The sequence below is a fragment of the Massilia sp. MS-15 genome, from assembly GCF_020176695.1.
Taxonomy (GTDB): Bacteria; Pseudomonadota; Gammaproteobacteria; order Burkholderiales; family Burkholderiaceae_D; genus Telluria; species Telluria hydrophila.
Genome location: NZ_JAIWIA010000038.1, coordinates 1 through 57,123, shown reverse-complemented (window position 1 = coordinate 57,123; position 57,123 = coordinate 1). Strand labels below are relative to the sequence as shown.

Here is a 57,123-nt window from a genome sequence, read left to right as displayed (position 1 = left end):
AGGAACTCGTCCTTGCGCGCGTGCTCGCGCTGCAGGCGTTCCTGCTGCTGGTGCAGGCGGTCCAGCATCCCGTTGATGGCGCGCGCCAGGTTGATGGTTTCGCTGCTGCCCGCCAGCTCGGCACGGCGGGTGCTGATGCCCTGCTCGCCCAGCTGGCCGGCGAACTGCTCGAGCTGGCGCAGGTCCTGGGTCAGGCCCAGCGACAGCCGCGAGCCGAGCAGGAACACGACCCCGGCCAGCAGCAGGGCCACGCCGCCGACCAGGCTGTACTGCTCCCAGGGCGTTTCCAGGATCTCGCCGATGCCGGACGTGTCGAGGTGCAGCGCCAGGCCCAGGTGCGCGTAGCGTTCCGGCACCGTCAGCGGCAGGACGATGCCGCCGTCGTCCGGTGCGCCCCTGGCGGCGCCCTGCCCTTTCCACATCAGGGCGCTGGTGGCGGCGGGCCGCAGGTCGCGCATCTTCAGTTTGTAGACCAGCGCGCCTTCCGGGGTGTTGGTGCGCGAGTAGCGCAGCAGGCTGACGCCGGCCAGCTCGGCGCCCTCGGGCCGCATGAAGATGGCCGCGCGCTCGCTGCCGGCGTCGATACTGGCGCGCAGCCAGGCCATCTGTTCGGCGTCGAAGCCTTCGCCGCCGTTGCCGGCGATCGGCTTGCCTTCGAAATCGGTAAACAGCACCTGGACCGGGATACTGTTGATCTGGCGCAGCCCGTTCAGGAAGGGAGCGAGATAGGTCTCGCGGCCCGCGCTATCGACCAGGGCGGTGGCCAGGATCGGACTGGCCGCCACCTCATCCATGCGCGTGGCCAGGATTTTCAGCGCGTTGCCGACGGTGCGCGCATGGAAGGCCGCTTCGCGCTGTTCCAGCAGCGCGAGCGCGGCGCTGTGCTGGCGGTTGCCCAGCCATAGCGAGGTCGCCGCCACCAGCAGCACCGCGCAAGCGGCGAGGATCGCCGAGGCGATCGCGAAGCGCCGCGACAGGCTGCCGGAGCGGGGAATCGACCACGCCATGCTCAGTCGGCGCTCGGTACCAGCACGCCGTCGGGACGGTAGCGCGCGACCAGCAGTTCGCGCGGGCCGAGCGCCTCGTGGCGGGTGGGCGTGAACGGCGGCGCATAGGTCTTGATCAGGCCGCGGTGTTCACGCACGCGCTCCAGCGCGTCGCGCACCGCCTTGCGGTCGGTGCTGCCGGCCAGGTCGATCGCGCGCGCCAGGATGTGCATCAGGTCATAGGCATGGGCCACGCCCACCGGCCCCTTGATGTCCTCGATGCGGCGCACCGCGGACACGGCGCCCAGGCTGGCCAGGATGCGCTCGCGCCGCTGGCGGTCGAGCTGGAAGAAGGAAAACGTCTGGATCACCGAGAAGTCGACCTGGTTCAGGGCCGGGCCGGCCTGGCGCACGAATTCGCCGCCGGTGACGCCCCAGTGGCTCAGGATCGGCATGCGCTCGGCCGCCGGCAGGGCCGCCACCTCGCGCACCAGCACCGCCGCCTCGTCGTCGTTGGCGACCAGTACCACCGCCTGGGCCCCGGCCGCGCGCAGGGTACGGTAGCGCGCCACCAGGGTCTGGTCGCGCCAGTTGTACCAGGCGGTCTGCACGATGCGGACGCCCTTGTTGGCGGCCACGAATTTTTCCGCCGCCGCCAGGTTGCTGCGGCCCCAGGAGGTATTCGTCAGCAGCAGCCCGACCCGGTGCAGGCCGCGCTTGCGCGCCGTCTCCAGCAGCTTGGGCATGGCCAGGCTGTCGCGCAGCGACAGGCGGTACACGTAGTTCGGCTGCATGCCGTTGTCGACGATGGCGTCGGCCGAGGACCAGGCCGCCATGAACAGGGTACGGGTCGCCTTCAGGGTCGGGAGCTCTTCGATGATCACCGGGCTGAACCTGCCGCCGAAGACGGCCACCAGGTCGGACATGCGCGCGAACTCTTCGATGTTGCGGATGCCGCGCGCCGGGATCGAGCGGTGGTCCTTGGTGACAAGTTCGAGCGGCCGCCCGCCCAACACGCCGCCGGCGCGGTTGATCTCGCCGATGGCCGCGCGCAGGCCGAGTTCGACGGCCTGGGCCGAGGTGCTGTTGTCGAGGCCGAATTCGGCATCGAGGCCGATGCGCACCGGCGCCGCTGCCTGTGCGCCAGGCCAGGCGGACATGGCCAGCAGCAGTCCTGCCGCGAGAAAGCGGGCGAACGAAAGTCTGCGGGAAGAAAAACGTGGGCTCGGCATGATGAGGCTCGTCAATTATGCGCGACATTGTAAACTGGAAATGAAATTCTGCGCGCCCGGCCGCCACAATCGTGCCCGGCACCCAGGCCTGCCGATACCGGTTCGCAAGAAGTTCCGGCAGACCTGGCTGGCGCTGAAATGGGCCGGCGCCCTCAGTTTTGGACGATCGGCAGCGAGACTTCGGCAACCGTGCCCTGTCCATCGGGATTGCGGCGCAAGCTGATCGATGCCTGGTGCTGGGCAGCGATCTCCTTCACGATCGCCAGGCCCAGCCCGTGGCCGCCGGGTGCCGCTCCCGGCGCGCGGTAATAGGGTGTAAACAGCTTCTCCAGCTCCTCAACGGGGATCGGCGCGCCATCGTTCGCCACGGTCAGCAGTGCACGGTCGCCGCGACGCATCAGCCTGACCTGGATCTCTCCTGCCGCCGTCCCGTGGACCGACGCATTGTCGATCAGGTTCTGGAGCAGGCGTCGCAGCTGCGTGGGCTCGCCCCAGACGCGCACATCGTGTTCGGCGTCCAGGCTGATGGCCTGGCCCCGCCGTTCCAGCAGCGGGTCGAGCGTCCCGATCACGTCCTGGCAGACCTCCAGCAGGGACACCTGGCGCGGCGCATAGTCGTCGCTGCGCGCGCTGATACGGCTCAGGGTCAGCAGGTTCTCCGCCAGTTTGCTGGTGCGGCGCGCACCGGCCAGCGCCTGCGCCAGCGATTCTCCACGCTCGGCCTCGCCCGCCGCGCGCATGGCGTTCTCGATGTGCAGCTGGACCGCGGCGATCGGCGTGCGGATTTCATGGGCCGCAGCGTCGATGAAGCGCTGTTCACGTGCGAAGGCCGCCTTGATGCGGTCCAGCAGGCTGTTGAGCTCATGGATGATCGGCGCCAGTTCGACCGGTGTCTTCGGCAGCGCGATGCCGTCGAGGGAATCGGGGCTGCGGGCGGCGATGCGCGCCGCCAGCTCCTTGAGCGGCCGCATGCTGTAAAGCAGGACGACATTCACGGCCACCAGCATCAGGATGCCGCCCACCAGCAGGGGCGCGGTGATCGACATGCCGATGTATTCGGCCAGCTCGTCGCGCACCTCTTCCTTTTCCGCAGTGATCACCCAGGTGCGGCCGGAGCGCAGGGCGAACACTTCCCACAGGGTATCGCCCACCTGGTGGACGCTGAAACCAGGGGCCAGCGGCGCCAGCGCCTCGTCCGGCGCGGAGGCCGACCGGGCCAGCAGGACGCCATCCTCGCGCCAGACCTGGAAGGCGATCTTGGTCTCGTAGCGGTGCCCCACGGATTCGGGGGCGTCGCTGGCCGCGCTCTCGAGCTCGGGCGGCAGCCGGATCACCAGTGGCTGCGCGAGCGACGCGCTCGCCAGCGGCTGCGCCACCAGCGCTTCCAGCACCCGCGCCGAGGTGGCCAGGCGCGCACTGAACAGCTCCTCGGATTCGTGGCGCGCCACCAGCTGGGCCACCACGCCGATGCCGCTGAAGATCAGGACGATGCACAGCAGCGTGGTGACGACCAGGCGCCGCCGGCTCGAGTAGGTATGGGCCGCGCGCGCCTTCATGCGTTGACGTCGCCGAGCCGGTAGCCGACCCCGCGCACGGTCTTGATCGCCGCCGGCGCGAGCTTCTTGCGCAGGTGATGCACGTGGACGTCGATGGTGTTGCTCTCCACCCCCTCGCCCCAGCCGTACAGTGTTTCCTCCAGCTGGGCGCGGTTGAAGACGCGCTGCGGCTGCTCGGCAAGCTGCTTGAGCAGCATGAACTCGAGCCGCTGCAGCTCGACCGGCTGGCCGTGCCAGGAGGCGCGCAGGCTGTCCACTTCCAGCACCAGCGCGCCGCGTTCGATCCGGTTGACCGGGCGCCCGCCGTGGCGCCGCATCAGGACGCGCAGGCGCGCCAGCAGTTCGTCGAGTTCGAAGGGCTTGACCAGGTAGTCGTCGGCCCCGAGGTCGAGGCTCTGGACCCGGTCGCGCATCGCATCGCGCGCCGACAGGATCAGCACCGGCAGGCCATTGCCGGCGGCGCGCACCTGCTCGAGCACCCGGGTGCCGTCGAGCTCGGGCAGGCCAAGGTCGAGCACGGCGATGTCGAAGGCGTTGTCGCGCAGCGCCGCCACGGCCGAGGCGCCGTCGCACACGTGCTCGACCGTGTAATGGGCGCGCCGCAGCGCGACCCGCAGGCCGCTGGCCAGCAGCGCGTCATCCTCGACCAGCAGCAGCCTCAAGAGTGCATCCCTTGGCGGATTCCCGTCATTTCTTTCCTTCTGCGATCTGGCTCAGCAGCTGCTTGATCTCGCCGCGGCGGCCCTCGTCGGCCAGCTTGCGCCCCGGCCGGTCCGGTGCCTGCAAGGCCTTGCGCAGGTAGCGCTCGGCGCCCGTGAAGTCGTCCTTGCGGAACAGGTAGTCGCCATAGAAATAGTTCGGATCGATCCCGTCCGGATTGATCGCCAGGCCCTTCCTGAGATACTCCTCGGCCTTGGCCTTGTCGCCGAAGCCGATCGGCCAGCCGGGCACCTGGTAATACAGTGAGCCCAGGCTGGTATAGGCCGAGCCTGCCAGCGCGTTCGGGTTGATCGCGAGCGCCTGCTCGAGCGACTTCCTGGCGTTCTTGACGTACTTCAGCGCGCCGATCCCGCCCTTGGCCCCGGCATAGGTCGACTCGACGATGGCATACCAGATCAGCACGTCGGCATTGCCGGGATTGCGCGCCGCCAGGCCCTCGCTCTCGGCCCGCAGGCGCTCGAACTCGGCCTCCTGGCGGCTGGCGGGCGTGGCGTACTTGATCTGTTCCCAGCCCTGCTGCATGCGGGCCACGTCCTCGGCCGGGCCGGCCCAGGCCGCCCCCGCCACCAGCCCGGCGGCGGACAGCGCCGCCATCCATCGGAACACGCATCGGAACAAGCTATTCATGGTTTCTCCTTTGTACTACGTTGATGTCATCGAGGCAAATATTTTCTGATCTGCACGAGCTGCTTGCGGATCGCCCTCTCGGGAATGCCGGGCAGCAGTTTGTTGACCAGTACGAAGAGGCGTTCGGCGCCGCCCAGGGTGCGCGAGGCTGCCGAGCCGGACAGGAAGCGCATGAAGGCGTCCGCCACCGCTTCCGGCGTGTCCTCGGCGGTGCGCAGTGCGCGGTTCATGTCCTTGACGGCGTCGCTGTTGATCGCGGTGCGGGTGGCGCGCGGCGAGAAATGGCGTACCGCGACCGTCGAATCGGCGTACTCGCGCCGCAGCGACTGCGAGAAGCCGGCCAGCCCGGCCTTGGCTGCGCCGTAGGCGGCGAAGCCGGGAAAGCCGAGCGAGCCGAACACCGAACCGATGTTGATCACCTGGGCCGAGGCCGCCGCGCCCAGCAGCGGCAGCAGCTCGCGGGTGAGCAGCATCGGCGCCAGCAGGTTGGTCTCGACCTGGGCCCGGATCGCGGCCGGGTCCTGGGTCTCGAAGGCGTGGAAGCTGCTCACGCCGGCATTGTTGATCAGGAGATCGATTCCACCGCTGGCGCGCGCCGTGGCGGCGATCGCGCTCAGGGTGTGCCGCTCGCACAGGTCGCCGCACACGATCTGCACGTCGCAGCCGCGCAGGCTACGGGCCAGCGCTTCCAGGGCCTCGCGCTGGCGCCCGACCAGGATCAGCAGCGCGCAGTGGGGCGCCAGGCGCGCGGCGATGGCCGCGCCGATGCCGCCGCTGGCGCCGGTGAGCACCGCCCGGTAGCGCCTGCCCTGCCGTGGCGCCGCCATCTCAGGCACCCTTCCCGAACAGCTGCCCGCCGCGCGGCAGGCTGCGGAACACATTACCGTACAGGCCGTACATCATGCCTGCCACGTGGATCACGGCCTCGCGGTCGGCCTGGTCGTCGAGCCGGTTCATGAGCGTCTCGAAGAAGGCCACGTGTTCGAGGTCGAGGCTGCCGTGCGAGCTGAGGTAGCTGAAGGCTTCCGGCGGCAGCGCCAGCGCGGTCTGGATGCTGCCGGCGGCATGGGTGGCCAGCGCGGTGCTGGTGCCTTCCAGGACGTGCACCATGCCGAAGAAGCCGACCGGGTTGCCGCGGTCGACCTGGTGGTAGGCGTAGGCCACCATCAGTTCGGTGCTGGCATGGGGCCGGGCGCGGCGCACCGCCTCGGCGTCGCCGCCGCAGGCGCGGATGTCGGACAGGATCCATTCCTGGTGGCCGACCTCTTCCTCGATGTATTCGGCGATCGCCTCGCGCAGCCACTCATGGCGCTCGCCGAGGCGGCTGCCGCAGGCCATCAGGAGCGGCACCGTATGCTTCACGTGGTGGTAGGCCTGGGACAGGAAGGCGATGTACTGGGAAGTGACGACCTGGCCCTGGAGCGCGTCCTGGATGAGCGGGATCGCGAACATCTCCTGTCGCTGGGCTTCGGTGGCGGATTGCAGTTGGTCGAAAAAATTCACGTCAGAACTCCGGTTGGTCGAACAGGGATGCGATGTCGCTCGCATGGGTGCTATGGATGGCGGCGCGGCGCAGGCGCCCGTTGGGCGTGAGCAGGCCGGCGGCCGGGGTGAAGGGCGCAACCGCGCGCCAGCGCCTGAGCTGCGCATAGTCGGGCAGCTGCGCGTTGGCGCGGTCGACGGCTTCCTGCAGCTGGGCCGGAGTGAGCCCGGGCCGGGCCGGCACCAGCAGCGCGCCAAGGTAAGGCTGGGCTTCGCCGACCACCATCGCCTGGGCGATCGGACCGCTGCCGAGCAGCGCCGCTTCCGGCCATTCGGGCGAGACGTTGCGGCCGTAGCCGGTGATCAGGATGTCTTTCTTGCGGCCGTCGACGAACAGGAAGCCGTCGGCGTCGATGTGGCCGAGGTCCCCCGTGGCCAGCCACTCCCCTTCCTGGGCCGGCTGCCCGAGGCAGCGCGCGGCGCAGCCCTGCACCAGGATCTCGCCATCCTCGGCGATGGCCACGCGCCGGTGTCCGAGCGGGCGGCCGACGCTGCCGTCGCGCTGGCCGCCGGGCAGGTTCAGGGCCACCACCGAGGCGCATTCGGACAAGCCATAACCTTCGAACACAGGGAAGCCGCGCGCACGGGCCGCGCCCAGGAGCTGGGGCGGCATCTTGCCGCCGCCAACCGCGACGAAGCGCAGGCTGGCGATGCGCGGGTCGTCCGGCGCGCTGGCGGCGACCAGCGCCTGCAGCATCTGCGGCACCAGGGTGATGCTGTGCGGCGCGTAGCGGGCGATCGCGTCGAGGCAGACGACCGGGTCGAAGCCGCTGGCGCCCTGCATCCCTGTTTCGGCCAGCGGCGGGCAGATCGTGGTCGCGCCGCTCAGCAGCGCGGTGTACGGTCCGGCGATGTTCTCCAGCAGCACCGCGAAAGGCAGCAGGCACAGGTGGCGTTCCAGTGCCAGCGGCGCAACGCCGGCGCGCAGCGCGGCGGCCACTTCCCATTGCTGCCCGGCCGACAGGCACACGCCTTTCGGCGCCGAGGTGGTGCCCGAGGTGAAGGTGAGCTTTTGCACGCCAGCCAGGTCGACCGCCCGGGGCGCACGGCGCATCTCGCACAGCGCCAGCGGGCCGCCGGCTGCTGGCACGGCCCGCACGTCCTCGAAGCCCAATGCGGCGCCCTGGGCCGGGTCGGCGCAGAACAACGCCCCGATACCGCTTTCGGCGATCACATGCAGCCACTGCTGCGGGGTGAAGAACAGGGGCAGCGGCACCAGCGTGAGGCCGAGCGCCTGCGTGGCGAGGTCGACCATTAGCCAGGCGGGGGAATTATCGGCCAGGATGCCGACCGGAGCGTCCGGTCGGGCGCGTGCGCGCAACGCGGCGCACAGGCCGTCGATCCGCCGTGCCAGCGCGGCACGGTCGAGCGAATGCTGGCCGTCACTCAGCAGGACGGCGGAGTCGGGTAGCGAGTCGAGCAAGTTCTGTATAACCATAATGGATGTCGCCAAACATGACCTGGGGATGGGTGTCGTAATAGCTGCCCCACTGCGCGCCGCCGTCCGGCAGGCGCGCCGGGTCGGCCAGGGCCAGGGGCTGCGGCCGCAGGTGCAGGCGGCCGAAGGAATTGAGCAGGCTGGTCGTGGCCGTGAACACCACGATGCGCAGGCCGAGTTCGTGCAGCAGCGCGGTGGTGCCGACGATCAGGGCGCGCGCCGCGCCGGGATGGGTCGCGGCCAGGTTGCCGACCTCCACGATGTCGCCGCGCGCGACCGGGCGCGCCACGCGCCGTCCGACTTCGGTCTCGATCGGGGCGTCGAGGTAGTGCTCGAGGAACAGGGGCGCTGCGCCGGCCACCGAGTACCCGAGCGCGGCGGTCCAGGTGCCGTCGGCATCGCGGCAGCCGACCAGGGTGTCGCTGAAGTGCGCGATGCGGGCGCCGTAATTGCGCAGGAAAGTGGCGGCGATGAATGCCTCCAGTCCGGCGCGGCCCGGATCGCCGCGATCGAAGCGCTCGAGCGCGGTGCGGGCCCGGCAGCTGCGCGCCGGCGGCATGTCCGCCGCGAGCGGGTCCAGGACGTTCAGCATGATCGTGTGCCTTTGGGTCAGAGTGTTGCAATGGCACAAGACTATGCGGCGAACATTAACCCGAGATTAAGCGTGCGGCACCCTCGACAGGCCGCGGGACAGGGGCGGGTCAGCCCAGCTTGCAGACTGACTCACGAGGTGTGCACCTGTTCCTCGACCACATATGCTTCTACACTGTCTACAGACGATCCCGGTCAGCGCACGCAGGCATGCCGCGCGCCGCTGCCCGACAACCGGTACACGGGGGATACACCATGTCCACAGCGTTCCAGCACGCCGGCCTGTCTCGCCTTGCCACGATCCTGCTGGCATCCAGTCCGGCTGCAGCCGGCCAGGAGAGCGGCGCCCAGCTCAGGCAAGCCGCCGTGCGCCTCCTGGCCGATGCTGCCGGCGTGGCGCACACCATGTCCCGCGCTCCCGGACTTGCGGCCTTGATCGGCAGCGCGCGTGGCGTCTATATCGTGCCCGCCTGCGACCACGCTGGTCCCGCGGTCGGCGCCGGGAGCGGTTCGGGCGTGCTGGTGCTGCGGCGCAGGGACGGGCACTGGGGGAACCCGGCGTTCTACACGACCGGCGGCATCAGCATCGGCCTGCAGGCCGGGGGCGAGGCGGGCCCCTTCGCCCTGCTGCTCATGAACCAGAAGGCGGTCGACCATGTCCGCAAGCGCAACAACTTCTCGCTCAGGGCCGATGCGGGCCTCACCGTGGTGAACTACGCACGCATGGCGCAGGGCACGACGGGTGGCGACGTCGTGGCCTGGTCCGGCGCCAAGGGCCTGTTCGGCAATGCGGCGACCATCGCGGTCGATGACATCCGCTACAACCAGCGCCTGACCCAGGCTCACTACGGCAAGCCGGTCAACGCGCTCGACGCGCTGGACGGCAGTCCGCAGGATCCGCAGGCGGAACCCCTGCGCACGGCGCTCGGCGAACGCGCAGAAGCGGTCTCGGCCCCGGACAGGTAGCGCACCTGGCATGCTCAGCGCGGCCGCAAGGCCGCGCCGAAGCGCGCCAGGCCGAGCCCGGACAGTACGGCGCCGATCGCCAGCAGGGCCAGCATGGGCCGCCACACCACCTCGAACCCGGCGCCACGGAACAGGATAGCCTGGCTCAGCTCGACAAAATGGGTGGTTGGCGCCAGCAGCATCAGTTCGCGCAGTACGGCAGGGATGCTCTCACGCGGCGTCGTGGCGCCAGACAGCATCTGCAGCGGCAGCATGGCCAGGATCACCAGCAGGCCGAACTGCGGCATGCCGCGTGCGCTTGCGGCCATCAGGATGCCAAGCGACGTGGTGGCGAACAGGTGCAGCGCCACCCCGAGCAGGAACAGGGGCAGCGAGCCCTGCAGACCAACCTCGAGCAGCCCGCGCAGGACCACCAGCAGCGCGACCATCGTTGCCAGCAGCACGACCGTCGCCATCGACCACAATTTGGCCAGCAGGATTTCGGCGCCGCGCACCGGCATCGCCAGCAGGTGCTCCACGGTGCCATGCTCGCGCTCACGGATGAGGGCGGCGCCGCTCAGGATCACGGCCAGCATGGTGACGTTGTTGATCAGTTCCATCAAGCCGCCAAACCAGGAAGGCGTGAGCGTTGGGTTGAAGCGGGCTCGCGCCACCAGCGCGACGCGTGCGGATGCATCGGCGCGCACCCCGTGCATGAAGGCGGCCACCTCGCCCAGTGCGATCTGTTCGATGTAGCCGCTGCCGGCAAACGCCTGGCTCATGCGGGTCGCGTCCACGTTCAGCTGGAGCGCGGCTGGACGCCCGGCCAGCACGCGGCGCTGGAAACCGGCCGGGATCACCAGCACGAACGTGGCGCTGCCGCGGTCCAGGCGCGTATCGAGCTGCGCCAGCCCGATCTGCTCGGGCGCCATGAACTGCGGGGCCAGGAAGGCCTGGCGGATGCGCAGGGACAGCGGCGAGACGTCTTCGTCGACGATCGCGAGCGCGGCCCGGCTCAGGGTGTCGGGTTGGGCCGTCGCGGCGATCCACACGGCCGCGGTGAAGCTGTAGACGATCAGACCGAGCATGACCGGGTCGCGCGCCAGGCTCCACCACTCCTTGACGCCCAGGCGCCAGATCTTGTACCAGGACAGGCGCACGCTAGCGCTCCTGGCGCGGCAGGGCCAGGATGGCCAGGCCGAGGATGACCGGCACGGCCGCCAGCAGCGCCAGCAGCTCGGCGCGCAGCTCGCTCCAGCCGAGCGCCTTGTTGAACACGCCGCGTGCGATGGTCAGCATGTGCGAGGCCGGGTAGCTTTCGCCGATCACGCGGCCCACGCCTTCCAGCGCGGCCACCGGGTTGATCAGCCCGCCGAACTGGATGGCGGGCAGCATGGTGCCGATCATGGTCAGGAAGATCGCCGCGATCTGGCTGCGGGTGAAGGCCGAGGCCAGCAGCCCGATACCGGTCGCGCAGACGCAGAACAGGAAGGCGGCGCCGGTCAGCGCCGTCACACTGCCCTTGAGCGGCACCCCGAGGGCCATCACTGCAACCAGCGTCATCAGCGCGAAATTCAGCATCGCGAGCACGATATAGGGCGCTGCCTTGCCGAGCAGGAATTCACTGCGGCGCAGCGGCGTGACGTACAGGTTGACGATCGGGCCCATTTCCTTCTCGCGCACCACGGACAGGGCTGCCTGCATTGCCGGCAGGTTCAGCAGCAGCAAGGCGATGATGGCCGGCACCATGGCCGGCAGGCTGCGCACGTCGGGATTGTAGCGAAAGCGCGTCTCGACGCTGGCCGTGGAGCCGCCTGCCACGGCCTCCCTTCCCTGCGCACCCGCTTGAGCGGCGCGGGTGCGCAGCCAGTGCGCGTGCATGCCGCGCACATAGCCTTCCGCCGTCTCGGCGCGCGGTGGATTGGCGCCATCGATCCAGGCGCCGACCTCGACCGGGCGGCCGCGCTGCAGGGCGCGCGCGAAACCAGCCGGGATTTCGATCGCCAGGGCCAGCTCGCCCGAGCGCATGCGGCGCTCCAGTGCGGCATAGTCGGCCAGCGGCGGCCGCTCGCTGAAGTAGCGCGAGCCAGCCAGGTTGAGCGCGTAGTCGCGGCTGAGCGCAGTATCGTCGCGGTCCAGCACGGCGTACGGCAGGTTTTCCACATCCATGTTGAGGCCATAGCCGATCACGACCATCAGAAGCAGCGAGCCGAAGGTGGCCAGCAGGGCCCGTACCGGGTCGCGCCACAGTTCCAGGGCCTCGCGCCGGCTGCAGGCCGCCGTCCGCCGCAGCCAGCCCAGCCGCACGGCGGCCCGCGCCCCGCGTGGCGGCAGGACCGGAGGCGGCAGGGCCGCCTCGGGATCCGCCTCGCGCAGGCAGGCGACGAACGCGCTCTCGAGACTGTCCGCGCCGTGTTCGCGCCGCAGCGCCGCGGGCGTGCCGCAGGCCAGCACCCGGCCGGCATGCATCAGGGCGACCCGGTCGCAACGTTCCGCTTCGTTCATGAAGTGGGTCGAGATGAAGATCGTCACGCCGTCCCGGCGCGACAGCGCCTGCATTTCGGCCCAGAAGCCGTCGCGCGCCACCGGATCGACACCGGAGGTCGGCTCGTCGAGGATCAGCAGCTCCGGCCCATGGACCAGGGCCACCGCCAGCGACAGGCGCTGGCGCATTCCCAGCGGCAGCGCATCGGGCATGGCGTCGAGCACGGGCTCCAGGCCGAAGCGGCGCGCCAGGTCGGCGCAGCGGCGGCGCCCCGCTTCCCCGCGCAGGTCGAACAGGCGCGCGTGCAGCAGCAGGTTCTGGCGCACACTCAGTTCCCGGTACAGCGAAAAGCCCTGCGACATGTAGCCGACCCGGCGCCGCGCCGCCAGGTCGTGGGGGTCGACCGGCCGGCCCAGTACCCAGGCCTGCCCGCCACTCGGCGCCAGCAGGCCCGTGAGCATTTTCATGGTGGTGCTCTTGCCGCAGCCGTTGGACCCGATGAAGCCAAAGATTTCCCCACGCGCGATGCGAAAGCTGAGCTCGCGTACGGCGACAAACTCGCCGAAGCGGCGCCACAGGCCGCGGGCCTCGACCGCAGGGCCAAGCTGCGCCAGTGCCGGTGGCGCGCCCATGCGCTCGGACCGGGCGGTCCCGTAGCCGGCGCGCCGGGCTGGTGGCAGCAGGCTCACGAAGGCTTGCTCCAGCGTGTCGGAACCGGTCCGGGTCAGCAGTTCGTCTGGCGTCCCGCTGGCCAGCACCCTGCCGGCATCGAGCGCCACCAGCCAGTCCATCCGTTCCGCTTCTTCCATGTAGGCCGTGGCGACCAGCACGCTCAGGTCCGGCCGCGCACGCCGTATGGCTGCGATCAGTTCCCAGAACTGGACCCGGGCCAGCGGGTCGACCCCGGTGGTCGGCTCGTCCAGGATTAATAGGTCGGGCTCATGAATGAGGGCGCAGCATAAGCCCAGCTTCTGCTTCATGCCGCCCGACAACATGCCCGCCTGGCGCGCCATGAAAGCGTACAGGCCGGTGCTGCGCGCCAGCAGTTCGATGCGCGCGCGCGCCGCACCGCTGTCGGGTCCGAACAGGCGCGCAAAGAACTGCAGGTTTTCCTCGACCGTGAGCGAGGGATAGAGGTTGCGCCCAAGCCCCTGCGGCATGTAGGCGATGCGCGGACTGGCGCGCACGCGCACGCCGGCCCGCCGCATGTCGCCGCCCAATACCTCGACCCGTCCATGATGGAAGCGGCGGGCGCCGGCCAGCACCGCGAGCAGGCTCGACTTCCCGACGCCGTCCGGCCCGATCAGGCCGCTCATGGCGCCGGCCGGCAGGGCGAGCGTGATGCCGTCCAGCGCGGTGGCGTGCCGGTAGCGCAGCACCAGGTTGTCGACCCGCGCGACGGCGCTGTCCCCGGGTCTCATGGCGCACTCCGCAAGGCCAGGGAGGGCGGCCACGGCGCGCGTGCGTCGAGCCTGATCCAGGCGACGCCAGGCACGCCGGCCTTGACGTAGTCGGCGTAGCGCAGCAAGACCTGGCGGTCGACCTGGGCCTTGACCCGGAACATCAGTTTCTCGCGTTCGCTCGCCGTTTCCACTGACTTCGGGGTGAACTGGGCAGCGCTGGCGACGTAGGTGACCCTGGCCGGCACGACGAAGCCGGGAGCGGCGTCCAGGCGCAGGCGCACCTCGGCGCCGAGCGCGACCCGGCCCGCGGCGGCCTCGGGCACGAAGAAGCTCATGTAGGCGTCGCTCAGGTCGATCAGGTTCAGCACGGTGCCGCCGCCGGGCAGCACTTCGCCCGGCTCGGCCACGCGGTACTGGATACGGCCGGCGCGCGGCGCCCGCAACTCCAGCTCGCGCAGGTCGGCATCGATGCCGGCGGCGGCAGCAAGCGCCACCTCGACGCTCGAACGCGCCTCGACCACCTGGGCGCGGGCCGCCTCGACGGCCGCCCCGGCCGCCTCGCGCTGGGCGGACGCCGCCGTGACCGCCGCCTCGACGCCACGCACCCGCGCCGTGTCGTCGTCGAGCTCCTGGGAGGACACCGCGCCGGCCTGCGCCAGGGTGGTGGAGCGGCGCAGGCGCCGTTGTGCGGCATCGAGCTCGCTCAGGCGCTGCACGACGCTCGCCGCGGCGGCGGCCGTATCGGCGCGGCGCATCGCGAGGCCGGCCTCGGCCTGGGCCACCGCGTCGCGCGCCTGGCGCGCGCGCGCGGCCGCTTCCGCCCGCTGTGCCAGCAGGGTATGCGGGTCCATGCGCGCCAGTACCTGTCCGGCTTCCACCATGTCGCCCTCGTCCACCAGGACTTCGGCGACACGCCCCGGCAGCCGGGTGGCGATGTCGATCTCGGTCGCCTCGATGCGGCCGTTGCCGCTCACAAAGCCCGGGCCGGGGTCGGCTTGCCGCCCCTTCCACCACGGCTTCGAGGCAGCGCCCAGCACCAGCACGGCGGCCAGCATCAGAAGTACGCCGAGGCGCCATCCCCGCAGGACACTCATGCTGTCTCGCAGCGGAACGGGCAGGCGCAGGGCATTTCTCTAGCAAATTTGATGTGCATCAAAGAATCCGCTGCAAGAAGCTTGAATGCTGTTTGCTCTTCAACGATCAAAGGGCACTCATCATGTTCCTCGAACGCATCTGCATTGCCACAGATGGCTCCGACCTGGCCATCCGTGCAGCTGAACTGGGGGTCTTGCTGGCCAGTTCGGGCGCGGGACGGGTGGTCGTGGTGTCGGTTGCGCAGCCACAGTTCCGCACCCCCGACAGCGACGGCGCGGCGCCAGACGCGCAGGCCGCACAAGAGGAATTCGAGCGCGCCCGCCACGCCGCCCGCGCCCACGCCGACACCGTCGGCCGCATCGCCCGCGGCAGCGGCGTCAGCTGTGACTACGCCACCCCGCTGGCGTCCAAGCCGGGACCCGAGATCATCCGTGTGGCGGAGCAACATGGCTGCGACCTCATCGTGATGGGAACGCATGGACCAAACGACGCCAATCGAATGTTCACGGGCGACGTGGCCGGCTACGTCCTGGCCAATTCCCCGATTCGGGTGTTGCTGCTGCGCGATCCGCATGAGGCCGCGCAGCCCGACTTCACCGAAGGGACGCTGGCCTGACACGGTTCAGGGAACGATCGCCACCTTCAGCACACCGTCGCGCTGGTTGGCGAAGAGTTCGTAGGCTTCCTCGATCCGGTCGAGCGGAAAACGGTGCGTCACCAGGGGCCGCAAATCGACGCGTCCCGACGCGACGATGTCCATCAGGCGCCGCATCCGGTGCTTGCCGCCCGGGCACAGGGTGGTCACGAGGCGGTGGTCGCCCAGGCCGGCGGCGAACGCGTCCACCGGCAAACTCAGCTTGCCCGAGTACACGCCCAGGCTCGACAGGGTGCCGCCTGGCCGCAGCGCGCGCAGGCAACTCTCGAAGGTCTGCTGGGTGCCGAGTGCCTCGATCGTCACGTCCGCGCCCTGGCCGCCGGTCAGTTCCAGGATCGCCTCGACCGGATCGGTGCTGCGGTAATCGATGACGTGGTCGGCGCCCAGCCGCCGGGCCATCTCGAGGCGCTCGGGAAGGCTGTCGACCGCGATGATGCGGCTGGCTCCGCGCAGGCGGGCCCCTGCGGTGGCGCACAGGCCGATCGGCCCCTGCGCGAACACGGCCACGGTGTCCCCAATGCGGATCGCCCCGTTCTCGGCGCCACCGAAACCGGTGCTCATGATGTCGGGGCACATCAGGACCTGCTCGTCGCTCAGCCCATCCGGCACCGGCGCCAGGTTCGCCATCGCAAACGGCACCAGCACATATTCCGCCTGGCAACCGTCGATGGTGTTGCCGAAGCGCCAGCCGCCGATCGCGTGCCCGCCGCACTGGGACTGGTGCCCCTCCAGGCAAGGGTGGCACTGGCCGCAGGGCGTGATCGCGCCCACCACCACGCGCTGCCCGAGCGCATAGCCTTCCACCCCCGGTCCGAGTTCGGCGATCGTCCCGACCGGCTCGTGCCCCACCGTCAGGCCCGGAGCGACCGGATACTCACCCTTCAGGATATGCACGTCGGTACCGCAGATCGTGGTCATGCTCACCTTGACGACCGCTTCGCCCGGTCCGGCACGGGGTACCGGCTTGCGCTCCAGCGCGATCCGGCCGGGGCCGGTAAACACTGCCGCTTTCATCATCTCCATCACATCCTCCTGTGGCGACGCATCACGGCCGCGACGAACCGCTCAGCGCGCCATCAGGACCGACAGTGTCGCGTCCTGCAGCACCTTGCGGGTGACGCCGCCGAGAATCAGTTCACGGAACTGGGAATGGCCGTAGCAGCCGATGACCAGCAGGTCGTAGGCTTCCTGCGCGGCCAGCGTGAGCAGTGCCTGTCCACCGTCGATGTCGCGGTCGAGGATCAGGATGTCGGCCTGGACCTCGTGCCGCGAGAGAAAGGCGGCGAGGTCCGCCTGGTGCGCCGCCTCGCCCAGGTCGCAATCGCCGCGCGGGCGGAACGCGACGACCGTCGTGCGCACCGCGCGCCGCATCAGGGGCAGCGCGGCCGACAGGGCTGCCGCGGCTTCCTTGCTGCCGTTCCAGGCGACCAGCACGTGCCGGCCCGGGCCGTGCGAAACGGGGGCGCAGGGCACGACCAGGACGGGTCGGGCGCAGGTAAGCGCCACGTATTCGGGAATGCGCCCGATGGTGTCGGTCAGGGCTTCGCTCGGGTCGTCCTGGCTGACCACCACCAGGTCGGCGAAGCGTCCGGCCAGCGCCAGCGCCTCGCTGGCCAGGTCGGCGACCAGCCGCTTCTCGAACGCGACCCCGGCCGCGCCGGCCGCTTCGGCGAAGCGCTCGAGCGACCACATGGCCTTGGCGTGCAAGGGATCGAAGTAGCTGGCTTCCAGGCTGCCGGGAGCCGCCTGATATCCATGAGGAAACACTTCGCGCGATACACCGAGCGCGGCAACGCCGATCAGATGCGCGTCGTGGTCGCGCGCCAGCCGGGCCGCGACCTGGATGCGCTTCGGCGCGTGCCGCGACGCGTCGACGTGTACGGCGATGGTACGGTAACTCATGGCCTACCTCCCCTTCCTTGCACCGATGTTGTTGTATTGATTAAACGCGAGGCCGGCGGTGACCCAGCAGACCGGGCAGCGCGCGTCGGGGGACCTGGCCCGCGGCCTTGGTCCGCTGCGGCGTCAGCGCCGCGCGGCGCGCGCCCGCCAGCACGCGCAGGGCGCAGAAGCGATGCAGCGACAGCAGGTCGGGCAAGGCGGCGAGCACCTCGCGCCCGATGCCGAGCTCGCCCGCCTCGATCCGGGGCGCGGCATGGTGCAAGGCATTCAGCAGCAGCGCGTTGTCGCGCCGCTGCTCGCGCAGGCCCGGCGTCCCGGCCGCTTCCATCAGCGCCTCCTCCTGCCGGAACGCGGCTTCAACAGCGTCAGTCAGCCTCGCGAAGGCCGCCGGGAAGGAAGCGTCCGGCGCGGCGGCCGCGGCGCGAACCTGGCCGAGGAGCGCTGTGCGCGCCTGGGCCAGCGCGCGCACGACGACATGCGGGCCTTGTGAAGAGAGAGGAACAGCACGTGTCATGATGCTCGCCCGAGGAGAAGGGACATGGGGGACCGAACCGGCAGTCTCCCCAGTCCACATCGTCCCGTCTTTGATCCACATCAAATGTGCCAATGTCGGACATTGGCGACGCAAAACACTTGCGGTCATACGCTGCATAACAGATAGTTTCCGCTCAATTTTGATACAGATCAAATGAATTATCGATTCAGTTCGCTAGGGTGGCGCTGACGATCAACGGCGAGGAAACCGATGAGCACCCGCAACCTCCACTACCTGTTCCGTCCGGCCTCGGTGGCGGTGATCGGCGCGTCCGACCGCCCGGGCAGCGTCGGCGCCACGGTATGGCGCAACCTGGTTGCGGGAGGGTTCGGTGGCGCCCTGTGGCCGGTCAACCGGCGCCACGCGCAGGTCGGGGGCCGCCAGGCCTGGCCACACATCGGCGCACTGCCAGGCGTGCCGGATCTGGCCGTGATCTGCACCCCGGCCCGCAGCGTGCCCGCCCTGGTGGAGGCGCTCGGCGCGGCCGGATGCCGCGCCGCGATCGTCCTCAGCGCCGGCCTGGACGCCCTATACGAGGAAGACCGCGCCACGCCGCCGCGCAGCCTGCGCCAGGCCATGCTCGATGCAGCCCGGCCCTGGCTGCTGCGTATCCTTGGCCCGAACTGCGTCGGGATGCTGGTGCCGGGCATCGGCCTGAACGCCAGCTTCGCTCCCGGCGGCGCCCTGCCGGGACGGCTCGCCTTCGTGGCCCAGTCGGGCGCCCTCGTCACCGCCGTGCTCGACTGGGCGGCGGCCCGCCGCATCGGCTTTTCCTGCTTCGTCTCCCTGGGCGACGGCAGCGACGTCGATTTCGGCGACCTGCTCGACTGGCTGGCGGCCGACCCGGATACCGACGCCATCCTGCTGTACGTCGAAAGCGTGCGCCAGGCGCGCAAGTTCATGAGCGCGGCGCGCGGCGCGGCGCGTGGCAAGCCGACCCTGGTGGTGAAGTCGGGCCGCGCGGCCGGTGCGGCGCATGCCGCCTTCAGCCATACCGGCGCACTGGCCGGCTCCGACCTGGTCTACGACGCCGCGATCCGGCGCGCCGGCATGCTGCGGGTGGACACGACTGCCGAGCTGTTCGATGCGGTCGCGATGCTGGCGCGCGCACGCGTACCAGGCGGCGCGCGACTGGCGATCCTGACCAACGGCGGCGGCCCCGGCGTGATGGCTGCCGACGCCCTGCTCGCCGCTGGCGGCGAACTGGCGCCGCTAGGTCCCGCCACCCTGGAGCGCCTGGAGGCCGTCCTGCCGCCACTCTGGTCGCATGGCAATCCGGTGGACATTGTCGGCGACGCCCCGGCCGCGCGCTACCATGCGGCGCTGCAGGCGCTGCTGGATGCTCCCGGCTTCGATGCCGTGCTGCTGATCCACGCCCCTACCGCCATCGTCCCGGGCGCCGACATCGCGCGCGCCCTGCTGCCCCTGGCGGTCGGGGCGCCGCGCCCGGTGCTGTGCTGCTGGATGGGCGGCCCCAGCGTCCAGGAAGCGCGCCGCCTGTGCATCGAGGCCGGCGTACCGGTGTTCGATACGCCAGAAGAGGCGGTGAAGGCCTTCCTGCAACTGGTCGACTACCGCCGCAACCAGGCCGTGCTGACCCAGGCGCCCGGCGCCGGTGAGCTGCCGGTGCCGGACCGGCGCGCCGCGCGCGCCCGGATCGATGCCTTGCTGGCGGCCGGCGCGCGCCAGATCGGCGAACGCGACACCAAGGCCTTGCTGGCGGCCTACGGCATCCCGACCGTGGCCACCGAAGCCGCCGTGGACCGGGCCGGCGCGCTGGCGGTCGCGCGCCGCATGGGCTTTCCCGTTGCGCTCAAGGTCCTGTCGCCGGACATCGCGCACAAGACCGACGTCGGCGGTGTCGCCCTCGACCTGGCCGATGAGCAGGCGCTCGGCGCCGCGCTGGACGCGATGCTGGCGCGGGTACGCACCCTGCGCCCCCAGGCCCGCATCGACGGCTTCACGGTGCAGCCGATGGTACGCCGGCCGCTGGCGCTGGAACTGATCGTCGGGATCAGTACCGATCCGGTGTTCGGTCCCGTCGTGCTGTTCGGCCAGGGCGGCATCGCGGTCGAAGTCACGGCCGACCAGGCGGTCGGCCTGCCACCCCTGAACCGGGTACTGGCCGCCGACCTGGTCCGGCGCACGCGGGTGGCGCGGCTGCTGGCAGGATTTCGCGGACGCCCGGCGGCCGATCACGACGCCCTGTACGACACGCTGGTACGCGTAGGCCAGATGGCGGCCGACCTGCCCGAACTTGTCGAGCTCGACATCAATCCGCTGCTGGCCGACGCCGACGGCGTGGTGGCCCTGGACGCGCGCATGCGGCTCGAACCCCTGCCCGCGGGGAATGACGGCAGCGCGCGGCTGGCGATCCTGCCTTACCCCGATGCGCTCGAACGCCAGGTCGACAGCAGCCTCGGTCCCCTGACGATCCGCCCGATCCGCCCCGAGGACGCGCCGGCCCACCTGGCATTCTTCCGCGCCCTCAGCCCGCAGGACGTGCACATGCGCATGTTCGGCATGATGCGCGACCTGTCGCCACAGCAGCTGGCGCGTTTCACCCAGATCGACTACGCGCGCGAAATGGCCTTCATCGCGACCAGGCCGGCCCCGGGCGGCCCGGAAACCCTGGGCGTGGCGCGGATCTGCTTCGATCCCGACGACCTGCGCGGGGAGTTTGCGGTGACGGTGCGCTCCGACCTGCAGGGCCGCGGCCTGGGCCATCTCTTGATGTCCTGCCTGCTCGACTACTGCGTGGCGCGCCGGGTCCCCCTGGTCGAAGGGGTGGCGCTGGGCGGGAACACGCGCATGCATGCGCTCGCGGCCAGCCTTGGCTTCGTGCTCGGGAGCGAAGCCGACGGCAGCGTCAGGATGCAACTTTCCTTGCCCCGGACGCCGTGATGGGCAAGCGCATCCTGATCATCCAGGGGCATCCCGATTCCAGCCAGCGGCACCTGTGCCATGCGCTGGCCGAGGCTTATGCCGAGGGCGCCCGCGCGGCCGGACACCTTGTCGAGACGTTCGAACCGGCGCAGCTGGCATTTCCGCTGTTGTCGGACCCGGCCGACTGGCAGGATGGCGCCGTGCCCGCCGTGCTGTTGCCGGCGCAGGAAGCGATAGCGCGCGCGCAGCACCTGCTCCTGATCTATCCGCTCTGGCTGGGCGACATGCCGGCGCGCCTGAAGGGTTTCCTGGAGCAGGTGCTGCGCCCCGGCTTCGCGATCGCACGCGAACCCGGCAATCCACTACGCTCCGGCCTGCTGGCCGGGCGCAGCGCACGCGTCGTCGTCACCATGGGGATGCCAGCTCCCCTGTACCGCTGGTTCTACCGCGCCCATGGCCTGCAGCTCCTGCGCCGCAACATCCTGCAATTCGCCGGCATCCGGCCAGTGGCCACGACGGTCGTGGGGATGGCCGGCGCGATGCCGCCGCGCCGCGTCGCCGCCTGGCGCGCTCGCTTGTACCAGGTCGGTACGCGGGCGGCCTGATCACGCCGTCGGGTGGCGCCAGGGCTGCCATACCTTCCATTTGCGCAACTCGAGTCCGCCGAGGGCCAGCAGCGCCACGCCGCCGGTCGCCGCCAGCGCCGACGCCGGCGGGGGCGCCAGGCTAAGGAGCCCCGCCAGCGCCGGCAACCAGACCGCGAGCCCCAGCAACAGCAGCGCCACGCCGACGATGCCCCAGAACACCGGATTCCCGGTCCGCAAGATGCGGATGACGCCGTGGCCCTGCCGGTTCGACACCAGCAGCGCCAGGTTGCCGAGCACCAGTCCGACGAAGGCGGTAGCACGCGCCTCGGGCTCCTGCAGCCACGCCAGCGCCCAGCCATACAGCGCCCCGAGCAGGCACAGCAGCCAGATGCCCTGCAGCAGCGCGCTGGCGATCGCCCTGCCGCCGAACAGGACGTCGCCTGGCGGGCGCGGTGGCCTTCGCATCAGGTCGGCTTCCGCCGGCTCGTTCTCGAACGCCACCGAGCAGGCCGGGGTGATGACCAGCTCCAGGAACACGATGTGGAGCGGGTACAGCAGGATTGGCCAGCCGAGCAGGGCCGGCAGCAAGGCCATGCCGGCGATCGGCACATGCGCCGCCATCACATAGCGCATCGACTTGCGCATGTTGCCGAAGATCCGGCGCCCCGCCGCGATCGCCTCGACCAGCGAGCTGAAGCGATCGTCGAGCAGGGTCAGTTCGGCGGCCTCGCGCGCGACGTCGGTGCCGCGCAGGCCCATGGCGACGCCGACGTCGGCGGCGCGCAGCGCCGGCGCATCGTTGACGCCGTCGCCCGTCATGGCGACCACGGCGCCCTGCCGCTGCAGGGCCTGGACGATGCGCAGCTTCTGCTCGGGCGCGATGCGCGCGCACACGCCGACGCCATCGAGGCGGCGCGCCAGCGCGGCGTCGTCGAGGGTGGCGATCTCGGCGCCGGAGAGGACCGCCCCCGGCCCATCCGCCGCCAGGCCCGCCTGGCGGGCGATCGCGCGCGCGGTCCCGGCATGGTCGCCGGTGATCATCAGCACGCGCAGGCCGGCGGTGCGGCAGGCGCCGACGGCAGCCGGGATATCGGCACGCAAGGGGTCGGCCAGCGCGGCCAGGCCGAGCAGTTCGAAGTCGAAGGCGGCCGGATCGGCGGGCCAGCGCGCGGTGCCGGCCGGCAGGCGCGCCTGCGCCACCGCCAGCAGGCGCAGTCCGTCCACGGCCATGGCGGCGGCCGCGTCCAGCGCCGCTGCGCGCTGCGCCGGGTCCAGCCGGCACAGCGCCACCACGGTCTCGGGCGCCCCCTTGGCGGCGGCCAGCAGCCTGCCGTCGCCCTCGTCCCACACGTGCACCAGCGCGCGCCGCGCCGGCGTCAGCCCGTATTCGTGGACCAGCGTCCAGCCGGCCGGCAACGCGCCTCCACCGGGCAGCGCCGGGCCGGCCCCGCGCCAGAATGCCCCATCCCTCGGGGCGCTGCCGAGGGCGCGGCGGGCGCGCAGCGCGCAGGCCAGCAATTCGCGCGGGGGCGGCGCCAGCGCGGCGCCCGCGGTGGCATGGTGGAGGACGCCAGCGCGCCACAGGCGCGCCACCGCCAGCCGGTTTTCGGTCAGGGTTCCCGTCTTGTCGACGCACAGGGCCGAGGTCGAGCCCAGGATCTCGATCGCCGCCAGGCGCCGGGTCAGGACCTGGCTGCGCGCGAGACGCCAGGCACCGATGGCCGGAAAGACAGTCAGGATCACCGGAAATTCGCCCGGCAACATCGACATCGCCAGGGCGATACCGGCCAGCAGGGCCTGGACCGGCTCGGCGCCGCGCGCGACCAGCAGCACGACCAGGGCCGCACTGACGAGCCCTCCGAGCAGCGCGAAGCGGCGCGCCAGCGCCGTGGTTTCGCGCCGCAAGCGCCCGGGCGGCGGCGCCAGCCGCCCCAGCGCGGCACCGATGCGGCCGATTTCGCTGCGTGCGCCGGTGGCGCGGATCCGGGCCAGGCCGTGCCCCTGCACCACCAGGGTGCCGGAAAACACCCATGGCAGGTCGGCGCCGCCGGGCGCGGGGGCGCGCGCTTCATTATCATCCTTCGTGGCCGCGATCTTGCCGACCGGGACCGACTCGCCGGTCAACAGCGATTCGTCGACCTGCAGTCCGGACGCCGCCAGCAGCAGGCCATCGGCCGGTACCCGGTCCCCCTCCCCAAGCTCGACCAGGTCGCCCGCGACCAGCGCGCCAGCCGGTATCCGCTGCGCACGGCCATCGCGCCATGCCAGGGCCATCGGCGCACCGAGCGCGCGCAAGGCCTGCAGCGCGCGCTGGGTGCGCCCCTCCTGGTACAGCGTCATCGCCACCATCACGCCAACCACGGCAAACAGGAACCCGCCTTCGAGCGGTTCGCCCAGCAGCAGGTAGAGCAGCGCGGCGCCCACCATCAACGCGTGCATGGGCTCGCGCGCGGCGTCGGCGGCGATGCGGGGCCAGCGCCGGCGGCCACTGTCGGGCAAGGCGTTGGGGCCGTCGCGCGCGAGACGGCGCGCTGCCTCCCCGCTGTCCAGGCCGGACGGAACGGCGCCCGGGTCGCGTTTCATGCGCCGTCCGGCATGGCCGGCGCGGCCAGTTCGACGCGATCGCGTCCGCCCTCCTTGGCCCGGTACAGCGCCGCATCGGCATCGGCAAGCAGCGCAAGGATGTCGCCATGCTCGGGCGCCAGCCGGGCAACGCCGATGCTGACCGTGCAGCTGAGCGTCGCAGCGGGCGTGGCCACCCGCAGCGCTGCCACCGCCAGGCGCATGCGCTCGGCGCAGGCCAGGGCCTTGGTTTCGCCGGTTTCGGGCATCACGCAGACGAATTCCTCGCCGCCGACCCGCCCGAAATAGTCGCTGGCGCGCAGCGCGCCGGCGCACGCCCTGCTGACCGCGCACAGGAGCGTGTCGCCGGCCGGATGGCCCCAGGTATCGTTGACCCGCTTGAAATGGTCGATATCGACCATGGCGATCGCCAGCGGATGGCCGTAGCGGCGCGCCAGCGCGATGTCGTGGCTGGCCAGCTCCAGCAGATAGCCGCGCGCCAGCACGCCGCACAGGCTGTCGTGGCGCGCCGAATAGGCCAGCGCGCGCTCGGCCATGAAATCCTTGCGCAGCAGGCGCCCCTGGAACAGCGCAACCGCCGCCAGCAGGCCGCACATGGCGGCATACACCAGCAGGCAGCTGGCGAACACCGCTTGTGGCAGCACTGCGGCGCCCACCACCGCGAACAGCAGGGCCGGCGGGGCGACCAGGGCCGCCAGGCGTGACAGGCGCGGCTCGACCAGGGCGAGCGGAAACATCGTACCGGTGATCGCCGGCAGGGCCAGCACCAGCCCATCCGGCAGCAGGCTGGCGCTGAGGATCATCGCGCCGACATGGGTGGTGTAAACCAGCCTGCAGCGCCAGGCCACCGGAATGCGCCCCCCCCAGCGCAGGTAGCCGAGTGCGCCCGCCAGCACCAGCGCGAGGCGCAGCGAGGCGGTGGTGGCGGCGTGTTCCGGCGCGATCCAGTAGTCCCAGGCGCTGAACAACAGGACGCCGCACCCGAATGCGATGCCGAAAGCCGGCAAGGCGTCGGACAAGCCACGGTCGAGCGCCTGCCCGAACTCGCGCTCGTCCTCAGGAGACAGTCTGCCGGATAGCGCGGCCGCCTGGCCGAGCAGGCGGCGCCAGGAGCCCGGCTCGGGCATGGCAGCCTGCGCGGGGATCCTGGGCCAGAAAGGCGCCGGCGACTGCTTTCCCGCTCGCACCGGTCTGCCTCGTCAGCCGGGCAGCGGTGGTGGGCGCAGCACCATCACGGCCATCGGCGCATAGTGCAGCACGGCCTGGGTCACGCTGCCCGCCAGCAGGCGGCTCAGGCCATGCCGACCGTGCGAGCCCATGACGATCAGGTCGCAGCGCTGCTCGTCCGCGGTGTCGATGATCGCCCTGGCGGCGTCGAGCGCATTGCAGGTCAGCGTGGTGCAGGGAACGCCCGCCTTGCCGGCCCGCGCGGCGATGGCATCCACGCATCCCCGCGCGTGCTCCAGCAGCGCCTCGGCCTGCGGGCCCGGATCGTAGGCGATGGCGCCTTCGACCGACTGGAAGGCGGGCACGGGTACGGCGACGGAAAGCGCCACGATGGCGCTGCCCTGCCCCCGTGCAAACGCGATGGCCGTGTCGACCGCCGCTTCGGAGACGGGCGAGCCGTCGGTCGGCACCAGAATGCGTTGGTACATATTTCCTCCGTTCAGCGGTGCACCAGCACCGGAATCGCGCTGTGGACCAGCACTTTCTGGGTTTCGCTGCCAAGCAGCAATCCCTTGATGCCGCGCCGGCCGTGCGAGGCCATCACGATCAGGTCGCACATGTGCTGGCGCGCACTGGCAATGATAGCCTCATAAGGTTCGTCCGACACCACTTGCACGCCGGTACAGGGCACGCCAGCATCGCGCGCGGCGGCCAGCACCTCGTCCAGCAGGCGCTGGCCGCGCGCCTGGCTTGCCTGGGCATACCCTTCGGGCGTCTGCTCGAGCATGTCGCTATCGGTGGTCAGGGTGTGGAACTCGGGCGTGGCCGTCATCGCCACCAGTTCGGCACCGGTGGCGCGGGCGAAATCGATGGCGCTCTGGATGGCGCGCCGGGATGCTTCCGACCCGTCGGTCGGCAGCAGGATACGCTTGTACATTGGTCACCTCCGAAAAATGAACAACGAGGGTTCAGGCGGCTTCGGCGCAGCGGTGTACAGGATGGTGTCCGCCGACGCGCCTGGTGTCGGGACCTGCGGAACAAATGGGCAACACAACAGGTTGCGATCGACATGCGAGCGCGATACGAGCAGTCTGTGCCTCTGATTCAGCAAAATCTTTGATGCACATCAAAGAATCCAGCACGGGCGCGGCTGTGGTCGACGTTTGCAGGACAACGCATTGGCCGTAGCGGCGCCATTTCCTGTTGCCGACATGGCCGTCGTTGATAGCGCAACGATGATGCATCGAGGCAAACGTACAACCAAGTTTGCTATACTAATTGCATAAAGGTAATATGCACCGTCGCTGACTGTCCTGCTCGCCCGCCCCCGGTACACTGCAAGCCCAGCCCATGAGCTCCCTCTTCGAGCACGAGATAACCGAACATTTGCACGAAAGTGCACGCTCACTGGTCTACCGTGCCCGCGGCGCCGATGGCAGCGCGTTCATCGTCAAGCTGCCAAAGCAAGCAGCACCCTCGCGTCAGCAGCTGGCACAGTTCAAGCGCGAATATGCGATCGCGCTCCGCTGCCGCCATCGGGGCGTGGTGCATCCACTCGCGCTGCAACTGCACCGTGGTCGCTGGACCATGTTGCACGAGGATATCGGCGGCCTGTCGCTCGACAAGGTGCTGCGCGCGCGCATGGCGGCCGGAGCTCGGCCCATCCAGGCCGGCCTGGGGCTGGATGATTTCCTGGACATCGCCCTGCAGCTGTGCGCAGCGCTCGAGGAAGTGCACGCGCAAGGGGTGATCCACAAGGACATCAACCCATCCAATCTCGTATGGAATGGCGAGCGGCGCCTGCTCCAGCTGATCGATTTCGGGATTGCGAGCGAACTCCCGCACGAACACCCGGGCATCGTCAATCCGGCCGCGCTGGAAGGCACGCTGCGCTACATGGCGCCGGAACAGACCGGACGAATGAACCGCCGGGTCGACTACCGTACCGATTTCTACGCGCTCGGCGCGACCTTCTATGAACTCCTCGCCGGCCAGCCGCCATTCACCGCGGATGACGAGATGGAGCTGGTCCATTGCCATATCGCGCGCGAGCCCGACTGGTCGCATCCGGCATTGCGCGCGCTGCCCGGCCGGCTGCTGGCGATCGTCCAGCGTCTGCTCGAGAAAAATGCCGAGCTGCGCTACCAGAGCTTGCACGGGCTGCGTAGCGACCTCGACTCCTGTCGTGCGGCGTCACCGGTACGGGGGCCCGGGCTATCCGATCACAACGAACGTTTCCTGATCCCGCAAGCGCTGCACGGGCGCGACGATGCGATCCGCGCATTGCTGGAGGCCTTCGAGCGCAGCGCCGCCGGACAGCGCACGATGCTGTGGGTAACCGGTTATCCGGGCATCGGCAAGTCGGCGGTGGTCAACGAGGTGCAGAAACCGATCGTCGCCCGGCGTGGCTGCTTCCTGGCTGGCAAATCCGACCAGTTCCAGCGCGACGTGCCCTACGCGTCACTGGTCCAGGCTTTCCAGGAACTGGTGCGCCAGCTTCTTTGCGAGCCCGATGCCTCGGTGCAACAATGGGCGGCCAGGCTGCGCACGGCCCTTGGTAGCGGACTGGGCGTGATAGTCGAGCTGATTCCGGAGCTGGCGCTGATCGTCGGCCCCACCGCGCCCGCGCCCGCGATGACGCCGGAGCAGGCCCAGCTCCGCCTGCACCGCGTGTTTCCCCGTTTCGTCGACGTCTTCGCGGCCGCGGGCCGCCCGCTGGTGCTGTTCCTCGACGACCTGCAATGGGCCGATACGGCAACGCTGCGGATGATCGAGCTCGTCATGCGCTCGCGCGAAAAAGGCCATATCCTGCTCATCGGCGCCTACCGTGACAACGAAGTCGACGCGCTCCATCCCTTGGCCGGGCTGCGCGACCGGCTGCACGCGGGTGGCTTGCACGCGCCCACGCTGGCGCTGGCGCCCTTGACCGAAGCGCAGGTGGGGCGCATCGTGTCGGCCGCCACGCGCGTGGCGCCGTCCGACTGCATCGCGCTGACCCGGCTATGCTTCGGCAAGACCGGCGGCAACCCGTTTTTCCTGAACCAGTTCCTGGCCTCGATCCATGAGGCAGGCCACCTGCGCTACCACGCCACTGAGGATTGCTGGGATTGGGATCTCGCCACGATCAGGCAGGCCGATCACACCGACAACGTCGTCGACCTGCTGATCGACAAGATCCGCCGCCTGCCCGCCACGACGCAGCGCGTGCTGCAACTGGCGGCGGCGATCGGCAGCCGGTTTTCCCTCGACATGCTGGCGCTGGCCATCGAATCCGGCCCCTGGGACACGCAGCATGTGCTGTGGCCCGCGCTCGACGCGGGACTGGTCCAGCCGCTCGACGGCAGCTACAAGTACGTCGACCTCGACGCGCGCGACAGCCCGGTTGCCTACCGCTTCCTGCACGACCGCGTGCAGCACGCCGCGTACCTGATCGTGGATGCCGACACGCGCGCAAGGAATCACTTGCGCGTCGGCCGGCTCCTGATGCGGCACACGCCGCAGGAACGGCAGGACGAGCGGCTGTTCGAGATCGTCGAGCAGCTCAACGCCGGCCGTGCCTCCCTTGTCGACGCCGCCGAACGCGTGCAGCTGGCGGAGATGAACCGGCGCGCCGGCGCCAAGGCGCGCCGTTCGGCGGCCTTCACGACCACCCTGGAGCACATGCGCATCGGTCTCGCGCTGTTACCGGCGGATGCGTGGCGCAGTCATGCCGGCCTCTGGCACGACCTCCAGCTCGGCATGGCCGAAGCGGCCTACCTGTGCGGACAGTTCGACACCGCCGAGGCGATCTATCCCCTGGCACGCGCGCGCAGTCCGGCTCCGCTGCAGCAGGCACGGTGCATCGCCGTCCAGGCGCACCAGTACCAGTTGCAGGGCCGCCTGCAGGACGCCATCGCCGTGCTGCGCGACGGACTGGCGCTGCTGGGATTCGAGATTCCGCACGACGTCGCGCAACAGAAAGCGCGCTTCGACGCGCTCCTCGCCGATATCGCGCGCCTGCATGGCACGCGCGCGCCCGAGTTGGTCGCCAGCGAGCTGCTGGAGGCTCGCGAGATGGCCGATCCGGTCGCGGTGGCGGCCCTGCCGATGATGCATGCGCTGTGGATGGCCGCTTACTATGCCGGCCAACAGGAGCTGTGCCAGCTGATGGTGCTGCTGATGACGCGCTTGTCCACGCTGCAGGGCAGCAGCGACTTCAGCGCCGTGGCGTATGTTGCTTATGCCTCCATTCTGGCGCTGCAGGACGGCGACCATGCGCGCAGCCACCGCTTGGGCGCGATGGCGCTGGCGCTGGCCAGAAGCCGCACCAACCTGCAGGCGCGCACCCAGACGGCCTTGATGTTCGCGGCGCTGGTCAGCCACTGGACACGGCCGCTGCGCAGCTCCGACGCGCTGTACGAGGAAGCGTTCGGCTGGGCGCTGGAAATCGGCGACTTCGTGCAGGTCGGCGTGGTGGCGGCGGTGCGCGCGACCGAGCGGATCATCCTGGGGGACTATTTGCCCGACCTGCTGCACGCCATCGAGCGCGACCTGGCGCTGATGCGCGCCAACGGGCAGCAGGCCATGGCCGATTGCTGCGTGGGCGCGGCGATCCAGCCGATCAAGTGCCTGATGGGCCTCATCCCGCGTAGTGACAGCTACGATGACGCGGGCTTCAGCGAAGCCGGCTTCCTCCAGCAATATGGCGGCTCGAACCTGTTCCGCGCCTACTACCTGCAGGGGAAAATCCGCAACGCCTACCTGTTCGACAGCGCCGATGCCGAAGCGCTTGCCAGCCAGGTCGGCATCGTGATCCGGATGATGCGTGGCCAGGCGAAGGTACCCGAGACGAGTTTGTACGCAGCGCTGATCTGGATCCGCGCCTTGCGGCGCGATCCCGCCCGTGCCGATGCGGCCGAGGTGCTGGACAGGATCGACGCCTTGCAAGCCAGTCTGGCCAGCTGGGCCAAGCTCGGACCAAGCGATCTCGGCGCCAAGTACGCGCTGGTGCAGGCGGAGGTCGCACGCTACCGCCAGGACCTGGCGTTGGCGACGCGGACTTACCAGCGTGCGATCGACGCCGCCGGCCAGGCTGCTTACGTCAACATCCAGGCGCTGGCAAATGAGCTGTGCGGCGAATGCTGGATCGACCAGGGCCTGCCGCGGGTGGCCGCGGTGTTCATCAGGGATGCCATCGCCTGCTACGCGCAATGGGGGGCCGAGGGCAAGGTGACGCAGATGCGCGACCGCCACGGCGCCTTGCTGGCAAAAGCGGACGACGACGGGTTGCAGTCGCATGCAGGCACGCTGACGCGAGGCGCCGCCGCGCTCGACCTGGCATCGCTGCTGAAGGCGACGCAGGCCGTCGCCAATGAAGTGGGCGTGCGCAAGGTACTGCAACGCCTGATTGCCGTCGCGCGCGAAAACGCCGGGGCCCAGGTGGCGCGCCTGCTGCTGCTATCCGACGGGGTGGTCCGGCTGGAAGCGGATGTCGATGGCGATGCCGTTACGGTCCTGCAGGCGCGCCAGATCGATCTGGACGCCGCGAGCGACCCCCAATTCCCGTTGTCGCTGCTGCGCTACGTGATCCGTACCGGCGTCGCGGTCATCGAGGACGATATCGCGCAGGGCTCGCGCTTCGCCGCCGATCCCTACGTGCTGCAGCAGCGGCCACGCTCCGTCATGTGCCTGCCGGTGCGGCACGCGGGCAATATCGACGGCATCCTGTATTTCGAGAACCGGCTTGCGGAAGCTTCGTTCACCGACGAGCGTGTCGAGTTCCTGCGCATGCTCGGCGCCCAGTCGATGATCTCGATCGCCAGCGCGCAACTGCACGACAGCCTGGAGCAGCGCGTGGCCGAACGCACCGCGCAACTGGAAGAGGCCAACCGCAAGCTGGCCACCCTGTCCATCACCGACGGCCTGACGGGCCTGGCCAACCGGCGCCGCTTCGACGAGTATCTGCGCAGCGAGTCGGCGCGGGCCGCGCGCGCCGGCCAGCCGCTCGCCGTCATCATGCTCGACGTCGACCACTTCAAGAAGTTCAACGATCGCTATGGCCATCAGGCCGGCGACGCCTGCCTGATCCGTGTCGCGCATGCGCTGGCGGCGGGCACCCGCCGCAGCGGCGACCTGGCGGCACGTTATGGCGGCGAGGAGTTCTCGATCGTGCTGCCCAATACCGGCGCCGGGCAGGCGTACGCCATTGGCGAATCGCTGCGCGGCGCGATCGACGCACTCGGCATCGCCCATGCCGGCGCGGCCATGGGCCGTGTAACGATCAGCGTCGGCATCGCGATCCAGGCGTCACAGGAGGCCGGCGATCCGGACACGCTGATGCGCCGCGCCGACGTCGCCTTGTACCGTGCCAAGGAGGCGGGACGCAATCGCGTTGAACTGGGCGCGGATGCAGCGTGAAACGTTCTTGCATCCTTGCCGGGTGCCCGGTTGCCCATCCGCCTGCCTCGGGCGCATGCATGAGCGCACGATAAAGGGTTCGACCGGTTTTCATGGGCGAAGCTGGGAGGTTGACCAGGTTTATCCGGCGAAACGATGCCCTGGAAGCATTGGTCGCTGCGCATGGGTCGACGAAACCGTCTTGTCGGGCCGACACTCGTGGCGCTACTCCTCTGCGCCCCCATGTTCAAGGGAGAAAAAAAATTGCCCGCATGAGCGGGCAATTATCACTATTCTACTCAACCCTGTGCGAAGGGATGAACATGTTCTGGAGGCGAGGACGGGAGTCGAACCCGTCTAGACGGCTTTGCAGGCCGCTGCATAACCGCTTTGCTACCTCGCCAGATTTCATCTTAGGCTAGCTGATCCGGCGGGTTATGTGCCGTATCAACCGGGACGCCATGGCTTCCCTGAATGTGGAGCGGGAGAAGAGTCTCGAACTCTCGACCTCAACCTTGGCAAGGTTGCGCTCTACCAACTGAGCTACTCCCGCTTAGGAGTGAAACACACGCCGCGCGTGCCGTAAAACCTGTGGAGCGGGAGAAGAGTCTCGAACTCTCGACCTCAACCTTGGCAAGGTTGCGCTCTACCAACTGAGCTACTCCCGCTTTGTCTTTCATCCTGCTGCGTTGTCGTCGCAACAGGCAGGCATTATAGAGATTCTATTCCGTACGTCAAGGATGAGACCGAACATTTATTACAAGCTCAGTTGCCCACCTGGGCCTTTTCCTTGATCAGCGGCCAGGCGCGGCGCAAGTAGTAGAACATCGACCAGACCGTCAGCACGCCGGCCAGCCACAGGAAGTACTCGCCCCAGTAGTGGGTATCGATCTGCAGGACCACGTCATGGAACAGCAGCATCGGGATCGCCGTCATCTGGGCCGCGGTCTTGATCTTGCCGAGCGAGCTGACCGCCACCGACTTGGTGGCGCCGAGCTGGGCCATCCATTCGCGCAGGGCCGAGATCGTGATCTCGCGGCCGATGATGATGAAGGCGATGATGGCGTTCACCCGGTCCAGCTGCACCAGCACCAGCAGCGCCCCCGCCACCATCAGCTTGTCCGCCACCGGGTCGAGGAAGGCGCCGAAGGCCGAGGTCTGGTTCCAGCGCCGCGCCAGGAAGCCGTCGAACCAGTCGGTGATGGCGGCGATGATGAAGACCAGGGTCGCCGCCAGGTTGCGGTCGGCCAGCGGCAGCCAGTGGGTGGGAAGATAGAAAACGCCTACAACCAGGGGAATCAGCGCTACGCGTAACCAGGTCAGGAGAATCGGGATGTTGAAGGGCATGGAGGAAGCACTGATTACGGGAATGAAAGTTTCCGCGTAAGTCTACATGGGTATTGCAAATTGGACTAGGTGACGCGTCTGCATGCCGTATCGCGAGCGTGCGCCCGTGGCCCGCGCCCTGGGCACCGCGTGGGCAGGAGACCCGCCCACCCCACGTCCACAGTGCGCGCCCTTCAGTGCAGCTGGCGGTAGATTTCTTCCGCCAGCGTGCTCGAGATGCCTTCGACCGACATCAGGTCTTCCACGCTGGCGTCGATCACCCCGCGCAGGCCGCCGAAGCGGGCCAGCAGGCGCTGGCGGCGCTTGGCGCCGATGCCCTCGATCTCTTCCAGGCGCGAAGCCTGGCGGGCCTTGGCGCGCTTGGCGCGCATGCCGGTGATGGCGAAGCGGTGCGCCTCGTCGCGGATCATGGCCACCAGCATCAGCGCGGCCGATTCCTTGCCCAGCTCCTGGGGCGCGCGGCCGTCGGCGAAGATCAGGGTTTCCAGGCCCACGCGGCGGCCCTCCCCTTTCGCCACGCCCACGATCATCGAGACCGGCAGGCCGAGCTCCTCGAACACTTGGCGCGCCATCTCGACCTGGCCCTTGCCGCCGTCGACCAGCACGATGTCCGGCATCACGCCCTCGCCGTTGGCCACCTTTTCGTAGCGGCGCTGCAAGACCTGGCGCATCGCGGCGTAGTCGTCGCCCGGGGTGATGCCGTTGATGTTGAAGCGCCGGTATTCGCCGTTCTGCATCCCGTGGTGATGGAACACCACGCACGAAGCCTGGGTCGCCTCGCCCGCCGTGTGGCTGATGTCGAAGCATTCGATGCGCAGCTCGTCCAGGGTCTCGGCGTCCAGGTTCAGGACATCCGCCAGGGCGCGCGTGCGGGCCTGCTGCGACCCCTGCTCGGAAAGCAGGCGCGCCAGCGAGATCTCGGCGTTCTTGCAGGCCAGCTCCAGCCACTGGCGGCGCTGCCCCTGCGGCTGGAAAATCAGGTTGATGCGGTGGCCGCACTGCTGGGCCAGCGCATGGATCAGTTCCGGCTGGTCGAATTCGATGTTCAGGATCAGGGTGCCCGGGATGAACTGGCCGGCATAGTGCTGGGCAAGGAAGGCGCACAGCACCTCAGTCTCGATCGGGCATTCTCCCAAAGGTCCACCCAATGCGTCACCCACGTGGGTCGGGAAATAGGCGCGGTCGCCCAGGTGGCGCCCGCCGCGCACCATGGCCAGGTTGACGCAGGCGCGCCCGCCCTGCACCACCACCGCGATCACGTCGACGTCGGCGTCGCCAACGGTCTCCATGCTCTGCGCGTGCAGCACCTTGGACAGGGCCTGGATCTGGTTGCGCACGCTGGCGGCGCGCTCGAATTTCAGTTCCATCGCGTAGGCCTGCATCTTCTGCTCGAGGTCCGCCAGCACCTCGGTCTGGCGCCCGCGCAGGAAGCGCGCCGCATTGTCGACATCGCGCTGGTAGTCTTCCGGCGCGATCAGGTCGACACAGGGCCCGCTGCAGCGGCCGATCTGGTGCAGCAGGCAGGGGCGCGTGCGGTTGCTGTACACGCTGTCCTCGCAGGTGCGCAGCAGGAACACCCGCTGCAGCAGCTGGATCGATTCCTTGGCCGCCCAGGCGCTCGGGAAAGGCCCGAAGTACTGGTTCTTCTTGTCCAGCGCGCCGCGGTAATACGACATGCGCGGCGCGTCGCCGCCTGAAATCTTGATGTAGGGGTAGGACTTGTCGTCGCGGAACAGGATGTTGTAGCGCGGTTTGAGCGACTTGATCAGGTTGTTTTCCAGGATCAGGGCTTCGGCCTCGCTACTGGTCACCGTCGTTTCCAGCTTGGCGATCTGCCCCACCATCATCGCGATGCGTGGGCTCGACAGGTTCTTCTGGAAGTAGCTCGATACCCGGTTCTTCAGGTTGCGCGCCTTGCCGACGTACAGGACCTTGTCGTTGGCGTCGAAATAGCGGTACACGCCCGGCAGCCCGGGCAGCCTGGCGACCGTGGCCAGCACCTGCTCGCGCGCGCCGGCGCCGGGCTGTACCGGCGTGCGCGCATCGCCCTCGAGGGTGGCTTTCATTTCTTCTTTCATCGCCTGCCAGCCGTCGGGACGGGCGCGCGGGGCCGGCACTTCGGGCCTGGCGCTGGTCTTGCGGGTACGCGCGGGCTTGTCGGCCACCGGCGCGGGAGCCGGCATGGCCGCGCCATTCGCGGCCACATACGCCACCGGCGCTTCCGCTACCTCGGGCGCCCCCTTGTCTTCGGGTTTTGCTTCGGACATCACTCTGCCATCGTGTCGCCCGGCGCCTGGGTCACGATGACGAAGGCGACGCCGTAGTCGGCTTCGTCGCTGATCGTCACCTGGGCGCTGAGCCGGTTATCTTGCATGAATTGTTGGAGGGCGCCGCTGCAGACGATCACCGGCTTGCCGCTCGGGGCGTTCAGCAGCTGCATCGAGCGCCAGGTCATGGGCATGCGCATGCCCAGTCCGATCGCTTTGGAAAACGCTTCCTTGGCCGAGAAGCGGGTGGCCAGGAAGCGCAGGCCGCGCACCGCATTCTTGCTGCTGCGCGCGTGGTATTTTTCAAGTTCCTGGGGGCCGAGGATCTTCTCGGCGAAACGCGGGCCGCTGCGTGCGAGGGCGGCCTCGACACGCGAGATCTGGACGATGTCGGTGCCGATGCCGTAGATCATGTCAGCTCCCCGCTCCGTAGCGCACGCCAAGGCGCGCCGCCACCATGATGGCCTTCATCTCGCGCACCGCGTTCTCCCAGCCCACGAACAGGGCGTGGCCGACGATCGCATGGCCGATGTTCAGCTCGTGGATGTCGGCGATGGCCGCGATCGGCTGCACATTGGTGTAGTGCAGGCCGTGGCCGGCGTTCACGCGCAGCCCGCGGCTGGCGCCGGCATGCACACCGGCCTTGATGCGTTCGATCTCGCGCGCGACCTCCTCGCCTTCGGCTTCGGCATAGCGCCCGGTGTGCAGCTCGATCACGGTGGCGCCGACCGCGCTGGCCGCCTCGATCTGGGCCGCGTCGGCATCGATGAACAGCGAGACGCGGATGCCCTCGCCCTGCAACTGCCGCACCGCGCTCTCCACTTCCTTGTAGTAGCGGATGACGTCGAGGCCGCCCTCGGTGGTGACTTCCTCGCGCCGTTCCGGCACCAGGCACACGTCCTGCGGCCTGACCTGGCAGGCGAAGTCGATCATCTCGCGCGTCACGGCCGCCTCCAGGTTCATGCGCGTGCCCAGCTGCGGGCGCAGGGCGATCACGTCGGCATCCTTGATGTGACGGCGGTCTTCGCGCAGGTGCAGCGTGATCAGGTCGGCGCCGGCCTGTTCGGCCAGCAGGGCCGCGCGGATCGGGTCCGGATAGCTGGTGCCGCGCGCGTTGCGTACGGTGGCGACGTGGTCGATGTTGACGCCGAGGTCGATGACGGAGCCAAGGGGTTGCAGGAAGCTCATGGTGTTCTTTTATCTAAAGTTGCATCAGGTCGATCAGGATCTGGCGCGTATTCAGCGGCGCGCCGCCCAGGTGGTGCGCCAGCAGGAAGCGCATCAATTGCTTGCTCTGCCCCTGCGTCTGCGGATCGCTGTAGTCCTCGCGCTCCATGTCGAGCAGGGTTTTACCGAGCACCACGGGCCAGACGTCGGCCGGCACCGCTTCGCGCGCGCCTTTTTCCGGATCGACCACATAGTCGCGCGCCGGGGCGACCGGCGCGCGCGTCGTGGTCGAACGCCCCAGGTCGGCGGCCACGCCCGTCTCCTTAAGTAAGGCCCTTTCGAATTTTCGCAAGACGATCGGCGGCGGTTCGCCATGGGCCAGCTGGTTCAGGGTCGAGACGTAGTGGTCGAACAGCAGCGGATGCTTGTCGTCGCGCGCAAGCAGTTTCACCAGCAGTTCGTTCAGGTAGAAGCCGCACAGCAGCGCGGTCTTTTCCAGCGGCAGCATGCCGCCTACCCATTCGGCGTCGATCAGGGTACGCAATTCATGCTTGCCGCTGAAGGACAGCGACAGCGGCTGGAAGGTCTGCAGCACGCCGCGCAGCTTCGACAGCGGACGCTTGGCCCCCTTCGCGACCACTCCCACGCGACCGTAATCGCGCGTGAACAGGTCCACGATCAGGCTGGTTTCCTTGTACGGATAGCTGTGCAGCACGAAGCCGGGCTGGCCCGTCACGCGCGTCTCGCGCACGGGCGGACGGCTACGCTTGCCCGCAGCCGTGGCGGAGGCTGCCGGCGCGGCGGCTGGCGTCGATACCGCGCCTCCGGGTGGCGCATCCGGCGTGTCGATGTGGTCGTCGTGGTCGGGCATGCGGGTGGGCGGGCCTCCGGCAGCTTACTCGTAACCGTAGGCGCGCAGGCCCGCTTCGTTGTCGGCCCAGCCGGACTTGACCTTCACCCAGATCTCCAGGTACACGGGGCCGCCGAACAGCTTTTCCATGTCCAGGCGCGACTGGGTCGAGATTTCCTTCAGGCGCGCGCCCTTGTTACCGATGATCATGGACTTGTGCGTATCGCGCTCGACCAGGATGGCGCAGAAGATACGGCGCAGGTTGCCTTCCTGCTGGAACTGCTCGACCAGTACCGTGCTGGTGTAGGGCAATTCGTCACCCAGCAGGCGGAACACCTTTTCGCGCACGATCTCCGCCGCCAGGAACTTCTCGCTGCGGTCGGTGATGTCGTCCGGGCCGAAGATCGGCGGGTTTTCCGGCAGGTGACGCTTGATTTCGTTTTCCAGGGCATCGACCTGGAAGCGCATCTTGGCCGAGACCGGCACAATGGCGGCGAAGTCGTGCATGGCGGCGATCTTCTGGGCGAAGGGCATCAGCACCGCCTTGTCCTTCATGCGGTCCGACTTGTTGATCACCAGCACCACCGGGACGTTCTTCGGCAGCAGCTCCAGCACCTGCTGGTCGGCCGGGCCGAAGGTGCCCGCCTCGACCAGGAACAGGATCACGTCCGAGGACGTCAGGGTGTTCGAGACGGTCTTGTTCAGCGTCTTGTTCAGCGCGTTCGCATGGCGGGTCTGGAAGCCCGGCGTATCGACGTAGATGAACTGGGCGTCGTCACGGGTCTGGATGCCGGTGATGCGATGGCGCGTGGTCTGCGCCTTGCGCGAGGTGATCGACACTTTCGCGCCGATCAGCACATTCATCAGGGTCGATTTGCCGACGTTCGGTCGGCCGACGATGGCGATGTAGCCACAGCGGAAGCCTTCGCCCCCGCCCTGGTCCATGCCATGCTCGGTAGTGCTGCTATCGGTAGGATCGGTACTCATGCTCGTTTGCTTCCTGTTGGTTCGGCCGGAGCGTCGCTCTGGATGGTGGCGATGCCCAGTTTCAGCTGGGCGGCGCGCGGCTTGGCTTTCCTGGCTGCCGGCGCCTTGGTCAGCGCGCCCTGCGCCGCTTCGAGCGCCAGGCGGGCGGCGGCCTGTTCGCCGGCGCGGCGGCTGCCGCCGCGGCCGAAGACCTGCACGTTCAGTTTCGGCACCAGGCATTCGACCTCGAATTCCTGGCTGTGGGCGGCGCCATGGGTGGCGACCACGTTGTAGGTCGGCAGCGGGATTTTCTTACTCTGCAGGAACTCCTGGAGCAGGGTCTTGGCATCCTTGCCGAGGGTGGCCGGGTCGACCGTATCGAGCAGCGGGATGTAGAAGGCGCGGATCGCGTCGCGCGCGGCATCGAAACCGGTGTCGAGGAAGATCGCGCCCAGCAGGGCTTCCAGCGTATCGGCCAGGATCGACGGGCGGCGAAAGCCGCCCGACTTCAGCTCGCCCTCGCCCAGGCGCAGGAACTGCGACAGCTCGAGCTTCTGGGCGATCTCGAACAGCGACTGCTGCTTGACCAGGTTGGCGCGCAGGCGCGACAGGTCGCCCTCGTCGAGATGGGTGAAACGCTCGTACAGAATCGAGGCCACCACGCAGTTCAGGATCGAGTCGCCGAGGAATTCCAGGCGTTCGTTATGCAGCGCGCTATGGCTACGGTGGGTCAGGGCTTGCTGGAGCAGGCCGGTGTCCCGGAACGTATAACCCAAGCGTGTTTGCAATAACTGTAGATTCATTGTGCTGTCGTGGTTGCGCCGGCGCCCGCGCGCGCGGCGTTCTGGTACTGGCCTGTTACTGGTCCGGGTCGGCCCGCGGCGCCACCCCGTTCGGGTCGGTCGTGCCCGCATAATCGATGAGCAGGCTGACATTGCCCATCAGCGGTACCCGCTTTTCGTAGGCAAAGCTGATCTGCACTTCGCCGTCGTCGCGGGTGATGACCAGGTCGCGGCCGTGGATCGCCGAGACATTGTTGATGCCGGCGTTCTTGTCGAAGGCTACCTGTATTTCGCGGGTCGTGCCGCCAGTTTCCTTGGCGCGCACGATCGCATCCTTGATCGCGCTGTATTCGGTGTAGGTCGGCACCAGCTTGAGCGCAAACACCGCCAGCACCCCGAGCAGGGCCAGCGCGAGGATGAGGCCGGTCAGCGAGATGCCGGCCTGGAAAGTCTTGGAACGCAGTTGACGCATCGTGTTCTCCGCTACCTGGATATTACTGGATGCTACCGATCCGTTTCGGATTGCTGAGGTTCATCCAGACGACGATCGCCTTGCCAACAATGTTCTTGTCCGGAACGAAGCCCCAATAGCGGCTGTCGGCACTGTTGTCGCGGTTATCGCCCATCATGAAATAGTTGCCTGGAGGTACGATACAGGTAAATTTGTCGTAGGAATAGTCGCAAGCTTCACGATGGCCGACGAAATCAACGGCGCCCAGGTCGAAGCTGCGCCTGTCCTCGGTATTCAGGATGCGGTGCGGCACGCCGGTCAGGTTTTCCATGAACTGCTTGTGGTACATCGGATGCTGGTCGTCCAGGTAGTCGTCCATCGGCGTGTACGCAACCGGCTTGCCGTTCACGGTCAGGCGCTTGTTTTCATAGGTGATCTTGTCACCCGGCACGCCGATGACGCGCTTGATGTAATCCTGGCTCAGGTCCTTCGGATACTTGAACACCATCACGTCGCCCCGCTGCGGTGCGCCGACCTCGATCACCTTCTTGTTGATGATCGGCAGGCGGATGCCGTAGGCATACTTGTTCACCAGGATGAAGTCGCCCACCAGCAGGGTCGGCACCATCGAGGAGGACGGGATCTTGAACGGCTCCCACAGGAAGGAACGCAGGATGAAGACCAGGGCGATCACCGGGAAGAAGCTGCCGGAGTACTCGACCCAGGTCGGCTGGCGCAGGTGAGCCTGCTCGATCGCCGCGCGCCCGTTGCCGCTGTCGGTCTTGATGCCTTCGCGGCGCAGTTTCTCGTTGCGCTCGTCGTACTCGCGCAGGGCGAGGTCGGCGGCGCGGCGGCGCTGCTTGGACAGCACGAACACGTCCAGGCACCAGATCGTGCCCGTGACCACCATCAGGACGAACAGGATCAGGGCAAAATTGCTCAGCACGGTTTGGATATCCATTTATTTTTCTTCCACCTGGAGGATGGCCAGGAAGGCCTCCTGCGGGATTTCCACTGAACCAACCTGCTTCATGCGCTTCTTGCCGGCCTTCTGCTTTTCCAGCAGCTTCTTCTTACGCGAAATGTCGCCGCCATAGCACTTGGCCAGCACGTTCTTGCGCAATGCCTTGACGTTCTCGCGCGAGATGATGGTGGCGCCGATCGCGGCCTGGATCGCCACGTCGAACATCTGGCGCGGAATCAGTTCGCGCATCTTGGCCGCCACCTGGCGTCCGCGGTAGGGAGCGTTGGCACGGTGCACGATGATCGCCAGCGCATCGACCTTTTCGCTGTTGATCAGCATGTCGACCTTGACCACGTCGGCGGCGCGGTATTCCTTGAACTCGTAGTCCATCGAGGCGTAGCCGCGCGAGGTCGATTTCAGGCGATCGAAGAAGTCGAGCACGATTTCCGCCATCGGGATCTCGTAGTGCAGCTTGACCTGGCGGCCGTGGTAGGCCATGTCCATCTGCACGCCACGCTTGCCGTTACACAGGGTCATCACGGCACCGACATACTCTTGTGGCATGTACAGGTTGACGTCGACAATCGGCTCGCGCACTTCGTTGATCTTGGACGGTTCCGGCATCTTCGACGGGTTGTCGACGCGGACCATGCTGCCGTCGCGCATCTCGACCTCGTACACCACGGTCGGCGCGGTCGTGATCAGGTCCATGTCGAACTCGCGCTCGAGGCGTTCCTGCACGATTTCCATGTGCAGCAGACCGAGGAAGCCGCAGCGGAAGCCGAAGCCGAGCGCCTGCGACACTTCCGGCTCGTACATCAGCGCGGCGTCGTTCAGCTTGAGCTTCTCTAACGAATCGCGCAGGGCGTCGTACTGGTTCGCTTCGACCGGGAACAGGCCGGCGAAGACCTGCGGCTGCACTTCCTTGAAGCCCGGCAGCGGTTCGGGAGCCGGCTTGGCGGCCAGGGTGACGGTATCGCCCACCTTGGCGGCGGTCAGTTCCTTGATACCGGCGATGATGAAGCCCACCTGCCCTGCCGACAGCTCCTGCAGCGGCACCGAACGCGGGGTGAACACGCCGACGCTCTCGACCAGGTTCACGGACCCGGTCGCCATCAAGAGGATCTTTTCCTTCGGACGCAGGGTGCCGTTGACGACGCGCACCAGCATCACGACGCCCACATATGGGTCGTACCAGGAATCGACGATCAGGGCCTGCAGCGGCGCATCCTTGTCGCCCTTGGGCGGCGGGACCTTCGCGATCAGGGTTTCCAGCACGTCTTCCACGCCCAGGCCGGTCTTGGCCGAGCACACGGTAGCGTCGGACGCATCGATGCCGATCACGTCCTCGATTTCTTTCTTGGCATTGTCCGGGTCGGCGTGCGGCAGGTCGATCTTGTTCAGGATCGGCACCACTTCCACGCCCAGGTCGAGCGCCGTGTAGCAGTTGGCCACCGTCTGCGCTTCCACGCCCTGGCTGGCGTCGACCACTAGCAGCGCGCCTTCGCAGGCCGACAGCGAACGCGACACCTCATAGGAAAAGTCGACGTGGCCCGGGGTGTCGATCAGGTTCAGGTTGTAGACCTGGCCGTCGCGCGCCTTGTACTGCAGCGCCGCGGTCTGGGCCTTGATGGTGATGCCGCGCTCGCGCTCCAGGTCCATCGAGTCGAGCACCTGTGCGTCCATTTCGCGTTCCGACAGGCCGCCGCACAGCTGGATGATGCGGTCGGCGAGGGTCGATTTGCCGTGGTCGATGTGGGCGATGATGGAAAAGTTACGTATGTTGTTCATTAACAAAGCTCAAAACCAGAAAGGCCGCGGAAAGCGCGGCAGGCTACAGCGATCAGGACAAAACGAAATCGTCATGCAAAAAAGCGCTCCGTGGGGGCATGCCGGGCCCCGGCCGAAGCGCTTGCGAAAGCGATGGAATGGCGCGTGCAAAAGGCAGACGCTTTTCCGACCCCGGCATTTTACCGGATTCCGCGTCGGAAAGCCCGGTTTTGGGGCAGCTGCCAGGCAGAAAGCAGGTTTTCTTGCCGGTCCGCGACGATCTGGCCGGATTCGCAAGGCGGCGGCGCTATCGCGCCGGGTACTATGCCGCCTTGCGCGCGCTGCCCACGCGCCGCCTGTCCCGCCCTGCACGGCGTCCTGCGCGCTGGCGTTGAACGCGTGGGCGGCGCTGGATCCTCGGACTGGTCGGCGGCCGGGACAAGCCGCCCACCCTACGCGGCGTCGGCCCAGCCGCGCGCGGCCGCCGCATCGAGGAAGTAATGGCACAGCTCCTGCCCGGACGGGTCGCCGAACAGCACCGGCACCAGTTCGTCGAAGCGCGCCAGCAGGGCCGGATCGGCATCGACGTCGAGCACCTCGACCTCGAAGCGCTCGCCGGGGCGCTGCAGCGCCAGCAGCGCCTGCCGCATGTCCTCGCACAGGTGGCAATAGCTGCGCGAGTACAGCGTGAAGGGAATTACCCGCACCGGCGGCACGCTCATTGGCGCGGTTTCACGACGACGTACTGGCTGACGCCCTCGCGCCGCACCAGGAGGGCCACCGGCTTCTTCGGATCGAGCTTGGCGACCAGGGCATTGAACTGGGCGGCATTGCCCACCGGCGAGTTGCCGACCTGGGAAATCACGTCGCCTGGCTGGATGCCGGCAGTGGCCGCACCGCCCTGGACATTCTCGACCAGCACGCCGCTATCGACGCCGAGCTCGCCGCGCTGGGCCGGGGTGATGTCAGACACCACCAGGCCGAGCGCATTCGGCGCCACGCCGGGCGCCGGCTTCTTCGGTGCCGGACGGGCGGTGGGGGACTTCTCTTCCTGCAACTCGACGATGGTGACTGGCAACTCGAGCTGGCTGCCGCGACGCCAGACGGTGACGATGGCGCGGCTGCCGACCTTGGTGGCACCGACCAGGCGCGGCAGGTCGCGCGTGGTGTCGATCGCCTGGCTGTTGAACTTCAGGATGATGTCGCCGACCTTGATCCCCGCCTTTTCCGCGGGGCCGCCGGCCTCCACCATTGCGACTTCCGCGCCGCGCGCCTTGCCCAGGCCGAGCGACTCGGCGACGTCGCGCGTGACTTCGCTGATCTGCACGCCGAGGCGCCCGCGGGTGACCTTGCCAGTGGTTTTTAGCTGCTCGGCGACGCGCATCACTTCGTCGATCGGCACGGCGAAGGAAATGCCGTTATAGGCGCCCGAGAGCGTGGCGATCTGCGAATTGATGCCGATGACTTCGCCGCGCATGTTGATCAGGGGGCCGCCCGAGTTGCCCGGATTGACGGCGACGTCGGACTGGATCAGCGGCAGGTATTCGCCGGTATCGCGCGACTTGGCCGAGATGATGCCGGCGGTCACGGTGTTATCGAGGTTGAAGGGCGAACCGATCGCCACCACCCATTCCCCGACCCGGATCTTGCTCGAGTCGCCAGTGCGCAGGTAGGGCAGGTTGCCCGCCGAGAGCTTGAGCAGTGCCACGTCGGAACGGCGGTCGGCACCGAGTACCTTGGCCTTGAACTCGCGGCGGTCGGTGAGCGTGACGGTGACTTCGTCGGCGCCCTCCACCACGTGGGCATTGGTGAGCACGAAGCCGTCGGCCGAAATGATGAAGCCGGAACCGACGCCGCGCGTTACCTGTTCTTCCACGCCGCCGCCCTGCCCGCCAGGCCGGCTGCCGCGGCCGCCACGCGGGATCTGGCCGCCAAAGAAGCGGCGCAGGAATTCCTGCATTTCCTCTTCGCCGGGCACGCCCTGGCCGCGCGTGATGCGCTCGGTGGTGCGGATGTTCACGACGGCCGGACCGACCTTGTCGATCAGGTCGGAAAAATCGGGCAGGCCGGTCACGACCGGGGCCTGCACCGGCGCCGCCGCCAGTGCGCCGGGCGGGACGGCACCCCAGGCCAGCAGGAGGGACAGGGCCAGGCCGGCGCCGCGCACGGCGCGTGCAGGGAGAGACAGTCGGGATGGGGCGCGCAGCTGCGCGCTGGACGAATCGCGGGTCATGGGATGGCATGGAAGACTGAGATTGACTTTATGGTAAGCCAAAACCCCCGGCTTGTCGCGCTGCGCGTTACGGGATGCGGGTCAATGCACAGGCGGTGGCGCCCGACGCCGGCTGCGCGCCATCGGCGCCGTCGGGCGGCGCGAGCGTTGGAGGCATGGCGGACAGGGCTCCGGCCGCGCTGGCGGGCGCGGTCGGGGCGCGCCGCGGCGGCAGCGGTTCGGCGGCGAGCCTGGCGGCGAGACGGCCGGAAAAAGCGGGCGACAGCGCCGGCGCATACCCGGGCGCCGGCGGCAGTGCGCGCAGCAGGTCGCCGATGCGGTGGTACAGGTCCCAGGTCTGGCGCCCGTCAGGTTCGCGCAGCGAAGCCAGTGCGAGTTCGTGCTCGCTCTCCGGCAGTTCACCGTCGGCAAAGGCCGAGATGGTTTCGCGTGTCTTCCTGTTGGTGTCCATGTGATTGCCGCTTTGCCAGCCTGCGCCCTGTTTGCTGTTCCGCCCGCCTACGATCCCGCTATTCAGCGGCGTTTGTCAACCGGGAAATCGAGTAATGGACGCAATTTCTCGGCGATAACTTCGCGCGCGCGGAAAATCCGGCTGCGCACAGTGCCGATTGGGCAGGCCATGACCTCGGAGATCTCTTCGTAGCTCAATCCTTCAATCTCCCGCAACACGATCGCCGTGCGCAACTCCAGTGGTAGCGCCTCCATGGCGGCATTCACCGTCTGGGCGATCTGCTTGCTTGCCAACATCGACTCGGGCGTGTTTATGTCGCGCAAGCTGTCCGCATCGTCGAATCCTTCCGCCCGTTCCGCATCGGCCTCGGTAGAGGTCGGTGCACGGCGCCCCTGCGTCACGAGGTAGTTCTTGGCGGTGTTGATCCCGATCCGGTACAGCCAGGTATAAAAGGCTGAGTCGCCGCGAAAATGGCGCAAGGCGCGGAAGGCCTTGATAAAGGTTTCCTGCACCACGTCCTCGGCTTCGGCCGGATCGTGCACAAGGCGCGACACCAGGCGCATCAGGCGGCGCTGGTACTTGGCCACGAGCAGGTCGAACGCGCCCCGGTCTCCCCCCTGGACGCGCTCCACTAGCGCCTGATCTCCCTCGCGTTCTGTCGTCACGGACCCCTGCCCCATCGGCTGCACCGGCCCTCCCTGATTAAGAGTTGGCCCGCTGCAATAAGTTCAAAGTATTTTGTGCGCGATCGATGACGCGTCCACTGCCCCGTGGCCCGCACCGAACGCCACCGCCAGGGCACGGAAGCCGTCTGGCGACACGCTGTCGGGCAGGACCGCCAGCGTCCGGCAACGGCCATTGTCCAGGCCCAGGCGCAGCACCATCATCCGCGGCCACACTGTCGAGCCAGGCAGCAGCCGCGCCGGTAGCGAGGTCTGGCTGTCCGGCCGCACACCCTGTTGTACCGTCAGGTGTAGCTGGCTGGGTCCAGAAAGATCAATGCGCTGCTGCGTTGCGCGCCGCAGCGCAGCATGCAGCAGCGACAGGGAGGCGGCCAGCAACATGGCCACGGCCAGGATGACTGCGCGGTTGTGGCCGGGCGCAGCCATGGAGACGCCGGCCGCGGCGGCGGCCAGCACGGCGCCCATGGTCGCCAGCAGCCAGCGCAGGCGGCGCGAGGGCGCGATGACGATGCTCAGCGCATGCGGCATGGCGGCAGGAGACAGTTAGCAAGGGGGGGTAATACGGGCGCCGCAAGCCGGGACCGCGCAAAGAGCACGGCGCTGCAACGAAGGAAGCGCAGGACCGAACGGTCGAGGCTGTCAGGCGCCCATCCCGGTTAGACCGGAATGGGCGTGGTCAGGTTCAGACTTTCGCGAACACGAGGGTACCGTTGGTACCGCCGAAGCCGAAGGAGTTCTTGACCGCGTAGTCGATCTTCATGTCCCGCGCCGTGTTCGCGCAGAAGTCCAGGTCGCATTCCGGATCCTGGTTGAAGATATTGATCGTCGGCGGCGAGACCTGCTTGTGGATCGCCAGCACGGTGAACACCGATTCCAGGCCGCCGGCGCCACCGAGCAGGTGGCCGGTCATCGACTTGGTCGAGTTCACGACGATGTTCTTCGCATGGTCGCCGAATACGCGCTTGATGCCGCGCACTTCCGCCACGTCGCCCAGCGGCGTCGAGGTGCCGTGCGCATTGACGTAGTGGACTTCGCTGGCGTTCAGGCCGGCGTTGTGCAGGGCCGCCACCATGCAGCGGGCGGCGCCGCTGCCGTCCTCGACCGGCGAGGTGATGTGGTTGGCGTCCGCGCTCATGCCGAAGCCGATGACTTCCGCATAGATCTTCGCGCCGCGCTTGACCGCGTGTTCGTACTCTTCGAGCACCATCACGCCGGCGCCCTCGCCCAGCACGAAGCCGTCGCGGTCCTGGTCCCACGGACGCGACGCGGTGGTCGGATCCTCGTTGCGGGTGGACAGCGCCCTGGCCGAAGCGAAGCCGCCCAGGCCCAGCGGCGAGACGGTCGACTCGGCGCCGCCGGCGATCATCACGTCCGCGTCGCCGTATTCGATCAGGCGGGCAGCCGCGCCGATGCAGTGCAGGCCGGTGGTGCAGGCGGTAACGATCGCCAGGTTCGGGCCGCGCAGGCCGAATTTGATCGAGAGATCGCCCGAGATCATGTTGATGATCGAGGCCGGCACGAAGAACGGCGAGATCCGGCGCGGACCCTTGGCCATGTACTCTTCCTTGGTGGCTTCGATCATCGGCAGGCCGCCGATGCCCGAACCGATGGTCACACCGATGCGGTCCGCGTTTTCCTCGGTCACGACCAGGCCCGAATCCTGCAGGGCCTGGATGCCGGCGGCCATGCCGTAATGGATGAAGCTATCCATGTGGCGGCCTTCCTTGCCCGGCAGGTAATCCTCGACATTGAAGTTCTTCACTTCGCCGGCGAAACGGGTCGTGAACTGCGAGGCATCGAACTTGGTAATGTTGGCAATGCCCGACTTACCGGCCAGCGCCGCTTCCCACGCCTCGGCAATGGTGTTGCCGATAGGTGAAATGCAGCCCAGGCCGGTAACGACGACACGGCGGTTGCGTGAACGGCTCAAGCGATTCTCCCAGAAACTTTTAAAGCGACAGCGACAGCTTAGGCCTTGACGTGCGCGGTGGCGTAGTCGATGGCTTGCTTGACGGTGGTGATCTTCTCAGCCTGCTCGTCAGGGATTTCCATTTCGAACTCGTCTTCCAGTGCCATCACCAGTTCCACGGTGTCCAGCGAGTCAGCGCCGAGGTCGTCAACGAACGAGGATTCGATTTTGATGTCTGCTTCTGCAACACCCAGTTGCTCAGCGACGATTTTTTTAACGCGTTGTTCGATATCCGACATGTTATGGCTCCATTAGGTATGTGTTGCGGAAAGTGCGCGCATTTTATCAGGTTTGCGCCGTGAAAAACTACTTTCGGCGATTACCGCTATTTCCACCGAAATTACTGCTAAAAGAAGCGAATGCGCCGTTTCTCGTGCACGCACGCGCGCAGCCGGGCACGCTTCGCCTGCTTTTCGCGATCAATTCATGTACATGCCGCCATTCACGTGCAGTTCGCTGCCCGTGATGTAGGCGGCGGTCGGGCCGGCCAGGAAGGCCACGGCGTGGGCGATGTCCTCCGGCTGGCCCAGGCGGCCCAGCGGGATCTGCTGCAGCAGTGCGCCATGCTGGTCTTCGCCCAGCGCCTTGGTCATGTCGGTATCGATGAAGCCCGGCGCCACGCAGTTGACGGTGATGTTGCGGCTGCCGATCTCGCGCGCCAGGGCGCGGGTCATGCCGGCCACGCCGGCCTTGGCGGCGGCGTAGTTCATCTGGCCCGGGTTGCCCGAGGCGCCCACCACCGAGGTGATGTTGATGATGCGGCCGTGCCTGGCCTTCATCATCCCGCGCAGCACCAGGCGCGACAGGCGGCCGACGGCCGTCAGGTTGGTCGCGATGACGCTGTCCCACTCCTCGTCTTTCATGCGCATGGCCAGGTTGTCCTGGGTGATGCCGGCATTGTTGACCAGGATGGACAGGCTGCCGCAGGTTTTCTGCACCTCGTCGACCACGGCGCCGCACTGGGCGGCGTCGGTGACATTCAGGACCACGCCCTTGCCGCCGAACGCGTTCAGGTAATCGCTGATCGCTTGCGCGCCGGCTTCGCTGGTGGCGGTGCCGACCACTTTCGCGCCCTGGCGCGCCAGCTCCAGCGCGATGGCCTTGCCGATGCCGCGCGATGCGCCGGTGACGAGGGCGACTTGGTTCTGCAGGTTCATGCTCTTCCTTTTCTTGTCGTGTGTATTCAGGCGGCCTGGACCGATGCCAGCACGCGCTCCAGCGCGGCCTGGTCCACCAGGGCTTCGCCGGCCAGCACCGGATCGATGCGCTTGGCCATGCCGATCAGGGTCTTGCTCGGGGCGCACTCGATCACCTGGGTGACGCCGCTTGCCGCCATCTTCTGCATCGTCTCGACCCAGCGCACCGGGCCGGCGGCCTGGCGCACCAGGGCATCCTTGATCGCAGCCGGATCGTGCAGGATAGCGACGTCGACGTTGTTGATCAAGTCGATCCGCGGCGCCGAGAAGGCGATGTTTTCCATATAGTCGCGCAGGCGGTCCGAGGCAGGCTTGAGCAGCGAGGAGTGGAAAGGCGCCGACACGGCCAGCTTCATGGCGCGCTTGGCACCCCTGGCCTTGGCGATCTCGCAGGCGCGGTCGATCGCGCCAGCATGGCCGGCGATCACGATCTGGGTCGGCTCGTTGAAGTTGACCGCTTCGACCACCTCGCCCTGGGCTGCTTCGGCGCAGACCGCGCGCACGTCGTCTGCGCCCAGGCCCAGCACGACGGCCATGCCGCCCTGCCCGACCGGCACCGCGTCCTGCATCGCCTGCGCGCGGAAGCGCACCAGTGGCACCGCATCCTTGAATTGAATCACACCGGCGGCGACCAGGGCCGAGTACTCGCCCAGGCTGTGGCCCGCCACCACGCTCGGGACCGGGCCGCCGGCCGCGATCCAGGCGCGGTATACGGCGACGGCCGCCGTCAGCATGACGGGCTGGGTGTTGGTGGTGAGGTCGAGGTCTTCCTTCGGGCCTTCGGCGATCAGCTTGCCGATGTCGAAGCCGAGGGCATCCGAGGCTTCCAGCACGGTCTGCTCCACGACCGGGTTGCCGGCGAAGCCGTTCAGCATGCCGACGGCCTGGGCGCCCTGGCCCGTAAACAGGAATGCGAATTTGTTCATTATTGTTCTCCGTAGGGTGGGCGGATCTCCGCCCACGCGTTCAACTCAGGGACGCACTGTGGCAACGCATCTGATGCCTGAACGCGTGGGCGGCAAGCCGCCCACCCTACGCCCAACGCACCGGTCCGCCGCCGCAACAGCGTGCCGACCACGCGCACATGCGCGGGAAAATATTACATGCGGGCGAGGATCGCGCCCCAGGTGAAACCGCCGCCGACGCCTTCCATCAGCACGTTATCACCCTTGCGGATGCGTCCGTCGCGCATGGCGGCATCGAGCGCCAGCGGGATCGAGGCGGCCGAGGTGTTGCCATGCTGGTCGACGGTGACGACCATCTTTTCCATCGGCAGGCCAAGCTTCTTGGCGGTGCCCTTCATGATGCGCAGGTTGGCCTGGTGCGGGATCAGCCAGTCGATGTCGGAGGCCTGCATCTGCGCATGGGCCAGCGCTTCCTTGGCCACTTCTTCCAGCACCGTGACGGCCAGCTTGAACACGGCCGGGCCATCCATGTAGAGGAAGCCGCTGCCGGCGACCGCGCCGCCGGCCAGGTTGCCCGGCACCGACAGGATGCCGGCGTGGCTGCCGTCGGCGTGCAGCTTGGTGGCCAGGATGCCGGCTTCGTTCGAGGCTTCCAGCACCACGGCGCCGGCGCCGTCGCCGAACAGCACGCAGGTGGTGCGGTCGCTGAAGTCGAGGATGCGCGAGAAGACTTCGGCGCCGATCACCAGCACCGACTTGTAGACGCCGGCGCGGATGAAGGCGTCGGCGGTCGAGACCGCGTACACGAAGCCGCTGCACACGGCCTGCACGTCGAACGCGGCGCTGTTGTTGGCCATGCCGAGCTTCTGCTGCACGATGCAGGCGGTACTCGGGAAGCTGCCGTGGAAATCCGGGGTGGAGCTGGCGACGATCACCAGTTCGATGTCGCCGGGCTGGCGGCCGGCGCTTTCCAGCGCCTTGCGCGCGGCATGCACGGCCAAGTCGGAAGCGTTCTCGTCGGGGGCCGCATAGTGGCGGCTCTCGATGCCGCTGCGGGTGACGATCCATTCGTCGGACGTCTCGATGCCGCTCTCGGCCAGCTGGGCCGCGAGCGCGTCGTTGGTGACGCGCTTGGCCGGCAGGTAGCTGCCGGTACCGGTGATCTTGCTATACACAGTCATCTCTCCACCATCCTGCTTGGTTCTGGTTACGCCTGGCGCTGGGAGTCAGGCGAAGTCGGCATCAGTTCGGCGATCAGCGCCGACAGTTGCTCTTGGACATCGTATTTGGCCGCGTCGTAGGCGCGCTTGATTGCCCACTCGAAGGCGAAGGCATTGGCCCCGCCGTGGCTCTTGAACACCAGGCCTTTCAGGCCCAGCAGACCGGCGCCATTGTAGCGCTCGGGATTGAGTTTCTTCAGCGATTTCCGGGCCAGCAAGGCGCCGGCGATCGACAGGATGTTCTCGGTGAACACCGACTTGAAGAAGCGCGACAGACCTTCGACCGCCTTGAGCGTGACGTTGCCGACGAAGCCGTCGCAGACCACCACGTCCACGGTGCCCTTGAAGATGTCATTGCCTTCCACATTGCCGTGGAAGTTCAGCTTGCCGCGCTCATGGTCGGCGCGCAGCAGGACCCCGGTGGCCTTGACCACGTCGTTGCCCTTGATTTCCTCGGTGCCGACGTTGAGCAGGCCGATGCTGGGGCGTGGAATGCCTTCCATCGCCGAGCACAGCACCGAGCCCATGATGGCGAACTGGTGCAGGTGGTGCGGTTCGCAGTCCACGTTGGCGCCCAGGTCGAGCATGTAGGTCGGGCCGTTCTTCTGGTTCGGCATGATCGAGCAGATCGCCGGACGGTCGACACCGGCCATGGTCTTGAGCACATAGCGCGAGACGGCCATCAGGGCGCCGGTATTGCCGGCCGAGACGCAGGCATTGGCCCCGCCGTCCTTGACCAGCTCGATCGCCACGCGCATCGACGAATCCTTCTTCTTGCGCAGGGCGATTTCCAGGGGATCGTCCATGGTCACGACCTCGGTCGCGTGCTTGACGGTCATACGGGGATGGCCTTCCGCGCGATGCTTCTTGAGCTCGGCGCGCAGGGTATCTTCGAGACCCACCAGGATGAGGTGGACGTCAGCTTGTTTTTTTAGAAACGAAATGGCTGCCGGAATGGTAACTGAGGGGCCGTGGTCTCCGCCCATGCAGTCAATGGATATGGTGATTGTCATTTGTTAGGGATGCCGGCTCAGGCAAGACGAGCAAGACAGGCGATACGGCGGGCGGCAGGATGGGATCGGGCATGGCACGGGGCCAGCCATGGTCCACGCAATTCAAAATGACGGAGTGCAAGCTTGTTGCAGCCGCTAAGAACGGAAATGCGAAAGAAAAAGCGGCGCCACGCACAGAACATACGTCGCACCGCTTCCATGGTACTGAACAACAAGACGGCGATTATTCGTCGTTCTTGGTCTTCAGGACTTTACGGCCACGGTAGAAACCGTTCGGGCTGATGTGGTGACGCAGGTGGGTTTCGCCGGTGGTCGGCTCGACTGCCAGGTTCGGTGCGGTCAGGAAATCGTGCGAACGGTGCATGCCGCGCTTCGACGGGGACTTCTTATTCTGCTGAACTGCCATGATGACTCCTAATACATAAGTTCTAAAATTCTAACACATTCGACTTGCAAATACTTGCAGATCGAGTATCCCAGCGGCAATTTCTTATTCAATCCATTGCCGACATGTTTTAACGCTGCCTACATCACTGCCTACTGCCATACTCGACTACTGCACGCGTTTGACACGTTCTTTCAGTCGTACTGCGGGTGCTGCCTTGCTACGCTGCGGTACTACAAATTCGGTTTTTACTCTGGCTTGAGATTTTTCAGGGCCGCGAACGGCGAGACCTTCTCGGTCTTGAGGCCATCCAGCAGCTTGGTGTCCGGACATACCTCGTGCTTCGGTGCCTGCGGCAGGGCCAGCAGGGCTTCGTCTTCCAGCAACTGGCGGATATCGCACTCGCGGCTGCCGACGATCACGTCGATGCTCTCGTCGTCGAGGATTTCCTCGATCGCGTCCGCATCCTCGTCGTCCTTGCCGAGCACCAGCATGGTGGACGAGTCGATCTGGTAATCCATCGGGGTCAGGCAACGCTGGCAGACCAGCTTCACGGGGCCGGTGACCGCCAGGGTCATCGACGGATAACCCTGCCTGGTCAGTCCGCCGTCGATCGACCAGCGAATCTCGCCGGACGCGCCACCGGACTTGTCGGCGCATTCAGCGGCCAGACGGGTCATCTCGGCAACGGGCGTCACGCCCTCGCGGTGTCCGCTATTCCGGCAAAACTCGAAGGCGTCAATGACAAAAGCGCTCATTTGGAAAACTTCCCCGGAAAACCTGCGATAATAACAGGCTTCTCGCCGCAGAGTCAAAGACTTGCGCTGTTTTCGGCAGCCCGCGTTGTATGCCGTATCCAGGGTCCGGCAAGTCGATTCCGTATCAGCAGGCTTATTTATCGCGTTCTCTTGTTCGAGACCCGGATGTATCAGCTTTTCTTATAGCTTATTGCTTTGCCGACCGCAATGATACCAAGTTCCGCGCCGCCGCGCCTCATTCTCGCTTCCAGCTCCGCCTACCGCCGCGAACTGCTGTCGCGCCTGCAACTACCTTTCGAGGCGATTGCCCCCGACATCGACGAAGCGCCGCTGCCCGGCGAGGCCCCGCAGGATACCGCCCTGCGCCTGGCGCGCGGGAAGGCCGCGGCGGTGGCGGCGCGGGCGCCCGGCGCGCTGGTGATCGGCTCGGACCAGGTTGCCACGCTGGACGGCATGCAGATCGGCAAACCCGGCGACCATGCGCGCGCCCTGGCGCAGCTGCAACTGATGCGCGGCCGGCGCGTCGTCTTCCATACGGCCCTGTGCCTGTGGGACAGCCGCGCGCCCGACCCGGCCCGCGCCGTCCAGCTGGACAACGTGCAGGTCTTCGTTGACTTCCGCGACCTGCCCGACGCCGAACTGGACGCCTACCTGCGCATCGAGCAGCCCTATGACTGCGCAGGCAGCGCCAAGAACGAGGGCCTGGGCATCGCCCTGCTGGAACGGATCGTGTCGGACGACCCCACCGCCCTCACCGGCCTGCCCCTCATCGCGCTCACCGGCATGCTGCGCCGCGCGGGCGTCTCCTTCTTTGGCCTGTAACCCTTATCCTTACCAATCAACGATGCCTGGCACCCTCTACCTGATTCCCAACACCCTCGGCCCTGTCGACGCCGCATCCGGCGCCTTGTCCGCCCTGCTGCCCACGCAAGTGCAGGCGCTGACCGCGCGCCTCGATTATTTCGTGGCCGAGAACGCCAAGACGGCGCGCGCCTTCCTGAAACTGGTCGCGCTCGACCATCCACTGGCGCGGCCGCTGCAGGAAATCGAGATCGCCGAACTGAACGTGAATACCCCGGCGGCGGCCCTCGATCAGCTGCTGGCGCCGCTGCTGGCCGGACGCGACGCCGGCCTGGTGTCGGAAGCAGGCGTGCCGGCGGTGGCCGATCCGGGCGCCGACCTGGTGCGCCTGGCCCACCAGCATGGGATTCCCGTACGGCCCCTGGTGGGGCCGTCCTCGCTGCTGCTGGCCGTGATGGCAAGCGGCCTGAACGGCCAGAGTTTCGCCTTCAATGGCTACCTGCCGACCGACGCCGGCCAGCGCAGCAAGCGCATCCAGCAACTGGAAGGCCGTTCGCGCAGCGAGAAGCAGACCCAGCTGCTGATCGAGACCCCCTACCGCAACGGCCAGATGCTGGAAGCCCTGGTCGGCGCCTGCCAGCCGGGCACCCTGGTGTGCGTGGCCACCGACCTGTCGCTGCCGAGCGAATCGGTCAGGACCTTGAGTGCGGCCAGGTGGAAGGCGGCGCTGGCTGCCGGCAAGGGGCCGGACTTCCACAAGAAGCCGACCGTGTTCCTGTTCCTCGCGCAGTAAGGAGAGCCGGGGCGCGGCGCCCTTCGCGCCGGCGTGGCGATCAGTGCGGCTCGTGGGTCAGCTCGCGCACCCAGTCGAAGGCTTGCAGCTCGATGCTGCGGATCTGCGCCACCGACAGGTTCAGCCGGCACAGCGCATTGTAGAGTTTGCCGCCGCCCTCGGCCGCCTCGAGCAGTTCGGCCACCCGCAGCATGGTGCCGAACTCCCCTTCCCGCTCGATCAGCGCGGCGCGCACTTCGTCCGGCACCTCGACGTTGTCGAGGATATCGCGCATCGGGATCGAGAACAGGGCGTCGGCCAGCGACATGATGCCCACCGTGAAGGCGCGGTCGGCCCGCGCCGCATCCTGCGGCGCGCGCGCCAGCGACATCAGTTCCAGCAGCTTGCCGCGGGTAGTGGCCAGCTGCAGCAGCGGCGAAGCCAGTTCCGCGCCCCCGGCCGTCGTGTACAGCAGGATCTGCAGCCAGCGCTGCAGCTGGCGCCGCCCGAGCTGCTGCAGGGCCTGGGCCAGCGATTCGATCCGGGTACCGGACGCCGCGCGGCTGTTCACCAGGCGCAGCAGGTTCAGGCTGATCAGGGCGTCGCGCTTGACCGCCGTCTCGATGCTGGCAGCGTCGGCATCGGAGCTCACCAGCTCCAGCAGGCGCAGGATCGCCATTTCGGACGGTGCGATCTTCTTGCCCGACAGGATCACCGGGCGCGCAAAATAATAGCCCTGGAAGTATTCGAAGCCGAGGTCCATGCAGAGCCGGAATTCGTCGAGCGTCTCGACCTTTTCCGCCAGCAGCTTCTTGCCGGTGGCCCGCAGCGAAGCCACCAGGCGCTCGAGTTCCTCGCGCGGCACCAGCTTGACGTCCACCTTGATCACGTCAACCAGGCCGACCAGCCGGTCGAGCTCGGGCGAATGCTCGACCACGTCGTCCACCGCGAACTTGAAACCGAGCTCCTTCAGCTCGGCCACGCGCGCCAGCAACGCCTGGGTCGGCTTGACGGTCTCGAGGATTTCGAGGATAACCTGGTGGGGCGGCAGGAAACGCACGAAGTCGCTCATCAGGACGACCTCGTCCACATTGACGAAAGCCAGGCGTTCGCCTACCACCTGCTCCATGCCGAGCTGGGATGCGTGGGAAATGACAGCCGCCGTCGCCGCCGCATTGTCGGTCAGCTTGGCGTCGTCGTCCTCGCCCGCGGCGCGGAACAGCAGCTCGAATGCCACGAGGTGCTGATCCCGGCCAAGGATGGGCTGACGCGCGAGGAAAAAATCGTTGGACGGCACGGATGCCGCTGCCGCTGCTTCGGCATGCATCGGTAAAACTCCTGGAAACTGTTGCGGCACGAAGGCGCCGGCCGGCGGACGCGCACATCCGCCTCGAAGACTATACTACAAATCCGACATTATTAGCATTTTTATATCGAATTGTGTGCTCAGCGCTTGCCGCTCCGGCTGCCCGGACGCGGACCGGCCGTCCTGGGGCCGCCATCCGAAGGCCGCTTGCCTTCCGCGCGTGCCGGGCTGGAGGCTGGCGCCTGCGGCTTGCCCTGCGCGTTGCCGTCCGGACGCCAGGCGCGCCGCGGCGCCGGGGTGGCCGGCTTGGCCGGCTTGGCGGCGGGGCCGCCCTCCTCACCCTCGCGCAGCATGCTCTGGCCCGGCAGGCGCAGGCTGCCCTTGCCTGACAGCGGGCTGGCGCGGCGCGCATTGCCGACCGGGGCGCGCGGTCCCTCGCCCGCCAGGCGCGCCGAGGCGGCGCCCGTGAGTTGGGTGCCGCGCTCGATGGTGAAGCGCGCGCCGCTGTCCTTGCCCAGCACCTGCACCAGGTAGGGCATGGTTTCGCGCAGCATGGCTTCCAATGTATACGGCGGATTCAGGATGAACATGCCGCTGCTGTGCAGCCCGACGCCGTCCGGGCCGGGGGTCGAGATGGTGAGGGTGACGTTCAGCCATTCCTTGGCCGGCAGGCGCTTGAGCTTGTCGGGGAACTGGCGCGACTCCATGCGCTGCAGCACCGGGTACCAGACCGCATACATGCCGCTCGGGAAGCGGCCGAGGGCTTCTTCGAGCGCGTCGCGCACCTTCTTGTAGTCGTCCTTCACTTCATACGGGGGGTCGACCAGCACCAGGGCCCGGCGCGACGGCGGCGGCAGCAGCTTCTTCAGGCTCTGGAAGCCGTCGCCATGCTCGATGATGACGCGCTTGCCGCGCGCGCGTTCGCCCTGCTCCGCCTTGTGCGCCTCGGCCTTGCGCACGTTCTCGTGCAGGATCTTGACGTCCGCCGGGTGCAGCTCGAACAGGCGCAGGCGGTCGTCCAGGCGCGCCATCTGGTCGGCCACGTAGGGCGAACCCGGGTAGTAGCGCATCTTGCCGCTCGGGTTCATCGACTTGACCAGGTCCAGGTAAGGCTTCAGCGGTGCCGGCACCTCGGTCGCGTTCCACAGGGGGCCGATCCCGGTGTCGTACTCGCCAGTCTTGGTCGCCTGGAAGCTGTCCAGCGCATAGACGCCGGCGCCGGAGTGGGTATCGATATAGGTGTAGGGCACGTCCTTCTGGTTCATATACAGGTGCAATTGCACCTGGACGAAGTGTTTGAGGACATCGGCGTGGTTACCCGCGTGGAAGGCGTGGCGGTAGCTCAACATAAGCTGGAATTCCTGAGAAAGTGTCGGTGCCGGGTCTGAACGGCGCAATGGGCGCCATTATCCACTACATCGACACTTCCCGGGCTTTTGTAGATACTGTTATGGTCGTCAAGCGCCGTGCAGTACCGGCTTGAACTTTTCGCCGCTTTTTAGCACGCCGAAGGCGACATGCAGCATCTTGCGCATCATGGCCACGATCATTGTCATC

General features: G+C 67.8%; 51 protein-coding genes and 3 tRNA genes (1 of these 54 only partly in view). 7 read left to right on the top strand and 47 right to left on the bottom strand.

The window, feature by feature from the left end:
- The 9 genes from LCI23_RS15500 to LCI23_RS15460 all read right to left on the bottom strand — a co-directional run.
- On the bottom strand, positions 1-1,007 hold the start of the coding sequence (locus LCI23_RS15500) for a hybrid sensor histidine kinase/response regulator (protein WP_224947344.1). 1,102 nt of this gene lie to the left of the window's left edge; only the first 1,007 of its 2,109 coding nucleotides appear in the window; it begins with the start codon at positions 1,005-1,007; its stop codon lies off the left edge, out of view.
- A 2-nt stretch (positions 1,008-1,009) separates the two neighbouring features.
- Entirely contained in the window at positions 1,010-2,146 is a 1,137-nt protein-coding gene (locus tag LCI23_RS15495; RefSeq protein ID WP_224947343.1) for an ABC transporter substrate-binding protein, read from the bottom strand.
- 224 nt (positions 2,147-2,370) lie between these two features.
- Positions 2,371-3,774 (bottom strand): sensor histidine kinase, encoded by a 1,404-nt coding sequence (locus LCI23_RS15490; protein ID WP_224947342.1) that lies wholly within the window; start codon positions 3,772-3,774, stop codon positions 2,371-2,373.
- The gene (locus LCI23_RS15485; protein ID WP_224947341.1) at positions 3,771-4,436 is read right to left on the bottom strand and encodes a response regulator transcription factor; all 666 of its coding nucleotides are present in this window, start codon (positions 4,434-4,436) and stop codon (positions 3,771-3,773) included. Before LCI23_RS15485 ends, LCI23_RS15490 begins: the two co-directional genes overlap by 4 nt.
- A gap of 25 nt (positions 4,437-4,461) precedes the next feature.
- Positions 4,462-5,121 (bottom strand): hypothetical protein, encoded by a 660-nt coding sequence (locus LCI23_RS15480; protein ID WP_224947340.1) that lies wholly within the window; start codon positions 5,119-5,121, stop codon positions 4,462-4,464.
- Positions 5,122-5,147: 26 nt separating this feature from the next.
- On the bottom strand, positions 5,148-5,948 hold the full coding sequence (locus LCI23_RS15475) for an SDR family oxidoreductase (protein WP_224947339.1): 801 nt from the start codon (positions 5,946-5,948) through the stop codon (positions 5,148-5,150).
- 1 nt (position 5,949) lies between these two features.
- Positions 5,950-6,624, bottom strand: a complete 675-nt coding sequence (locus tag LCI23_RS15470) for an iron-containing redox enzyme family protein (protein WP_224947338.1) — start codon at positions 6,622-6,624, stop codon at positions 5,950-5,952.
- A 1-nt stretch (position 6,625) separates the two neighbouring features.
- Positions 6,626-8,101 carry an AMP-binding protein gene (locus tag LCI23_RS15465; RefSeq protein WP_224947337.1) on the bottom strand — a complete coding sequence of 492 codons (1,476 nt, stop codon included), beginning with the start codon at positions 8,099-8,101 and terminating at the stop codon, positions 6,626-6,628.
- A complete protein-coding gene (locus tag LCI23_RS15460) occupies positions 8,046-8,693 on the bottom strand; it encodes a thermostable hemolysin (protein ID WP_224947336.1) in 648 nt (215 codons plus the stop codon). Before LCI23_RS15460 ends, LCI23_RS15465 begins: the two co-directional genes overlap by 56 nt.
- A gap of 254 nt (positions 8,694-8,947) precedes the next feature.
- Between LCI23_RS15460 and LCI23_RS15455 the strand changes: the two genes are divergently transcribed.
- Positions 8,948-9,658, top strand: coding sequence for a lipid-binding SYLF domain-containing protein (locus LCI23_RS15455; RefSeq protein ID WP_224947335.1), 711 nt, complete (start codon positions 8,948-8,950; stop codon positions 9,656-9,658).
- Between the two features lie 14 nt (positions 9,659-9,672).
- Here LCI23_RS15455 and LCI23_RS15450 read toward each other — a convergent pair whose 3' ends face one another.
- From LCI23_RS15450 to LCI23_RS15440, 3 genes are read right to left on the bottom strand one after another with little or no spacing between them, the layout of a single operon-like run.
- Entirely contained in the window at positions 9,673-10,797 is a 1,125-nt protein-coding gene (locus LCI23_RS15450) for an ABC transporter permease (RefSeq protein ID WP_224947334.1), read from the bottom strand.
- Position 10,798: 1 nt separating this feature from the next.
- The gene (gene rbbA / locus LCI23_RS15445; protein ID WP_224947333.1) at positions 10,799-13,543 is read right to left on the bottom strand and encodes a ribosome-associated ATPase/putative transporter RbbA; all 2,745 of its coding nucleotides are present in this window, start codon (positions 13,541-13,543) and stop codon (positions 10,799-10,801) included.
- On the bottom strand, positions 13,540-14,619 hold the full coding sequence (locus LCI23_RS15440; RefSeq protein WP_374041181.1) for an HlyD family secretion protein: 1,080 nt from the start codon (positions 14,617-14,619) through the stop codon (positions 13,540-13,542). The genes rbbA and LCI23_RS15440 overlap by 4 nt, the downstream gene beginning before the upstream one ends.
- Before the next feature lie 122 nt (positions 14,620-14,741).
- On the opposite strand from LCI23_RS15440, the gene LCI23_RS15435 reads away from it, so the two are divergent.
- Positions 14,742-15,236 (top strand): universal stress protein, encoded by a 495-nt coding sequence (locus tag LCI23_RS15435; RefSeq protein WP_224947332.1) that lies wholly within the window; start codon positions 14,742-14,744, stop codon positions 15,234-15,236.
- Between the two features lie 6 nt (positions 15,237-15,242).
- Here the strand turns inward: LCI23_RS15435 and LCI23_RS15430 are convergent, their stop codons facing one another.
- From LCI23_RS15430 to LCI23_RS15420, 3 genes are read right to left on the bottom strand one after another with little or no spacing between them, the layout of a single operon-like run.
- Positions 15,243-16,298, bottom strand: coding sequence for an NAD(P)-dependent alcohol dehydrogenase (locus LCI23_RS15430; protein WP_224947331.1), 1,056 nt, complete (start codon positions 16,296-16,298; stop codon positions 15,243-15,245).
- A gap of 42 nt (positions 16,299-16,340) precedes the next feature.
- Complete coding sequence (locus LCI23_RS15425) at positions 16,341-17,177, bottom strand: universal stress protein (protein ID WP_224947330.1); 837 nt, start codon at positions 17,175-17,177, stop codon at positions 16,341-16,343.
- A gap of 40 nt (positions 17,178-17,217) precedes the next feature.
- Positions 17,218-17,691, bottom strand: coding sequence for a hypothetical protein (locus LCI23_RS15420; protein WP_224947329.1), 474 nt, complete (start codon positions 17,689-17,691; stop codon positions 17,218-17,220).
- A gap of 231 nt (positions 17,692-17,922) precedes the next feature.
- Between LCI23_RS15420 and LCI23_RS15415 the strand changes: the two genes are divergently transcribed.
- Both LCI23_RS15415 and LCI23_RS15410 read left to right on the top strand, forming a co-directional pair.
- A complete protein-coding gene (locus LCI23_RS15415; RefSeq protein ID WP_224947328.1) occupies positions 17,923-20,616 on the top strand; it encodes a bifunctional acetate--CoA ligase family protein/GNAT family N-acetyltransferase in 2,694 nt (897 codons plus the stop codon).
- The gene (locus LCI23_RS15410) at positions 20,616-21,203 is read left to right on the top strand and encodes an NAD(P)H-dependent oxidoreductase (RefSeq protein WP_224947327.1); all 588 of its coding nucleotides are present in this window, start codon (positions 20,616-20,618) and stop codon (positions 21,201-21,203) included. Before LCI23_RS15415 ends, LCI23_RS15410 begins: the two co-directional genes overlap by 1 nt.
- Here LCI23_RS15410 and LCI23_RS15405 read toward each other — a convergent pair whose 3' ends face one another.
- From LCI23_RS15405 to LCI23_RS15390, 4 genes are all read right to left on the bottom strand, one after another.
- Entirely contained in the window at positions 21,204-23,768 is a 2,565-nt protein-coding gene (locus LCI23_RS15405; protein WP_224947326.1) for a cation-translocating P-type ATPase, read from the bottom strand.
- Positions 23,765-24,895, bottom strand: coding sequence for a GGDEF domain-containing protein (locus tag LCI23_RS15400; RefSeq protein WP_224947325.1), 1,131 nt, complete (start codon positions 24,893-24,895; stop codon positions 23,765-23,767). Before LCI23_RS15400 ends, LCI23_RS15405 begins: the two co-directional genes overlap by 4 nt.
- 72 nt (positions 24,896-24,967) lie before the next feature.
- Entirely contained in the window at positions 24,968-25,423 is a 456-nt protein-coding gene (locus LCI23_RS15395; protein WP_224947324.1) for a universal stress protein, read from the bottom strand.
- A gap of 11 nt (positions 25,424-25,434) precedes the next feature.
- Positions 25,435-25,872 carry a universal stress protein gene (locus LCI23_RS15390; RefSeq protein WP_224947323.1) on the bottom strand — a complete coding sequence of 146 codons (438 nt, stop codon included), beginning with the start codon at positions 25,870-25,872 and terminating at the stop codon, positions 25,435-25,437.
- A gap of 413 nt (positions 25,873-26,285) precedes the next feature.
- Between LCI23_RS15390 and LCI23_RS15385 the strand changes: the two genes are divergently transcribed.
- On the top strand, positions 26,286-31,331 hold the full coding sequence (locus tag LCI23_RS15385; protein ID WP_224947322.1) for a diguanylate cyclase: 5,046 nt from the start codon (positions 26,286-26,288) through the stop codon (positions 31,329-31,331).
- Between the two features lie 308 nt (positions 31,332-31,639).
- Here LCI23_RS15385 and LCI23_RS15380 read toward each other — a convergent pair.
- The 26 genes from LCI23_RS15380 to LCI23_RS15255 all read right to left on the bottom strand — a co-directional run bounded on the left by LCI23_RS15380 (position 31,640) and on the right by LCI23_RS15255 (position 52,687).
- Positions 31,640-31,713 (bottom strand) — tRNA-Cys (locus LCI23_RS15380).
- Positions 31,714-31,787: 74 nt separating this feature from the next.
- Positions 31,788-31,863 (bottom strand) — tRNA-Gly (locus LCI23_RS15375).
- Positions 31,864-31,902: 39 nt separating this feature from the next.
- Positions 31,903-31,978: transfer RNA gene (locus LCI23_RS15370), tRNA-Gly, on the bottom strand.
- Positions 31,979-32,075: 97 nt separating this feature from the next.
- The gene (gene pgsA / locus LCI23_RS15365) at positions 32,076-32,657 is read right to left on the bottom strand and encodes a CDP-diacylglycerol--glycerol-3-phosphate 3-phosphatidyltransferase (RefSeq protein ID WP_224947321.1); all 582 of its coding nucleotides are present in this window, start codon (positions 32,655-32,657) and stop codon (positions 32,076-32,078) included.
- Between the two features lie 173 nt (positions 32,658-32,830).
- Positions 32,831-34,723 (bottom strand): excinuclease ABC subunit UvrC, encoded by a 1,893-nt coding sequence (gene uvrC / locus LCI23_RS15360; RefSeq protein ID WP_224947426.1) that lies wholly within the window; start codon positions 34,721-34,723, stop codon positions 32,831-32,833.
- A gap of 200 nt (positions 34,724-34,923) precedes the next feature.
- A complete protein-coding gene (gene acpS, locus LCI23_RS15355; protein WP_224947320.1) occupies positions 34,924-35,337 on the bottom strand; it encodes a holo-ACP synthase in 414 nt (137 codons plus the stop codon).
- A gap of 1 nt (position 35,338) precedes the next feature.
- Positions 35,339-36,112, bottom strand: coding sequence for a pyridoxine 5'-phosphate synthase (pdxJ, locus tag LCI23_RS15350; RefSeq protein WP_224947319.1), 774 nt, complete (start codon positions 36,110-36,112; stop codon positions 35,339-35,341).
- A 13-nt stretch (positions 36,113-36,125) separates the two neighbouring features.
- Positions 36,126-36,962: a DNA repair protein RecO gene (recO, locus tag LCI23_RS15345; protein ID WP_224947318.1), complete on the bottom strand. Its 837-nt coding sequence runs from the start codon at positions 36,960-36,962 to the stop codon at positions 36,126-36,128.
- Between the two features lie 24 nt (positions 36,963-36,986).
- Complete coding sequence (gene era / locus LCI23_RS15340) at positions 36,987-37,886, bottom strand: GTPase Era (protein ID WP_224947425.1); 900 nt, start codon at positions 37,884-37,886, stop codon at positions 36,987-36,989.
- Between the two features lie 38 nt (positions 37,887-37,924).
- Positions 37,925-38,683, bottom strand: coding sequence for a ribonuclease III (rnc, locus tag LCI23_RS15335; RefSeq protein ID WP_229516863.1), 759 nt, complete (start codon positions 38,681-38,683; stop codon positions 37,925-37,927).
- An 82-nt stretch (positions 38,684-38,765) separates the two neighbouring features.
- Complete coding sequence (locus tag LCI23_RS15330) at positions 38,766-39,161, bottom strand: DUF4845 domain-containing protein (RefSeq protein WP_224947316.1); 396 nt, start codon at positions 39,159-39,161, stop codon at positions 38,766-38,768.
- Between the two features lie 22 nt (positions 39,162-39,183).
- Positions 39,184-40,101 (bottom strand): signal peptidase I, encoded by a 918-nt coding sequence (lepB, locus tag LCI23_RS15325; RefSeq protein WP_224947315.1) that lies wholly within the window; start codon positions 40,099-40,101, stop codon positions 39,184-39,186.
- Positions 40,102-41,895 (bottom strand): translation elongation factor 4, encoded by a 1,794-nt coding sequence (gene lepA / locus LCI23_RS15320; RefSeq protein WP_224947314.1) that lies wholly within the window; start codon positions 41,893-41,895, stop codon positions 40,102-40,104.
- A 431-nt stretch (positions 41,896-42,326) separates the two neighbouring features.
- On the bottom strand, positions 42,327-42,596 hold the full coding sequence (locus LCI23_RS15315; RefSeq protein WP_224947313.1) for a glutaredoxin family protein: 270 nt from the start codon (positions 42,594-42,596) through the stop codon (positions 42,327-42,329).
- On the bottom strand, positions 42,593-44,107 hold the full coding sequence (locus LCI23_RS15310; protein WP_224947312.1) for a DegQ family serine endoprotease: 1,515 nt from the start codon (positions 44,105-44,107) through the stop codon (positions 42,593-42,595). The genes LCI23_RS15315 and LCI23_RS15310 overlap by 4 nt, the downstream gene beginning before the upstream one ends.
- A 67-nt stretch (positions 44,108-44,174) precedes the next feature.
- Complete coding sequence (locus LCI23_RS15305) at positions 44,175-44,558, bottom strand: sigma-E factor negative regulatory protein (protein ID WP_224947311.1); 384 nt, start codon at positions 44,556-44,558, stop codon at positions 44,175-44,177.
- A 62-nt stretch (positions 44,559-44,620) separates the two neighbouring features.
- A complete protein-coding gene (gene rpoE / locus LCI23_RS15300; RefSeq protein ID WP_374041180.1) occupies positions 44,621-45,238 on the bottom strand; it encodes an RNA polymerase sigma factor RpoE in 618 nt (205 codons plus the stop codon).
- Positions 45,239-45,286: 48 nt separating this feature from the next.
- Positions 45,287-45,769: a protein YgfX gene (locus LCI23_RS15295; protein ID WP_224947309.1), complete on the bottom strand. Its 483-nt coding sequence runs from the start codon at positions 45,767-45,769 to the stop codon at positions 45,287-45,289.
- Between the two features lie 154 nt (positions 45,770-45,923).
- Positions 45,924-47,171: a beta-ketoacyl-ACP synthase II gene (gene fabF / locus LCI23_RS15290; RefSeq protein ID WP_224947308.1), complete on the bottom strand. Its 1,248-nt coding sequence runs from the start codon at positions 47,169-47,171 to the stop codon at positions 45,924-45,926.
- A 38-nt stretch (positions 47,172-47,209) separates the two neighbouring features.
- Positions 47,210-47,449: an acyl carrier protein gene (gene acpP / locus LCI23_RS15285; protein ID WP_020653257.1), complete on the bottom strand. Its 240-nt coding sequence runs from the start codon at positions 47,447-47,449 to the stop codon at positions 47,210-47,212.
- A 180-nt stretch (positions 47,450-47,629) separates the two neighbouring features.
- Positions 47,630-48,367, bottom strand: a complete 738-nt coding sequence (gene fabG, locus LCI23_RS15280; RefSeq protein WP_224947307.1) for a 3-oxoacyl-ACP reductase FabG — start codon at positions 48,365-48,367, stop codon at positions 47,630-47,632.
- 26 nt (positions 48,368-48,393) lie between these two features.
- Complete coding sequence (fabD, locus tag LCI23_RS15275) at positions 48,394-49,332, bottom strand: ACP S-malonyltransferase (protein ID WP_224947306.1); 939 nt, start codon at positions 49,330-49,332, stop codon at positions 48,394-48,396.
- 173 nt (positions 49,333-49,505) lie between these two features.
- Positions 49,506-50,492, bottom strand: coding sequence for a beta-ketoacyl-ACP synthase III (locus LCI23_RS15270; RefSeq protein ID WP_235584459.1), 987 nt, complete (start codon positions 50,490-50,492; stop codon positions 49,506-49,508).
- 26 nt (positions 50,493-50,518) lie between these two features.
- Positions 50,519-51,544: a phosphate acyltransferase PlsX gene (plsX, locus tag LCI23_RS15265; protein ID WP_224947305.1), complete on the bottom strand. Its 1,026-nt coding sequence runs from the start codon at positions 51,542-51,544 to the stop codon at positions 50,519-50,521.
- Between the two features lie 223 nt (positions 51,545-51,767).
- Entirely contained in the window at positions 51,768-51,950 is a 183-nt protein-coding gene (rpmF, locus tag LCI23_RS15260) for a 50S ribosomal protein L32 (protein ID WP_005666806.1), read from the bottom strand.
- Positions 51,951-52,177: 227 nt separating this feature from the next.
- Entirely contained in the window at positions 52,178-52,687 is a 510-nt protein-coding gene (locus LCI23_RS15255; RefSeq protein WP_224947304.1) for a DUF177 domain-containing protein, read from the bottom strand.
- A gap of 207 nt (positions 52,688-52,894) precedes the next feature.
- Between LCI23_RS15255 and LCI23_RS15250 the strand changes: the two genes are divergently transcribed.
- Positions 52,895-53,509, top strand: coding sequence for a Maf family nucleotide pyrophosphatase (locus LCI23_RS15250; RefSeq protein ID WP_224947303.1), 615 nt, complete (start codon positions 52,895-52,897; stop codon positions 53,507-53,509).
- A 22-nt stretch (positions 53,510-53,531) separates the two neighbouring features.
- Positions 53,532-54,281, top strand: a complete 750-nt coding sequence (locus LCI23_RS15245) for an SAM-dependent methyltransferase (protein WP_224947302.1) — start codon at positions 53,532-53,534, stop codon at positions 54,279-54,281.
- A 40-nt stretch (positions 54,282-54,321) separates the two neighbouring features.
- Here the strand turns inward: LCI23_RS15245 and LCI23_RS15240 are convergent, their stop codons facing one another.
- The gene (locus LCI23_RS15240; protein ID WP_224947301.1) at positions 54,322-55,587 is read right to left on the bottom strand and encodes an EAL and HDOD domain-containing protein; all 1,266 of its coding nucleotides are present in this window, start codon (positions 55,585-55,587) and stop codon (positions 54,322-54,324) included.
- A gap of 119 nt (positions 55,588-55,706) precedes the next feature.
- Positions 55,707-56,915 carry a 23S rRNA (adenine(2030)-N(6))-methyltransferase RlmJ gene (rlmJ, locus tag LCI23_RS15235; protein ID WP_224947300.1) on the bottom strand — a complete coding sequence of 403 codons (1,209 nt, stop codon included), beginning with the start codon at positions 56,913-56,915 and terminating at the stop codon, positions 55,707-55,709.
- Positions 56,916-57,123 lie beyond the last annotated feature (208 nt).

Coding starts and splice junctions, on each gene's coding strand:
- LCI23_RS15395 (WP_224947324.1), bottom strand. CDS start 25,423: ATGTACCAACGCATTCTGGTGCCGACCGACGGCTCGCCCGTCTCCGAA.
- pdxJ (WP_224947319.1), bottom strand. CDS start 36,112: ATGAGCTTCCTGCAACCCCTTGGCTCCGTCATCGACCTCGGCGTCAAC.
- LCI23_RS15475 (WP_224947339.1), bottom strand. CDS start 5,948: ATGGCGGCGCCACGGCAGGGCAGGCGCTACCGGGCGGTGCTCACCGGC.
- LCI23_RS15410 (WP_224947327.1), top strand. CDS start 20,616: ATGGGCAAGCGCATCCTGATCATCCAGGGGCATCCCGATTCCAGCCAG.
- LCI23_RS15295 (WP_224947309.1), bottom strand. CDS start 45,769: ATGCCGCATGCGCTGAGCATCGTCATCGCGCCCTCGCGCCGCCTGCGC.
- LCI23_RS15440 (WP_374041181.1), bottom strand. CDS start 14,619: ATGAGTGTCCTGCGGGGATGGCGCCTCGGCGTACTTCTGATGCTGGCC.
- rlmJ (WP_224947300.1), bottom strand. CDS start 56,915: ATGTTGAGCTACCGCCACGCCTTCCACGCGGGTAACCACGCCGATGTC.
- pgsA (WP_224947321.1), bottom strand. CDS start 32,657: ATGCCCTTCAACATCCCGATTCTCCTGACCTGGTTACGCGTAGCGCTG.
- LCI23_RS15495 (WP_224947343.1), bottom strand. CDS start 2,146: ATGTCCGCCTGGCCTGGCGCACAGGCAGCGGCGCCGGTGCGCATCGGC.
- LCI23_RS15315 (WP_224947313.1), bottom strand. CDS start 42,596: ATGAGCGTGCCGCCGGTGCGGGTAATTCCCTTCACGCTGTACTCGCGC.
- recO (WP_224947318.1), bottom strand. CDS start 36,962: ATGCCCGACCACGACGACCACATCGACACGCCGGATGCGCCACCCGGA.
- lepB (WP_224947315.1), bottom strand. CDS start 40,101: ATGGATATCCAAACCGTGCTGAGCAATTTTGCCCTGATCCTGTTCGTC.
- LCI23_RS15250 (WP_224947303.1), top strand. CDS start 52,895: ATGATACCAAGTTCCGCGCCGCCGCGCCTCATTCTCGCTTCCAGCTCC.
- rpmF (WP_005666806.1), bottom strand. CDS start 51,950: ATGGCAGTTCAGCAGAATAAGAAGTCCCCGTCGAAGCGCGGCATGCAC.
- LCI23_RS15435 (WP_224947332.1), top strand. CDS start 14,742: ATGTTCCTCGAACGCATCTGCATTGCCACAGATGGCTCCGACCTGGCC.
- LCI23_RS15330 (WP_224947316.1), bottom strand. CDS start 39,161: ATGCGTCAACTGCGTTCCAAGACTTTCCAGGCCGGCATCTCGCTGACC.
- LCI23_RS15480 (WP_224947340.1), bottom strand. CDS start 5,121: ATGAATAGCTTGTTCCGATGCGTGTTCCGATGGATGGCGGCGCTGTCC.
- LCI23_RS15490 (WP_224947342.1), bottom strand. CDS start 3,774: ATGAAGGCGCGCGCGGCCCATACCTACTCGAGCCGGCGGCGCCTGGTC.
- LCI23_RS15460 (WP_224947336.1), bottom strand. CDS start 8,693: ATGCTGAACGTCCTGGACCCGCTCGCGGCGGACATGCCGCCGGCGCGC.
- LCI23_RS15245 (WP_224947302.1), top strand. CDS start 53,532: ATGCCTGGCACCCTCTACCTGATTCCCAACACCCTCGGCCCTGTCGAC.
- fabD (WP_224947306.1), bottom strand. CDS start 49,332: ATGAACAAATTCGCATTCCTGTTTACGGGCCAGGGCGCCCAGGCCGTC.
- rbbA (WP_224947333.1), bottom strand. CDS start 13,543: ATGAGACCCGGGGACAGCGCCGTCGCGCGGGTCGACAACCTGGTGCTG.
- LCI23_RS15465 (WP_224947337.1), bottom strand. CDS start 8,101: ATGGTTATACAGAACTTGCTCGACTCGCTACCCGACTCCGCCGTCCTG.
- LCI23_RS15310 (WP_224947312.1), bottom strand. CDS start 44,107: ATGACCCGCGATTCGTCCAGCGCGCAGCTGCGCGCCCCATCCCGACTG.
- acpS (WP_224947320.1), bottom strand. CDS start 35,337: ATGATCTACGGCATCGGCACCGACATCGTCCAGATCTCGCGTGTCGAG.
- LCI23_RS15240 (WP_224947301.1), bottom strand. CDS start 55,587: ATGCATGCCGAAGCAGCGGCAGCGGCATCCGTGCCGTCCAACGATTTT.
- LCI23_RS15455 (WP_224947335.1), top strand. CDS start 8,948: ATGTCCACAGCGTTCCAGCACGCCGGCCTGTCTCGCCTTGCCACGATC.
- plsX (WP_224947305.1), bottom strand. CDS start 51,544: ATGACAATCACCATATCCATTGACTGCATGGGCGGAGACCACGGCCCC.
- era (WP_224947425.1), bottom strand. CDS start 37,886: ATGGACCAGGGCGGGGGCGAAGGCTTCCGCTGTGGCTACATCGCCATC.
- uvrC (WP_224947426.1), bottom strand. CDS start 34,723: ATGAAAGCCACCCTCGAGGGCGATGCGCGCACGCCGGTACAGCCCGGC.
- LCI23_RS15305 (WP_224947311.1), bottom strand. CDS start 44,558: ATGGACACCAACAGGAAGACACGCGAAACCATCTCGGCCTTTGCCGAC.
- LCI23_RS15400 (WP_224947325.1), bottom strand. CDS start 24,895: ATGCCCGAGCCGGGCTCCTGGCGCCGCCTGCTCGGCCAGGCGGCCGCG.
- LCI23_RS15420 (WP_224947329.1), bottom strand. CDS start 17,691: ATGACACGTGCTGTTCCTCTCTCTTCACAAGGCCCGCATGTCGTCGTG.
- LCI23_RS15430 (WP_224947331.1), bottom strand. CDS start 16,298: ATGGAGATGATGAAAGCGGCAGTGTTTACCGGCCCCGGCCGGATCGCG.
- LCI23_RS15270 (WP_235584459.1), bottom strand. CDS start 50,492: ATGACTGTGTATAGCAAGATCACCGGTACCGGCAGCTACCTGCCGGCC.
- LCI23_RS15255 (WP_224947304.1), bottom strand. CDS start 52,687: ATGAGCGCTTTTGTCATTGACGCCTTCGAGTTTTGCCGGAATAGCGGA.
- LCI23_RS15425 (WP_224947330.1), bottom strand. CDS start 17,177: ATGAGTTACCGTACCATCGCCGTACACGTCGACGCGTCGCGGCACGCG.
- LCI23_RS15385 (WP_224947322.1), top strand. CDS start 26,286: ATGAGCTCCCTCTTCGAGCACGAGATAACCGAACATTTGCACGAAAGT.
- fabG (WP_224947307.1), bottom strand. CDS start 48,367: ATGAACCTGCAGAACCAAGTCGCCCTCGTCACCGGCGCATCGCGCGGC.
- lepA (WP_224947314.1), bottom strand. CDS start 41,895: ATGAACAACATACGTAACTTTTCCATCATCGCCCACATCGACCACGGC.
- LCI23_RS15405 (WP_224947326.1), bottom strand. CDS start 23,768: ATGAAACGCGACCCGGGCGCCGTTCCGTCCGGCCTGGACAGCGGGGAG.
- LCI23_RS15390 (WP_224947323.1), bottom strand. CDS start 25,872: ATGTACAAGCGTATCCTGCTGCCGACCGACGGGTCGGAAGCATCCCGG.
- LCI23_RS15415 (WP_224947328.1), top strand. CDS start 17,923: ATGAGCACCCGCAACCTCCACTACCTGTTCCGTCCGGCCTCGGTGGCG.
- rpoE (WP_374041180.1), bottom strand. CDS start 45,238: ATGGGGCAGGGGTCCGTGACGACAGAACGCGAGGGAGATCAGGCGCTA.
- acpP (WP_020653257.1), bottom strand. CDS start 47,449: ATGTCGGATATCGAACAACGCGTTAAAAAAATCGTCGCTGAGCAACTG.